Here is a 56,369-nt window from a genome sequence, read left to right as displayed (position 1 = left end):
AGGACGGATCAACGATGACGACGTGAAGGCGGTCCGGGACGCGGTCCCGATCGACGCCGTCGTGTCCGAATACCTCCAGCTCCGCAACGCCGGCGGCGGCAACCTCAAGGGCCTGTGCCCCTTCCACGACGAGAAGTCCCCGTCGTTCCACGTGAGCCCCGCCAAGGGGCTCTACCACTGCTTCGGCTGCCAGGAGGGCGGCGACACCGTCGACTTCGTCATGAAGATCGACCATCTCTCCTTCGCCGAGACCATCGAGCGCCTCGCCTCCCAGGCCGGCATCACCCTGCGCTACGAGGAGGGCGGCTACACCCCCGGCCGCCAGCAGGGCGAGCGCACCCGCCTGGTGGAGGCCCACAAGGCCGCCGCGCAGTTCTACATCGACCAGCTGGACAGCCCCGAGGCCGAGATCGCCCGCAAGTTCCTCGCCGGGCGCGGCTTCGACCAGAGCGCCGCCGAGCACTTCGGCGTCGGCTACAGCCCGGCCGGCTGGGACCACCTCACCCGCTTCCTGCGCGGCCGCGGCTTCAGCGACAAGGAGCTGATCCTCTCCGGCCTCGCCCAGGACAGCCGCAGCGGCAAGCCCATCGACCGGTTCCGCGGCCGCCTGATGTGGCCGATCCGCGATATCGCCGGCGAGGTCGTCGGCTTCGGCGCCCGCAAGCTCCGCGACGACGACAACGGCCCCAAGTACCTCAACACCCCCGAGACCCCCATCTACCGCAAGTCCCAGGTCCTCTACGGCATCGACCTCGCCAAGAAGGAGATCGCCAGGACCAGTCGCGCGGTGGTCGTCGAGGGCTACACGGACGTCATGGCCTGCCATCTCGCCGGCGTCACCACCGCCATCGCCACCTGTGGCACGTCGTTCGGCGAGGGCCACATCAAGATCCTCCGCCGTCTCCTGATGGACAACGCCCGCTCCGAGGTCGTCTTCACCTTCGACGGCGACGCCGCCGGCCAGAAGGCCGCCCTGCGCGCCTTCGAGGACGACCAGAAGTTCGCCGCCGAAACCTCCATCGCCATCACCCCCGGCGGCATGGACCCCTGCGACCTGCGCCTCGCCAACGGCGATGAGGCCGTCGCCGGCCTCGTCGAGTCCCGCACCCCGCTCTTCGAGTTCGCGCTGCGCCATGTCGTCTCCCAGCACAACCTCGACACGACCGTCGGCCGCGCCGCCGCCCTCGACGAGGCGGCGCCCATCGTCGCGAACATCAAGAACAGCTCCATCCAGCACGAATCCGCCGTCCAGCTGGCCGGCATGCTCGGCATCCTGGACACCCAGTTCGTGGTCAAGCGCGTCGCCCAGCTCGCCCGATGGGCCCGTGAGCGCGGCCGCGACGGCGGCGCCGCCGACGGCACCGGCCAGCGCCGCCGGCAGCACCGCGACCAGGCCCCCGCGCCCGAGCAGGCCCGCCCCGCGCCCGGGCCGCTGCGACATGGGGGCCCCGCCCTCAACCTCCGCAGCCCCGCCCACCGCGTCGAGCGGGAGCTCCTCAAGCTCGCCCTCCAGCGCCCCGACCTGGTCTCCCCGGCCTTCGACGCCTACGGCGCCGACGAGTTCACCGCCCCGCCCTACGCCGTCGTCCGCCAGTGCATCGAGGACGCCGGCGGCACCACGGCCGGCGCCGCCGACAACGGCTACGTCCCCCGGGTCCGCGACGCCGCCCCCGACGACACCGTCCGCGCCATGGTCACCGAGCTCACCGTCGAGCCGCTGCACACCCGCCGCGAGCCCGACGAGGCCTACGCCGGCGTCCAGTTGGTCGCCGTCCGCCTCGCCGCCGTCAACCAGCGGGTATCCGAAATCCGCGGCACCCTCCAGCGCCTCGGCCCCAGCGCCGACCCCGAGCACCTCGCCGCAGTCCAGAACGAACTCTGGGTCCTCCAGCAGTACGGCCAGTCCCTCCGCGAACGGGGCTACGCGGCGCTCTGAGGCGCACCACCGCACACGGCGCACCACCCCTCTCCCCACCCCGCCGTAGCCGCCCGGTCACGGACCGGACTCAAAAAGTGGTCGCACGCCCCTCGTGGCGGGAGTGTGTCGTACCCCACACTGAGGAGCGGTGCCTGAGTCCTCGGAGCGCGGCGGGTCCGGTCCCACCGACCGTGAATCCCCCGCGGAACCGCTCGTGACGTACGGGACGGACAGCGGCTCGGCCGCGGCCGTTCCCGACCTTTCTGCCGCCTCAGCCGCGATCACCCTGGAGGTCGCCCCCGTGCAGACCCAGACCCTCCCCGACGCGCCGGCCCTCCCCGTGACGGCCCCGCCCGAGCCCGCCGTCCGCGACCAGGCCATGGTCCGCGCCCCCTCGTCCGAGCCGGCCCTGGAGCCGGTCACCGTGCCGCAGCAGGCCGAACCGCCCGCCGTCGAGAAGCTCTCCGGGACGCTCACCGAGGAGATCACCCTCCAGCCGCCGCCCCGCCCCGAAACCGGCGGCCCGTCCTCCGATCTCTTCCGCCAGTACCTCCGCGAGATCGGCCGGATCCCGCTGCTGTCCGCCGCCGAGGAAGTCGAGCTCGCACGCCGCGTCGAAGCCGGGCTCTTCGCCGAGGAGAAGCTCACCAGCACCCCCGACCTCGCCTCCCAACTCGCCGTGGATCTCGACAAGTTGGTGGTCCTGGGCCGGATGGCCAAGCGTCGTCTCATCGAAGCCAACCTGCGCCTGGTCGTCTCCGTCGCCAAGCGCTACGTCGGCCGCGGCCTGACCATGCTCGACCTCGTCCAGGAGGGAAACCTCGGACTGATCCGCGCCGTCGAGAAGTTCGACTACGCCCGCGGCTACAAGTTCTCCACCTACGCCACCTGGTGGATCCGCCAGGCCATGTCCCGCGCCCTCGCCGACCAGGCCCGCACCATCCGCGTCCCGGTCCACGTCGTCGAGCTGATCAACCGCGTGGTCCGCGTCCAGCGCCGGATGCTCCAGGAGCGGGGCTACGAACCGACGCCTCAGGAAGTCGCCGCCCACCTCGACCTCACCGAGGAACGCGTCAGCGAGGTGCTGCGGCTCGCCCAGGAGCCGGTCTCCCTGCACGCGCCCGTCGGCGAGGAGGACGACGTCGCGCTCGGCGATCTCATCGAGGACGGCGACGCCGCCTCACCCGCCGAATCCGCCGCGTTCCTGCTGCTCCGCGAACACCTCGACGCGGTCCTGTCCACCCTCGGCGAACGCGAACGCAAGGTCGTCCAGCTCCGCTACGGCCTGGCCGACGGCCGCCCCCGCACCCTGGAGGAGATCGGCCGGATCTTCGGCGTGACCCGCGAACGCATCCGCCAGATCGAGTCCAAGACCCTCAACAAACTCCGCGATCACGCCTTCGCCGACCAGCTCAGGGGCTATCTGGACTGAGCCGGGGGCCGTGCCCCGGCCCGTCACGCCTCCCGCCGGAACACCCCCGGATAGGCCTCGTCCCGCACCGTCACATACTGCTGGCGCACGGCCTGCCCGACCGGGAGTTCCTCGCCCGGCTCGAAGACCTGGCTCGCGGCCGCCGGCCACCGGGGCGGATCGACCCACGCGGATCCGCCACCCGGCCCGGCGCCCGCGCCGGCGGCCGGGGTGAGCGTGCCATGCGCCACGCCCAGCGCCCACGCGGCCTGCCGTGCCGCGCCCAGCGCCGCGTACTCCGCCGGCTGCGGCACCACGACCTGCACCCCGAACAGCCCCGGCGCCGCCGCCTGCACCGCGCCCAGCTCCGCCGCCGCACCCAGCAGGAACACCCGGCGCACCGCCACACCCCGCCCGCGCAGCACATCCAGCGCGTCCGCGAGCCCGCAGAGCATGCCCTCCACGGCCGCCCGCGCCAGATGCTCCGGCTTCATGCTCTCCCGCCGCATCCCGTGCAACGACCCCGCGGTGTGCGGCAGGTTCGGCGTCCGCTCGCCCTCCAGATACGGCAGCAGCACCATGCCGTACGCGCCCGGCGACGACTTCAGCGCCAGCGCGGACAGCCCCTCCAGATCCGTCCCGAGCATCTCCGCCGTACCGCGCAGCACCCGCACCGCGTTGCTCGTGTACACCACCGGCAGATGCCGGCCCGTCGCGTCGGCGAACGAGGTGATGGTGCCCGTCGGGTCGGCCAGCGCCTCGTGATGGATCCCGAAGACGGACCCCGAGGCGCCCAGCGACACCACCGCGTCGCCCTCCCCGACGCCCAGCCCGAAGACGGCCGCCATCGTCTGGCCCGTACCGGCGGAGATCAGCAGCCCCTCAGGCGTGAAACCGGCCGTCCCCGACGGGCCCAGCACCTCCGGCAGCCGCACCTGATGGCCCAGCGCCAGTTCCACCAGATCCGGCCGGTACGACCCGGCCGCCGCCGACCAGAACCCGGTCGCCGAGGCGCCGCCACGGTCCGTCGTACGCCGCGCCGGCCGTCCCAGCAGCTGCCACGCCAGCCAGTCGTGCGGCTGCATGACCTCCGCGATCCGGGCCGCGTTCGCCGGCTCCGTACGTGCCAGCCAGCGCATCTTCGTCACCGGATGCGTCGCCTGCGGCACCGCCCCGACGGCCTGCGCCCAGGCGCTCCGACCGCCCAGCGAGTCGATCAGATCCGCGGCCGCGCTCTGCGCCCGCTTGTCGTTGCCGACCAGCGCGGGCCGTACGAGATTGCCGTCGGCGTCCAGCGGCACCAGACCGTCCTGCTGCGCCGCGACGCCGATCGCCTGCACCCCTTCGAGCAGCCCGCCGCCGGCCGCCTCACCGAGCGACATCAGCCAGGCCTGCGGATCGGCTTCCGGCCCCTTCTCGATGGGGTGCGGCGCGTACCCCTGCCTGATGACGGCACCCGTGTCCGCATCGCAGACGACGATTCGTGTGCTCTCGGACGAACTGTCCAACCCGGCGACTTTCCCCATGGCCCCAGATGATGCCCCATGAGACGCATAAGAGGAGAGTCAGGGTTTGCCCGGAGACGGCGCGTCGGAAAACTCGTGGACGCCGGGTGGGCCGGGTGGGAGCAGGCCGGTGGGTCGGGTGGGAGCAGGCTGCTGGGTCGGGTGGGAGCGGGCCGCTGGCTCGGACGTGAGCGGACCTGCGGGAACGGACCGCCGGCGCGGCTCACGTGTTGCTGGTGCCCCAGTCGTCGTCCTCGTTGGCGCGCTGCTCCCGCAGCGACCGGACCCGGCCGCTGACGGACTCCGGCAGCCGGTCGCCGACCTTGGCCGAAACCGCCCCGAACGCCTTGGTCGCGGCCTCGCGCCCGGTCAGCGAGACGGACTCGACGCTGTTGCGGACGGTGGGGTTCTGCGCCACCCGCTGGGCGCTCTTGCGCAGCTGCTCGTACCGCTCCCGGCCGGCCCGCGTGCCGAGCACGTAGCCGACGGCCAGTCCCGCGATGAACGTGAGCCGGTAGCGCATGGCTCCACCCTTCCCTCTCGTCGGTCTCGCTCCGTGCCGTGCGCCTACCCTCCGGGGCCGGAGATCACCAGAGGTGACCTGAGGCGATACCGATTGGCGGAGCACCCCCCTGCTTGCGCTAATGTATGTGTCGCAGCGAGCGCGCGCCGTCCGGAAGCCCGGACAGCAGCGCATTCGAGGCACACAGAGCAATCCCCTGTAGCTCAATTGGCAGAGCAGCCGGCTGTTAACCGGCAGGTTACTGGTTCGAGTCCAGTCGGGGGAGCTCAATCCCCTGTAGCTCAATTGGCAGAGCATTCGGCTGTTAACCGGAGGGTTACTGGTTCGAGTCCAGTCGGGGGAGCAGAAGGAACGAGGACCCCGGAAGGGGTCCTTTTTCTTGTCCCGTGGAACCGAACCCCCGGTGATCCAAGTCCTCTTGGACGTGCATCGTCGCGCGACGACGGTCCTCACGGGCAACAGATCGTATGAGCGGCTATGCTGCGGCAGACGGCGCGCACAAATGTGCGCGGCGCGCCGTGGAGGGGGCAGTAGCTCAGCCGGTTAGAGCAGCGGACTCATAATCCGTCGGCCGTGGGTTCGAGTCCCACCTGCCCCACCGCAGCCTGGTAGTGCAGAAACGATCTGACCAGGCGAAGAGAAGGATCAAGGGCCGCCATGGAGACCATGGCGGCCCTTCTCTTGCCGTTCTCCCGCCGTCGGACGGGGACAGCTGGCGGCTGTGCCGGTGGCGGGAACATCCCCTGCGTACGCGGCCTCGGAGGCGCGTTTCCGGGGGCTTCGGCCATGTCCTCGGCGGACGGCCCCGGCGGATGGCCGGGACCAGGTCCAGATCACCGGCGGACGGCCGGGACCGGCTCTAGATCACCGGCGGGCGCCCCAGCCGCGTCATCCGCCACACGGTGCGCCAGCGCATCGGCTTCCGGCGGCCGCACGGTGTGCGGACGCCTTCGGCGAAGCCGCCGGCCCAGGCCCGCAGCCCCGCCGCCGACCGGCTCCGGGCGGCCGTCAGCACCGCCCAGGTGCCGAGATAGACGGGCACCAGAACAGCGGGGAGATGCCGCTTCGCCAGCCACACCCGGTTTCTGGCGACCATGCGGTGGTAGACCGCGTGCCGGGTGGGCGAGGTCCACGGGTGCTGGAGGATGATCTTCGGCTCGTAGCGGACCCGCCAGCCGTCGTCCAGGGCGCGCCATGCGAGGTCGGTCTCCTCGTGCGCGTAGAAGAACTCGTCCGGCCAGCCGCCGATTCTGTCCAGCATCGCCATCGACAGTGCGTGGCCGCCGCCGAGGAACGTCGTCACGAGGCCGCCCCGCGCGGGGTCGCCGACGCGCAGCCGGGGGACGTGCCGCCGCTGGGTGCGTCCCCGTTCGTCCGCGATACGGAAGCTGACGATCCCCAACTGGGGGTCGCGCTCGTAGAGTTCTTCCAGTCGGCTGAAGACGTCCGCGCTGATCAGCAGTCCGTCGTCGTCGAGGTCGACCACCACGTCCACGTCTCCGTGTTTGCGCAGCTCGTCCAGTGCCACGTTCCGGCCACCGGAGACCCCGAGATTCTCGGTCAGCTCGATGCCCGTCGTGCCGTCCGGCAAGGGGGGCAGCGGTGAACCGTTCCCGACGACCACGATCCGGGCTGCCGGGAGGTCCTGCTTGGCGACCGAGTCGAGCAGCGCCTGGAGCTCGGCGGGGCGGCTCCCCATGGTCAAGATGGCGACACCTACGCGCAGATGACCCACAGATGAAGGCTCCGTTCTTGGTGAGTGGTGGCGATGCTAGCCGTCGGGGAGCGAAGAGCGCCGATTTGTCCCGTACGGGGGTGCAGGTGCGTCATCGCGACGGGCGTTGTCGGGGCGTCAGACGTCATGGGGCCGGCGTCACGGGACTGCCGTCACGGGTCTGGCATCGCGGGACTGCCGTCACGGCCCGCCAAGGCGTCAGGACTCCTTGGGCGTCAGGACTCCGTAGGCCTCAGGACTCCGTGGCCTCTCCGCCGGACAGGATGCTCGGGCGGGCGACGAATTCCGCCTCGGGGCTGAAGCGCACCGCGAGCCCGTCGGCCAGGGAGCGCAGCGCGCCCGCGCAGTCGCCGCGGAACGAGGAGCCGTGCATGACGGCCAGCGTCTGCGGTGCGAGGTCGGCGAGCGAGCGCATCGTCTCGACCGCCGCGGTCAGGCAGGAGGTCTGACGGAACATTTCCTCGGCTTCCAGGGCGACATCGACGAGGTCGTCCTCGGTGACCGGGGGCCCGTTGCCCACGTGGGTGAAGAGGTCACCGCAGAGGAGTGTGCGGGTGGTCTCCTCGTACAGCACCCGGGCTTCCCAATTGTGCGGCACATGCGGGGTGTTGAGGTTCCGGACGCGGCGGCGCACCTTCTTGCCGCCGAGGTCGAGCGTCTCGCCGTCGGCCATCGGGCGTGGCGGGCGGTCGGCCAGGTCGTTGATGGACACCAGGCAGCCGAGCATGCCGTGCGCCACCTCGGCGTGCGGGGCGGCGGCCAGGAACTGGTTCATCGCGCCGCATTCGTCCGCCTCGACATGTCCGAAGGTCAGCCAGCGCAGCCGCTCCAGCGGCACCACCCGGCCGACGGCTTCCGAGACGGCGGGGAAGAGCGACCGCATGCCCGTGTGGAAGAGCAGCGGCTCCTCCGCGTCGACCAGGAATTGGTTGAACGTGAACCCCGCGGGCTGCGCGATCTCGGGAACGAAGGTGGATATCCGGTAGATGCCCTCGGCTATCTCATCGACGGATGTCTCCATGACAGCACGTCCTTCCAGCCCCCCTACCCCCTGCCCATGGTAGATCCGGGACCCGGGTCTTTCCCGGTGAGACGGCCTCTTCCCTGGTGGGGCCGGTTGCCCGGCGCGGCCTGATGGGGCGGGGCGCGCGCGGTGGCCGCCCGCTGCCGTGCGGCGCACCATGGAAGGGCCAGGGGGTGGGAAACCGGGGGTGGGAATCCGGTAGGAGGAATCCCTGATGTTGGAAGTCAAAACGATCGACAAGCCGGATGAGCGGCGGGACTTTCCCCTAGGCCATCTCGAAGCCCTGCACCTCACCGGACTGGACTTCGCCGTGGCCACTTTCGAGCCCGGCTGGCGCTGGTCGGAGTCGCTGCGCCCGCTCGTCGCGACGGACAGCTGCGAGGTCCACCACAACGGCTACGTGGTCCAGGGCCGGATGCGCATCAGGATGGACGACGGCGCGGAGACCGAGGCGGGTCCCGGCGACGTCTTCGTCGTCTCTCCGGGGCATGACGCCTGGGTCGTCGGGGACGAGCAGGTCATCCTGTACGACTTCGCCGGGGCCATGGCCACCGAGTACGGCAAGGCGAAGGGTGGGTCGTAGACGTCCGGAGTGAGGACCAGCGAAGGTTCGAGGCCGACGGTCATCGTCGGCCTCTGCCGTGTGCGGGACCTCGGCGGTTGTGCGGGTGCGGGACCCTCTGGCGTCGTGCGGGAGCGGGACCCTCTGCCGTTGTGCGGGACAGCGCTTCCGGAATGCGGAAGGTCGGCCGTGGTGACTCCGGGTGGCCGCCGGGCGTCGATTCGTATGTCGCGGCACACGCGGATTCGTATGTCTAGGACGGCGTTCGGTGGGCAGGGGAGCGGGACGGTCCGGCATGCGATGCGGAATACGGCACGAGATGTGCTGGTTACCGCAGCTGGACCCCTTACGGGAACCGACGACAGACCGGAAGCAGGGAAGCATGAGCACGGTTGAGCTCACCAAGGACAACTTCGACGAGATCGTTTCCGGCAACGATTTCGTCCTGATCGACTTCTGGGCCGAGTGGTGCGGCCCCTGCAAGCAGTTCGGCCCGGTCTTCGAGCGGTCCTCCGACAAGCACGACGACCTCGTCTTCGCCAAGGTCGACACGGAGGCGCAGCCCGAGCTGGCGTCGGCGTTCCAGATCCAGTCCATCCCGACCCTGATGATCGTCCGCGACAACATCGCGGTGTTCGCACAGCCGGGCGCGCTGCCGGAGGCCGCCCTGGAGGACGTCATCGGCCAGGCCCGCGGTCTGGACATGGACGAGGTCCGCGCCTCGGTCGCCGAGGCCCAGCAGAGCGGGCAGGCGCAGGGCGAGTGAGTGAGTGAGCTGCTGCTGATCCGGCACGGCGAAACCGAGTGGAGCCGTGCGGGACAGCACACCAGCTGGACCGACCTGCCGCTCACCGCGGCGGGTGAGGAGCAGGCCCGCGCGCTGCGGCCGCTGCTGTCCGGCAGGAAGATCGGGCGGGTGTACGCCAGCCCGATGGCGCGGGCCCTGCGCACCGCCGAGCTGGCCGGTCTCGCACGGCCGGAGATCGACGCCGACCTGCGGGAATGGGATTACGGCGGCTACGAGGGCGTCACCACTGCGGAGATCCAGCGCTCCAGGCCCGGCTGGTATCTGTTCACCGACGGCGTGCCCCCCGGGCCCGACGCGCACCCGGGGGAGTCGCCCGAGCAGGTCGGGGCCCGCGCCGACCATGTGCTGGCGCGGATCGTGCCCGAGCTTGATGCCGACGAGGGCGATGTGGCCCTGGTGGCGCATGCGCACTTTCTGCGGGTGCTGACCGCCCGCAGGCTCGGGCTGCCGGCCACCGCGGGCGGGCTGTTCACGTTCACCACCGGGGCGGTCGGCGTCCTGGGAACCGAGCACGGCCGGCCCGCGGTGGTCGCATGGAACGCCCGGAGCGTGTGAGGGGAGAGGCGGGGCGGGGGCTGGGACGCCGGGGGCCGGTGTGCCGGGGTCGGGGCGCCGGGCGGGAGTCGCGGTGGGCCAACGGGGCCGTCGTGGGCCACGGGAATCGGGAATACGCCCCGTCAATCGGGAATGCGACCCGTCGTCCGCACGTTGTGGCCCTGCAAGGGGGCCTCGCATCCCCTAGGGGATCTGTTCGAACGTCCCCTAAGGGGCCATCGGATCGAGGTGCAGCGGCTGGACCTTGCCCTCGATCATGGCGCCCAGTCCCTGTACGGCGCAGGTGCCGGGGCGGTCCGCGATATGCACCGGCATGGTGGTCGCCTGATTGATCATCGTCTCCAGGCCCGGGATCAGGGCGCTGCCGCCCGCGAGCATGATGCCGCGCTCCCCGAGGTCGGCCACCAGGTCCGGCGGGCAGCGGCGGAGCACCGCCCCGATGCCGTCGAGGATCGAGGTCAGGGGCGTGGCGATGGCATGCCGTACCCGCTCGGCGTCGACGTTCACGGAGCGGGCCTGCCCGCTGTGCAGGTCCCGGCCGTGCACCTCGGTCGAGCCCTGGGCGAGCCCGCCGGTGGTGGACAGCAGCAGATGCAGCGGGCGTACGCCGCGGCCCGGCAGCATCAGCTCGTGGTGCAGCCGCAGATGCTGGATGACCGCGTGATCGATGGCATTGCCGCCTACGGGGACGGTCTCGGCGGCCACGATCGAACCGAGTGAGAGCACCGCGACCTGCGTGGTTCCGGCGCCGCACACCACGATCATGGTCGCCTCGGGGTGCTCCACCGGGAGCCCGCAGCCGACGGCGGCCGCGATCAGGGTGTCGACCAGTTCGACCTGGCGGGCGCCGAGGCCGGTGAGCGTCTCCACCGCGGCCCGCTGGGAGAGTGGCTGGCTGCCGTACGGGAGACAGACCGCGGCCCGCATCGAGCGCCGGCGCCGCCAGCTCTTGCGCAGCTTGTCGCCGACCAGGTGGCGCAGCAGCCGCTGGGCCATGTCGATGTCCACGATGGTGCCGCCGGAGACCGGGCGCACCACGCGGATGTAGTCGGGTGTGCGGCCGTCCATCAACTCGGCCTGGTCGCCGACGGCCAGCATCGCGCCGGTGCGGATATTGACCGCCGCCACCGTCGGCGCATCGACGACCAACCCCTGGTTCTTGACATACACCCTGGTCCGGGCCGCGCCCAGGTCGACGGCGGTGGAGCAGCGCCGAAGGTGGGCCAGGCTGATGGTCATGGGTGATTCCTCCCAAGGCGCTGGTATGGATGGAGCACTCGCACGTGACCATTCGCACGTGACCACTTGTCCGCCATCCTGGGGTCGTGGCACGTCAGCTGCCTGCTGGGGAGGGCCAGTCGGGGTACGGCGGGCCAGGGCGGACAGGTGCGCCGATCGGCCCATCCGGCGATACCTCCGCAGGTCGTCGGGGTATGGGGTCCGCCGCGCCGGAAGGTTCAGTTCGCGCGCGGCTCGGACGCCCGGTCCACCCGCCGTTGGAACAGGCCCCAGGTGAACTCCGCGATGATGTCGTGGGGCTCGCCGTCGGGATCGGGCGCTGTGCAGGCCAGGCACCAGCGGGTGGGTGCGCTGCCCTCCATCGGGCGGGCCGGGGCGAAGGCGCGGGCGACCTCGTCGACGGTGCAGGACCAGGGCGCGAGGTCGGCGGTCGTACGGAGGGCGGGGGCGGCGGCGCCGGGTGCCCGTACGAGCCAGGCGTTCCAGACGTTGCCCCGGGGTGCGGTGAGCACCTCGAAGCGCAGATCCGGCCAGAGGGGGACGTGCCAGGTCAGGGCCTGGCAGGTCAGGTCGCCGAGGCGCCGGGTGGTGACGGTCTCGGGGGTGCCGAGCAGCGCGCGGTAGGGCTGGACGCTCTGCGCCCGCGGGGCGTGCATCCGGGCCTGCCAGCGGCGGTTGGCCTCGCGCATCTCGGCGCGGGAGACACCCAGTTCGCGCAGCGCGTCCTCGACGAGGCCGGGCTGGTGGTCGGCCATGCGACGCAGCAGGACGAGCTGGAAGGCGACCGGTCCTGGCAGGTCGGAGGGGGTGCCGGGGCCGGTGGGCGGGTCATTGTCAGTGGTGGGGTTCATGATGGACATGGTCGTGGACGGTGGGGGTCGCGGGAGATCCGGGACGGTCGCCGTCGGGGAGGAAGAGGACGGAATTGACGTAGCGGCGGTGCGGCGCGAGGGAGCGGCGCAGCAGCCCGTGTTCGGCGACATGGGAGGTGCGGGACTGATGAGCGGACAGATCGAAGTCGGCCAGTGGGGTCCAGTGGTCGTGCGGCAGGACCCAGCCGCGATAGCCGCGGGCGGCCGTCCAGTCCAGTACGGGCCGGAGCGGCTGGATGCGGGTCTCCAACTCGACGAAGAGCGCCGGGTGTTCGCGTTCGATGAGGTCCGCCGCGCCGCGCAGCACCGCGAGCTCCCCGCCGTCCACGTCGATCTTGATGAGGGTGACCGACGTCAGTCCGAGGGCGTCGAGGGGCAGGCAGGGCACGTCGAGGGCGGTGCCGTGCAGTTCGCGGCGTACGAGCGAGGAGACCCCGCGGTCGCCGCGGCCGTCCGGGGGCAGCCAGAGGGTGGTGCGGCCGGCGTGATCGGTGGCCGCGGCGGAGACGACTTCGACATGCGCAGGGGTGACGGAGGAGAGCAGCCGGGCGAGATGGGGGACCGGCTCGATGGTGACGACGCGGTCCGCGCGCCGAGCCAGCCGCCGGGTCCAGGGGCCGTACCACCCGCCGACGTCGACGGCGGTGCCGCCCGGCGGGCAGAAGTCGGCCAGCCGCCGCAGCTCCGGTTCGAACCGCGGATAGAGCCCGGCCGCCATCGCCGACACCAGCCGGGCCGGCAGCCGCGGGCCGAGCCGGGCGGCGAGCGTCACGACGGTGTCTCCTGGTCCGTGAGGCGGCGCAGCAGACGTTCGTGTTCGGCGTCGGTGACCTGTTCGCCGGAGGAGGGGAGGAGTTGGGGGATGCCGTCGAGGATCGGATAGCGGCGGTGCAGCCGGGGGTTGTAGAGGACGTCGTCGGGGGCGAGGAGGGACAGCGGGCCCTTGTCGAGCGGGCAGGCGAGGATCTTCAGCAGCGGGTCATCGGGCTTCATGGCTCAACTCCGTTATGGGGGAAGGGGGTTCAGGTGACGCGTCGGGGTCGGGGGTGGATTCGGGGGCGGGCGCCGGAAGCGGCGTGGGGCGAGGCGCCGGGGTGTCGTGGCGGGGGAGTGCGAGGAGGACGGACAGGGCGACGGCGGTGCCGCCCAGCCGCAGTGCCAGCCGTACGGGTTCGGCCGGCAGCGGTTCGCCGAACGCGACGGTGCCGCAGGCGACGGTGAAGACACAGGTGACGGTGGAGCAGACGGGGACGATGACGGAGGCGCGGCAGCGTTGCAGGGCGGTCTGGGACAGCACCAGGCCGGTGGCGCCGGTGAACAGGAGGAGATAGGGGTAGGGCGAGCGGAGGAGTTCGGCCATGGCGCCCGGGATGTCGCGGGTGGTGAGCAGGCCGGAGACGCCCTTGATGGCGAGTGAGCTGACGCCGTAGAGCAGGCCGACGGCCACCCCGTAGGGGACGCCCGCGGTCGGCAGGCGGTGGCGGCGTCTGGCCCGGCGCTCCGCCGAGCCGTACAGCAGCAGCCCCGCGGCCAGCGACGGAAGGGCGATGGCGAGCAGTGTCGCGGGTGGTGCGGTACGGGCGATGGCCTGTGTGTCGTCGCCCTGGAGGGAGGCGACGACCAGCACCAGCGCGACAAGGATCGCCACGATGCTCTGCCGCTCCCGGCCGCTGGTCCGCTCACCGAGCACCGCCGAGGAGAGGAGCAGCAGCAGGACCAGACCCGAGACGAAGATGCCCTGGGCGGCGGCGATGGGGAGGGTGCGGTAGACGGCGAGTTGGGCGGCGAAACCGGCGGCCAGGGCGAGCGAGCCGCCGAGCCACAGCGGACTGCCGAGGAGGTGGCGGACGACCCGGGCGGGCTGCCGGGTGCTGAGTGCGGGCAGCGCGGAGAGCGCGCGCTTCTCCAGCACGAAGCCGGTGCTGTAAAGGACGTTGGCGAGCAGCGCGGCCGCCACGCCCCACCACAGCATCGCCCTACTCCCTTCTCCGGCGGGCATGGGCGAGCAGGATGGAGGCCAGCGACGGGACATGGCAGGCGGCGCGGTCCAGGGGCCGCAGCGGGCGCGGCACATCGTGGTACGGCGCGCCGGCGATCCGTAGGACGTCGAAGCCGGACGCGGTGAGAAAGCCGCGCAGCGCGCGGGCGGTGTAGAGGCGCAGATGGCCGACGACCTGGGTGCCGGGCCGGCCGTGGATGCGGCGCATGCTCACCTCCGAGAAGACGGGCTGGACTCCGGCGAGCAGAAGTCCGCGGTTGTACCAGGCGGCGAGATTGGGGGTGGAGAGCATCAGATGGCCGCCGGGGCGCAGCACCCGGCGCAGTTCGTCCAGGGCCGCGTCGGGGTCGACGAGATGCTCGACGACCTCGCTGAAGAGGACGGCGTCCGCGGAACCGGTCGCGAACGGCAGCCCGCCGTCGGTCAGTTCGCCGCGTACCGCATAGGGAATGCGGGTCGCGGCGCGGCGCAGCGCGTCCTGCGACCAGTCGACGCCGACCAGCCGGTGGCCGGCGAGGACACCTGCCGCGGTGGCGGCCGCTGTGCCGTCGCCGCAGCCGATGTCCAGGATGGTCGCGGCCGGCGTCCCGGTGCGTACCGGGCCCAGGGCGCGGGCCAGCAGCAGCGCCTGTCGTCGGCTGCGGGCGGCGCCCGAGGCGACCGGCACGGCGGGGTTCTCGTAGAAGTCGCGCAGTCCGGTGGGGGGCGGAGTGACACCGGGGGACGGAGGGGCGGTCGGGGGGCGGGTCATCGGGGGCCTCCTTCGGCCCGGAGTGCGGGCGGGGTGGGGGGCGGGGCCCAGGCGGTGGCGGCGAGGGAGCTCTCGAAGAGGGCGCCCAGCCGGGCGCCGGCGGCATCGTCCAGGAGGGCGTGCGACCAGCGCAGCGCGAGCTGGATGCGGCCGCCGACGGAGACGGTGGTGACGGTCAGGCCGCGTGGCATCCTGGCCGGGGCGGAGAACCACACCGCGGTCGGGCGGCCCGCGTCGCCGAAATCCAGTGGATAGGGGATACGGCCGATATTGGAGAGGAGGGTGGTGGACGTCCAGGGCGCGGCGGCGGTACGCAGCGCACGGGTGAGCGTGCGGCGCAGCCCGACGGGCAGCACGGGCGCGGTCAACAGGGTTCCGGCGAGGCCGAGTTGGGAGCCGGGCGCGGATTTGAGGGCCCGGGTTCGGGCGGCCGTACGGCGCAGCAGTCTGGCCACCGCTTCGGGGTCGGGCGGGTCGGCGGTGAGCAGGTCGGCGTCCTGGCGTTCCTCGGGGCGGAAGCCGACCGAGACCAGCCGGGTGCCGTTGCCGATGGGCATTTCGGTGCCGCGCGGACGGTCGTCGACGGGCATGGTGACGACGACGGGGGAGGTGCTGTGGCCGTGCGACCGGTTCCAGCGGGCGACCATCAGGCAGGTGGCGACGAGGAGTTGATCGTTCACGGTGTAGGGCGCCTGGCCGTCGACGCGCGGCGGCCGGGCGGGCACGGGAAGCTCGACGATCAGCATGCCGTTGCCGTTGCCGTTGCCGTTGCTGGTGTCGGTGCCCGTGCTGCCCGTGCCGTCGCGGCCGCGGGTGAGGCCGGTGCTGGTGGCGGCCCGGTGGTCGGGGGCGAGGCGGGCCGGGCGGGTGAGGCCGACCCCGGGGCTCGCCGCGTCATCGGGCGGGGTCCGGTCCGTACGGGGTTCGGGGGCGCGTACGGGCGGCGGGGCCGGGGAGTTGTCCGCGCCGCCGTACAACTCGGCGGCGGTGGCCAGCACCCGGAGGCAGGCCGGTCCGTCCAGCGCGGTGTGGTTGATGGTGAGGAGGAGGACGGTGGTGGCCGCGCCGCCGTCGGCCGCCACCGGTTGCTCGATCACCTCCAGGCGGACGGGCGGCGACGCGTCCAGGGGAGGGCAGTCGGCGAGCGCGCGTTCCCGGGCCCGTGCGAGGGCGTCGGGGCCCGGTGGTGGGAAGGCGACCGGGTCCACATCCGGGGCGGCGGTGAGCTCCCACTCGTAGCGGCGGCGCCACCGTTGCACCGGCGCCTGGCGCATCAGGATGCGGGGGTGCCGGACGAGCGCCTGGTGGAAGGCGGCGCGCAGCCGCGCGTGATCCACCCGGCCCGGCAGGTGCACCTCGATGTGGACGGTCTCCGGCTCGTCGTCCTGGAGGCAGTGCCGGGCGATCTCATCGACCACGGGGAAGGGGACGCGGGCGACGGCGGGTGCGCGTGCCGGGACGCCCGGCGGGCCGCCGGAGGGTTCGTGCCGGGCCGGTTGCAGGGCGGTCATCGGATGGGGTCCTCCCCGTTGTCCTCCGGGCGGGCCGGGCCCTCGTCCTGTGGGCGCGCGGTGCCGTCGTCCTCCATACGGGCCGGGCCGTCGCCGGGCGGACGCTCTGCGCCGCCCGGACGTCGTCGGTCTGCCCAGTCGGGGCCACCCGACGGGGTCCGCCCCCGGGCCACGATCGGCCGCCCTGCCTCGGTCGACGGGCCCGGCCTGGCCTGGCCGCCGTTTCGCGCCCCGCGCCCCGGCCCGCCCCGATGGCGGCGCGGCAGCGGCGGCGGGGGTGGCGGAGGCGCGTACGGACCGGATGACGGCGGCGGGCCGGCCGGGCCGGGCGCCCCCGCCGGTCGGTCCGCACCGGGCCACGGCGACGGGGCAGCCGAACCGGCCGCCAGCGGCCCGCCCGCGCCGGCCGCCCGGCCCACCGACCGGTCGCGCACCGGCACGGTCACCACCGCCGCCGCGAACGCCAGCAACGCCAGCGCCTGGGCGGCGCCGCTGAACGCGCCCTTGTCGGCGGCGGCCGGCTCGCCCGCGCCGAGGGCCGCCGTGACACCCGCGCCCAGCATGGCCAGCAGGGCGAGCGGCACCAGCAGATCCCGCCGGAAGCGGGCCAGCAGCGCCAGCGGCACCACGACCAGCGCGTACGGACCCGCCGCCATCGCCACCACCGCGGTGAGCGCGAGCCCGCCCAGCACCCAGGACGGGGCCGGCGGGGCCTGCGCGGCCGGCGGCGGCGTCCGCGGAGCGCGTCGGACCAGCACGGAGACGACCAGCAGCGCGAGGCCCAGGGCGCCGCCGATCAGGCCCAGGTCGTAGGCGGCGGCCGGTTCGTAGGACAGCTCCACGGTGCCCCCGGCGCCCGCCGGAACGAGGAACGCCTGCTGCCAGCCGTCCAGCCGGAGTGGCGTCAGTTCCTGGCCGTCGAGGGTGGCCCGCCAGCCGTCGTTGGCGTTCTCGTACATCTGGAGATAGGCGGCCTTGCCCGCGCCGACGTCGACGGTGCGGTGATCGCCCGACCACTTCTCGGCGGTGACGGTGCGCACCGCGGCCGAGGCGGTGGACGAGCCCTCCGGCGTGCCCGCGGCCGCCTCCCCCTTCCGCAACGTCACATCCGTGAGCGCCAGCGGCCCCTGGTCGCCGGCCTCCACCCGGTGCCGCCCGGACGGCAGTTCCAGACGGCCGTCGCGAGCCTCGCCGGCGCACAACCGCACGTCGATCGGGCGGCGTTCGGTGAGGTCCCGGATGTGGCCGGACGCCTTCGTCGCGTGCAGGACGCCGTCGACCGCGAGCATCGGGCCCTGTCCGCAGCCGACCGAGAAGCGTTCGCCGGCCGCCGGCCGCGGGGTGCGATAGCTGTCCAGTGCCGGGAGGTAGACCTCGCTGAGACCGACCGGCAGTTGGAGGGCCTGCCCGGCGACGGGGTTGTGCAGGGTCAGCGGTTTGACCTTGCTGATGGTGATGTCGAGGCGGTCGGTGGTGATCGGGTCGAAGCGGGCCTGGCCGTTCTCGTCGACGCCGGCGGTGGCCGCCCCGTCGGGCGAGTTGATCAGGATCTGTTCGGGCCGGGTGGAGATCCCGCCGGCCGCGGCCAGCACGATCTGGTCGATCTTCTTCTTGCCGGGCCAGCGCAGATGGAGCGTGGGCCGGTCGCCCGCGATCCAGGCGGTGGTCAGATCGCCGTCGACGAGGTTGCGGGGGCTGAGCGACTGCCCGAAGCCGAAGCTGGTGGAGTCGGCGGTGGCGGTGATCCGGTCCTTCTGCTCGGGCGCGATCCGGTCCAGGAGCCGGTCGAGTTCGGGCCCGGGGACGGCCAGCGCCTGCCCGGAGATCGCATAGGACCCGCTCCGGTTCGTACGGAACTGGCGGTGCAGCCCGGTCTCGGCGGAGACCGGCGACAGGCCGCCGGGGTCGCTGCCGCGGTGCAGGGAGAAGATCTCGGCGGCGGAGTCGGAATTCCCTGCGTCCGCGGGGAGTTGAAGAAGACGGGTGACCTGCACACCCGGCACGGAGATTTCGGAGAAGCCCGCTCCGGAGAGTCCCGCACGGGGTGTCTGGGAGCCGAGGATCGTGACCTTGAGCCATTTCGCGGTCCCGGCCGGCGCCTTGACCCGTTGCGCGCTGCCGTCAGGCCGGAGCGGGCTCTCGGCACTGCCCCGGTCGGTCTCGATCCGTACGGAGGTCGGGGCCGCCCGCAGACCGTCACCCGGGAGCGGTGTGAGGGAGATCGTGGAAGGGAGGGAGGTGGGCCGGCCGAAGGTGATCTGCGTCCACTGGCCTACGGGGTCGCCGGCGCTGCCCTCCGCCCAGGCGGTGTCCGGGTTGCCGTCGAAGGCGTTCACCGGGTCGTACTGCGGCAGGTGGAAGAGCCAGTTGCCGCTGGTGGAGGCGGTGACGGAACGGGCGCCGCGGAGTACCGCCGTGGTCTGGTGCTCGATACCGGAGGTGGGCAGGATCTGCCGGGGCGGCCGGCCGGGGTCCTGGACGCTGTCGGGGTGGTTGGTCTCGTCGGCCGTGTACGTGAAGGACGTGTTGCTGTTGACCAGGCCGAAGCGGGTGTCGGTGCGGCGCAGGCCGTCGGCGGTCAGCTGGAGCGGCGGGGTGCCGATGCCGGGGTGGTTGTCGCCGGTCAGGACGGTGGGGCGGTGGCGCAGCGCCGGGTCGGCGGACAGCTGGAGCAGCGCTTCCGGGCCGCCGCTGAGCTGCGCGGTGTCCGCGACGGCCCTGGCGGTGACCGGGCCTGGCGCCGGGGTGTCACGGGGCTCGTAGATCTCGACCGAGCGCTGGCGCGGATAGAGGCCCTGGATCTGCAGCGGTGCCTCGGCGGGGATCCTGCCGCCGGTGGTCAGCGGCCCGAAGGCGGCGGCCTTGCGGTAGCCGGACGCCTCCAGGGTGCGTTTGACGGTCTGCGGCGGGACATAGCCGATCTGGTCCGGGTCGAGGTCGTTGCGTACGACCACGTCATGGATGCCGGCCCGGCCCAAGTAGTCGCGCAGGCCGGGGACTTGCGCGCCGGTCAGCAGGGCCTGCTCGACGGCGTCCAGGGCGCGGCGGGCGCCCGGCGTGCCGAACGGGACGAAGTCGCGCTGTGCCCAGGGGGATTCGGCGAGGACGTCCAGGGGTTCGTCGATGGGCGAGCCCCAGGTGTAGATGCCGTGCGCGGTGGCCGGGACGACCAGGGCGCGACTGTCGGGGGTGTGGGTCTTGAGCCAGCCGGCGGTCTGTTCCCAGTAGCCGGGCAGCTTGGGGAAGGCCCCGGGCTGGAGGATGCTGCCGGTCAGGAAGGGCAGGGCAAGGGCGGGCAGCACCAATAGGGCGGTCAGCAGGGGGAGCCGGCGGCGGGCCGGAATCCGCCGGGTGCCGCGGCGTTCGGCGGCGACCTGGAGGAGATGCGCCAGGCCGAGGGTGAGCGCCAGCGCGAGCCCGGGGGTGAATTTGTAGATGTTGCGGAACGGCCGCAGCCAGCCGTTCAGCCAGTCCTGCCAGAGACCGTGCAGGGGGCCGCCCAGCTCGCCGCCGTATCCGGCCAGCGCGATCAGCGCCACGGCCAGGACGGTCAGCAGCAGCCAGCGCCGCTCGGGCAGATCGCGGCGGGCCAGCCCGGCCAGGCCGAGCGCGGCGGCCAGCGCCGAGCCCAGCACCGCGAAAGCGTTGCCGGTCATGGTCCAGCCGGCCGGCAGCCAGGGCTCGCCGAAGTGGAGATAGCCGACCCAGTTGCCGGCGCCGCGCAGCAGCTCGGTGGCGGACATGGTGCCGGTGGTGGTGTCGGCCTGCTCGACGAACGGCATGAAGTTCTCACCGTGGATGCCCAGCAGCAGGAGCGGCACCACCCACCAGGCGGTGGCCAGCAGCACACCGGGGATCCACCAGGCGAGCAGCTTCGGGCGGCGCGGCCCGGTACGGGAGAGCAGGTAGAGGCCGACGGGTAACAGGGACGCCAGTGTCGAGGCCGCGTTGACGCCGCCCATGAAGGGGATCAGCAGCGCCGAGCGGGTGGCCGCGATACGGGCGCTGACCTGCGCGTTCGTCAGTGGCAGCAGGACCCAGGGCAGCATCGCGCCGGGCAGCGCGGCGGCGGAGGTGGAGCCGATGACGATGGTGAACGTGGGCCACAGGGCGTAGCAGGCGGCCGCCAGCAGCCGGGACGGCGGGGTGCCGAACCGCAGCCGTTCGGCCAGCCGCAGCGCGCCCCAGAACGCGGCGGTCACGATCAGCGACATCCACAGCCGCTCGGCCAGCCAGATGGGCAGCTGCGCCAGATCCGTCAGGCCGTAATAGGGGAGCGTCGGGAAGGCATAGCCGACGTACTGGTCGGCGATCCCGCCGAAGCCGGCCCGGTCGTGCCACAACTGCCCGAGGTCACCGAGGAACCGCCAGGGGTCACTGGTCGCGCCCAGCTTGGTCTCGAACGTCATCTTCCCTGGTGAGGGGGCCAGAAAGCCCACCAGGGCGAGCACCCAGAACCCGAACAGCCAGCGCCTGCCCCGCGGGTGGCCGGGTGGTGGGGCCGGTGAGGGTGTGGGGCTGCCCCCGGTGTCGGGCGATCCCGGGGACATGGACATCTCGAGGGTCTGGGTCATGACAACCGCCGGGGGACGAGGGGCGGCCGGCCGGGGGGACGGTTCCGTGTCGGCATCCAGGTCATGCCAGCCGCCGGAGGATGAGGAGGAGGTTCCAGGTGGCGATCTCGCGTACGCCGGGGAGGCGGGGGATGGTCTCGGCGAGGAACGGTGCGTAGCGCGAGCGGGCGGAGACGACGGCGATGTCGTCGCGGGCCCGCACCTGGCGCAGGGTGGGTCCGATGTGCACGGCGAAGAGGTTCTCGCCCAAGGTGTGCTTGGCCGGCCGGCCGGTGCGCCGCCGGTAGCGGGCGCGGGCCCGCTCGGCGCCCAAGTAGTGCCAGGGCGCGGTCTCATGGCCGCCCCACGGGGACAGCCAGTTGGTGAACGACACATAGATCAGGCCGCCGGCACGGGTGACCCGGACCATCTCGCTCAGGAACGTCTGCGGGTCGGCGACATGTTCCAGGACATTGGACGAGAAGCAGACATCGGCGGCGCCGTCGGCCAGCGGCAGCAGATAGCCGTCCGCGACCACCGCCCCGTCCGGGACCCGGCCGCGGGCGGTCAGCTCCGCCGTGTCGGGCTCGAAGAGATAGCCGTATGCGCCGCGGCGCCGGAACTCCTCGGTGAAGTGCCCGCTGCCGCCGCCGACATCGGCGACCACCGCGCCCCGCAACGGGACATGGCGCTCCACCTGGTCGGCGGCGTCGCGGGCGAGCAGCCGGTAGCAGTGCTCCGGTTCGGTCTGTTCGCGCAGGAAGGCCCGGAAGAGGGCGTACGACCTGCGCAGCGAGGGGTCGCGCACCGGCGCATCACCGCCTGGGGAGCGTGTTGATGAACGCCTCCGCGGCGACCGCCCGGAAGCTGCGGACCGTATGGCTCCATCGGAAGCGGGCGGCGCGCCGCTCGGCGGCGGCGCCCAGGGCGTCCCGGCGGTGGGCGCTGAGCGCCAGGGTGCACCAGTGCGCGGCGAACGAGCTCTCACCACGTGCCAGCAGACCGGTGACGCCGTCCTCGACGGAGTCGCGCAGACCGGGGATGTCGAAGCCGACGGCGGGGGTGCGGCGGGCGGCCGCCTCCATGACCACCAGACCCCAGCCCTCGACGAGCGACGGATGGAGCAACATCCATGCGGAGCAGAGCAGTTGGTGCTTGTGCTGCTCGGAGATATGGCCGGTGAAGGTGACGTCCGGGCCGGCCATCGCGGTCAGCCGTGCCCGCTCCGGGCCGTCGCCGACGATCACCAGCCGGCCGCCGGTCACCGGGCGGACCCGTTCCCAGAGGCGCAGCAGCAGATCGATCCGCTTGTACTCGACGAGCCGCCCCATGGCCAGGAAGAGTGGTTCCGGTGCCTTGGGGACCAGCGGTCCGGGCTCCTCCACGCCGTTGTAGACGAGCCGGATACGGTCCGGATCCACGCCGAGGCCGTGCAGCGCGGACGCGGTCGAGCCCGAGACGGCGACCATCAGATTGCGGCGGTGGGTGCCGGCCAGCGCCCAGTGCTCCAGGCGGCGGCCGAGCCGGGCGGCGGGCGCCGGATAGCGCATCTGCCACAGGTCCGTATGGACATGGTTGACCAGGCACAGGGTCGGGCCGCGATGCCACAGCGGCGCGAGATAGGGCATGCCGTTGCACACCTCGACCAGCAGATCGCAGTCGCCGACCCGGCGCGCCAACTGGCGGGGGGCGCGCAGGAAATGCCCGGCGTCGCCGCCCGCCGACACCACTCGGTAGCCGCGGGCGGTGACTCCTCCCGGCTGTTGAGGAGCCGCGAGCTCGGGGGAGGCCGGCCCGCCGCACAGCAGGGTGACCTGGTGGCCGTGCCCGGCGAGGCCCTCGGCGATCCGGTCCACCAGCAGCTCGGAGCCGCCGGCGGCGGGGTTGTCCAGGTCGCGGCGGGCGAGGAAGACGATACGGCGGGGGAGCGGGGGCGGCCCGGACGACGGCGGCGCGGGCAGGGGAGGCGGAGCTGTCGAGGGCGTTGGTGCGGCTGGTGCGAGGGGCGGGGACGGTGGTACGTGCTGGGGCATGTGCGCTCCAACTCGTCTCAGGGTGCGGTACCAGCGGTGGGGGATACGTACTGCGTACTGAGTCGTGCGGGGGGGGAATGTGCGGCATCATGCGGTGCTGACGTGCTGACGTGCTGACGTGCTGACGTGCTGTGGCGCTGGCGTGCTGCGGTGCTGTGGTGTCGTGCGGCTCTTGCCGTGCGGTGCTGTGGTGCTGCCGTGCAGTTGTTGCCGTGCGATTGCTGTGGTGTTGCGGAATTCTGCCGACCGGAAGAACGGTCGTCTGCGTGTGGGGTGGATAGTTTTCGCCGCCCTGTTCGATGCGGCTACTCACCGGGATGACAAAATCCGGGTCGGTTTTTACTGACGGTTCATCACTTCACTCAGGGCCTGCCGATCGGCCTCCTCCCCAGCACCACCAGCACCACCCCGATCAGCGCAAGCGCGCCGCCCGCCCCCGCGGCGCCCACCGGCAGCGTTTCCCCGACCAGCGCCAGCTTGTCGCTGTCGGCCCTCGCCAGCTCCACCTGGGCCCGCTGTGTCGCGGGTGTGAACTCAAGGCTGCGGCCGTCCAGCAGCGTCACCGCATCGCGCCCGGCTCCCGGTGCCCGCAGCGTCTTGCGCGGCGAGATCGAGGCGTTGATGATCCGGCCGGTGCGCCGCTCGACGACCAGCTCGATCCCGGAGTTGGCGTACCACTCCTCGGCCTGGATCTGGCCCTGCCGCGGCCGCCCGACCAGCCGCCCCGGAACCTGCCGGCTCCCGGTCCTGGTAGGCCCTACGGTCCCGGTGAAGCGATAGCCCTCATATCCCTGTATCCGCTTGGTGCCGGCGAAGCGGAGCGGGACGGCGGCGCCCAGCGTGTTGTCCCACCAGCGGTAACTCTTCTTCTGCAGATCAAAGGGGAACTTGAGGTACGCATCCCCGTCGAAGCGGCTCGGCGCCTCCTCGCAGCAGTGCACCGGGGCGTTGCTGCGCCGGTCGGTGACCCAGCGCTCGGTGGTCCACTGGAACGCCTTGCGCGGATCTTTCAGGGCCAGCGTCTTCGGGGTGTCGACGGTCGTGGAGACGTCCCACACCGCCCGCCCGCTCTCCTCGCTCGCCGTGACATCGCCCAGCACATGCCGGGTGATGGTGATCTTCTGCCGTTCCCTGGTCTTCAGCGCCTCGGTGTCGAAGTAGCTGCCGGTGCCGGTGAAGACCGTGGTGACATCCACATCCACCGGTGTGACCTTGGCTCGCGGCTCGACGTACCAGGCCAGCATGGGTGCGAGGACCAGCAGAAACACGCCGAGACCCAGCAGGACCAGGGACAGCGGCGAAGCGGTGACCGGGGCGGCGGCCGAGGCGTCGACGGGGGTGGACCGGGCGCCTGTCGTAGCGGATTCACGCATAACGAGCACTCCTGGCAGCGGTGGGGGAACACGCTCTGGTGCACGTGCGGCGTCGTCGTGACGCGCCTGGGCCGGGAAGGTAAGCGAACTCTTGACAGGGCGTCAATGCCCTTCCACACTCGGCAGGCACCACGACTGACGTGGTGCCGCGCTGTGGGAACGCGGCATCGAGCCGGCTCCGCGGGCGCAATCCGCCCCGGCCGGACCGTGTGCCGCACCAACTCGACGGAGCCCGACAACGGGCCTCCGGCATCGACGAAGGGGCTCGCCGCGCCATGCACCGAACGCTCGCCGCCGTACTGACCGCGCTGGCCGCGGCCGCCCTCGCCGTGGGCGCCGGGTTCGGCATCGTCGCCGCTCTGGAGGCGCCCGCCGAGCAGCCCAATGTGCCGCTGGTGACCTTCGACCGGACCGACGGGTAGTGGCATGACGAGACGGGCCGGGCGGGCGGCGGGCCGGGGCGTGGTGACCGAGGTCCGCTCGGCGTGGCGGGACGTCCCGCCCTACCAGGTACGGCAGTTCGCCGCGCTGGCCATGGACGAGGTGCCCACGCTGGCCCAGGACATCCTGGCCGAGATCCGCCGTGAATTCCCCCAATTACCCCTGATCCCCGACGCGTTCGGGGAGCCGCAGGCCCTGGTCGGCATCCGGCAGTCGCTGGAGCACTTCGTCGAGCACATGATGGCCGGGCTGGACCGCCCGCATGTCCACCCGCGTGTCTTCCAGGAGTTCGGCCGCGGCGAGGGCATGCAGGGCCGCAGCCTGGACGCCCTCCAGGCCATGTACCGGCTCGGCGTACGGCTGGCCTGGCGGCGGCTCGCCGAGATCGGCCAGCAGGTCGCCATCCCGGCCCCGGCGATGTACGAACTCGCCGAATCCGGCTTCGAGTACCTCGACGGGCTGGTGGCCGAATCCGTACGCGGCTACGCCGAGGCCGCCGCCCGCCAGGCCGGCGAACGGCTGCGGCTGCAACGCCGCCTGATGGAGCAGCTGTTCACCGGAGCCCCGGAGGCGGCGGCGCGCGGCGGCTACGGGGCACGCGGCGAGGGCCATGGAGCACGCGGCGATGGCTACGGGGTGCGGCGGCAGCGCCGGGCCGGCGGCGGGGAGGCGGGGGGCGCGTCCGGTGCCTCCGGTGCGGCCGGTGCGGGCGATCCGGGATCCGTGCTCGCCGAGGTCGCCGCCCGGATCGGCTGGCCGCTGCCCGAGCGGGTCGCGGTCGCGGTCCTGCTGCGCCCGGCCCGCGAGGCGGTGGCGCCCGCCGTCGCCTCGGACGTCCTGCTGGACATGGAGTGCGAACGGCCGCGGATGGTGGTGCCGGAGCCGGACGCCCCGGGGCGGCGGGAACTCCTGGCGCGCGCGGCGGCCGGCTGGTCGGGTGCGATCGGGCCCGTCGTACCGCTGCCGGACGCCGTGAAGTCGCTGCGCTGGGCCGGGGCCGCGGTCGGTCTGATGGAGCGGGGACTGCTGCCGGCGGGTGAGCTGCTGCAGTGCACCGAGCACACCGAGGCGCTGGTCCTGCTGCCGCCGGAGGAGCTGATCGACGACCTCACCCGCCGCCGCCTCGCACCACTGGCCCGCTGCGGCCCCACCCACGCCCGTCGGCTCGCGGAGACCCTGCTCGCCTGGCTGGAAACCCGCGGCGGCGCCCCCGAGGTCGCCGCCCGGCTCGGCGTCCATCCGCAGACCGTGCGCTACCGGTTACGCCAGATACGGGAGTTGTGGGGCTGGGAGATCGACGACCCCGACCGCCGCTTCGAACTGGAGCTGGTGTTACGGGCGCGGAGGCTGCGCGGGGAGCTGGAGTAGGCCGCCGAGCCTCAGGCCCTGCCCGCCCGGTGTCATGCCCTGCCCGCCCGGCGTCAGACCCCGCCCGCCCGGCGCTCGATGAGCAGCCCCATCCCGTCCAGGATGCGGGCCAGCCCGAACTCGAAGAGCGATTCCAGGTTCACCACGTCCCCGTCGATCCCCGCGACCCCCGCATACATGGGGTACGAGCCCGAGGTGAGGATGCCCTCGAACACCGGCTCCATCGACGCCATCCACTGCTCCTGGTCCAACCCTGTCTCCTGCTCGGCCTCCAGGTCGTCCTCCAGCCCGGCGGCGGTGGACACCACAAAGCTCAGCAGCGTCAGTGCCATATGGATCAGCGTCACCGGGTCCATCCCCGTGACCCGCGCCATCGTCCACTCGATCAGTGCCATCGCCCGCGGCATCGGCTGCGGCCGGGTGACCGACAGATACTGCGCCAGCCACGGATGCCGCTGGTAGAGCGCCCATTGCAGCCGCGCGCCCGCCTCCATCCGGTCCCGCCAGCCCTCCGGCGCCGGATCCGGCAGCCGTACGTCCCCGAACGCCGCGTTCGCCATCAGCAGCACCAGCTGGTCCTTGTTCGCCACATGCCGGTAGAGCGCCATCGAGGACACCCCGAACTCGGCGGCGACCCGGCGCATCGACAGGGCCCGCAGCCCCTCGGCGTCGGCGACCTTGATCGCGGCCCCTACGACGCGGTCGCGGCTCAGCCCGGTGTCGGTGTCGCGCGGCCGGCGCCCGCGGGGCGGTTCGGCGCGGGCGGCCCGCTGCGGTTCGGCCACGACGGTACCCACACCCGGCACGGCCCTTACGACCCCCTCCTGACGCAGCGTCGTCAGCACCTTGGTCGCGGTCGCCATCGCCACGCCCCACTCCTGGGTGATCCGCCGGGTCGACGGCACCCGGTCGCCCGGCGCCAGCTCTCCGGCGTCGATACGGCGCCGGATGTCGTCGGCGATCCGACGGTAGGGCGGCGGGGCGGGGCGGTCCACGGGCGGCCTCCGTACTAGTGCACTAGGGCGGTGTCGAGCGGGTCGAGGGTAGCAGCGGGCCTGCCAGCTGCGGTCGTTGGCCTGCCTGGCCCGGACCCCCACGGACGCAAGTGCACTAGTGTGATGCACCTCCAACTCCCTTGTCCCGCCTGATGTTTGCGCCGTAATCACCGGCTGCTTACTGTGTCACCCATGTCGTTTACTCCGTACACATCTACGCCTTACGTATCTCCGCCGCTGGCCGGCCGCCGGGAGTGGACCGCCCTTGGCGTTCTGCTGCTGCCCTGCCTGCTCGTCTCGATGGACGTCTCGGTGCTCTACTTCGCGGTGCCGTTCCTGACCGAGGAGCTCGGACCCAGCAGCGTCCAGCAACTGTGGATCCTGGACATCTACGCCTTCGTACTGGCCGGCCTGCTGATCACCATGGGCGCGCTCGGCGACCGCATCGGCCGCCGCCGGCTGCTGCTGACCGGCGCCGTGCTCTTCGGCCTCGCCTCCGGGCTCGCCGCGTATGCGCAGAGCGCGGAAATGCTGATCGCCGCACGGGCGTTGCTCGGTATAGGCGGCGCGACCCTGATGCCGTCCACGCTCGCGCTGATCCGCAATCTCTTCCATGACGCCAGGCAGCGCGGCAAGGCCATCGCCATCTGGTCGGCGGCGACGACCGGCGGGATCGCGCTCGGCCCGGTGCTCAGCGGGGCGCTGCTGGAGAACTTCTGGTGGGGCTCGGTCTTCCTGATCAACGCGCCCGCGATGGTGCTGTTGCTGGTGTGTGGGCCACTGCTGCTGCCCGAGTTCAGGAATCCGGCGGCCGGGCGCTTCGATCTGCCCGGCGCGGCGCTGTCACTGGCGGCGATGCTGCCGATCGTCTACGGGATCAAGGAGATCGCCCGCGACGGGGTGTCGGCGCAGCCCGCCGCCGCCCTGGCGATCGGCCTGCTGGCCGCCGCCGGATTCGTCCTCCGCCAGCGCACCGCCCGCCATCCGATGCTCGACCTGGAACTGTTCCGGCACCGCGGATTCAGCGTCTCGGTGCTGATGAACCTGCTGGCGATGTTCGCCGTCGTCGGCTGCGCGGTGTTCTTCACCCAGTACCTCCAGTCCGTACGGGGCATGCGCCCGATGGAGGCGGCGCTGTGGAATCTGGTGCCGACCCTCGCGGTGGGCGGAATGGCGGCGGCGGCCGCCGCGCTCGCCCAGCGGATGGACCGGGCGTACGTGATCGGCGCGGGTTTTCTGATCGCGGCCGGCGGATTCACCTGGTTGTCCTGGCTGGAGCCGGGCTCGGCCCTGTGGTTCGTGCTGGTCGGCTCCGCGGTCTATGCATCGGGCCTGGTGGTGGTGATGTCCCTCGGCAATGAACTGGCCCTCGGAGTCGCCCCGCCCGAGCGTGCCGGCTCCGCCTCGGCCGTACTGGAGTCGGGGACGGAACTGGGCGGTGCGCTGGGGATGGCGATCCTGGGCAGCATCGGGAGCGCGGTCTACCGGGACGACATCGGAGGGGCGCTGCCCGCCGGCCTTCCCGCGGGTGCGGCCGACGCGGCGCGGGAGACCCTGGCGGGCGCCGCCGCGGTCGCCGGCCGGCTTCCGGAACGGGCGGGCGAGGCGCTGCTGACGGCGGCCCGCTCGGCCTTCACCGAGGGGCTGCAGGTGGCCGTACTGGGCGCCGCCGGTGTGATGGCCTGCGGGGCGGTGCTGGCGGTGGGGCTGCTGCGGCGTGTCCATCGGGGTGTTCATCCCCCCACCCCCGAACCCACCCCCGCCCCCTCCCCCGAAGGGGGAGAGGGGGAGGGGGCGGGGGAGCGCCCGGACCAGGGCGGCGCAGCGCCCGCCTCCGTCCCCGCCCGTGGTGGCGTCAGCTGAAGTCGAGGTCGCCGGTACGGGTCCGCTTGAGCTCGAAGAACTTGTCGTAACCGGCGAGGAGGCGGGCACCGTCGAAGACCCGTACCGCTTCCTCGCCGCGCGGGATCGCCGTCAGGACCGGGCCGAAGAACGCGACACCGTCGATGTGGACCGTGGGCGTGCCCACGTCCTCGCCGACCGGGTCCATGCCCTGGTGGTGGCTCTTGCGCAGCGCGTCGTCGTACGCCTCGCGGCCGGCCGCGAGGGCCAGCTCGACCGGCAGTCCGACCTCGGCCAGCGCCTCCTCGATGACGGCGGCGGTGTCCTCGCGGCCCTCGTTGTGCAAACGGGTGCCGAGCGCCGTGTACAGGTCGCGCAGCACGTCCTCGCCGTGCTCCTGCGCGGCCGCTATGCACACCCGCACCGGTCCCCAGCCCTCGTCCAGCAGTTCCCGGTACTTCTCGGGGAGGTCCGCACGGCCCTCGTTGAGCACGGACAGGCTCATCACCCGGAAGCGCAGATCGAGGTCACGGTGCTGCTCCACCTCCAGGATCCAGCGGGACGAGATCCAGGCGAAGGGGCAGATGGGATCGAAGTAGAAGTCGACGGTGTGGCGGGCGGAACCGCTGGTCTGGGAGGTCATGGCGGACAGCCTAGAACGGCGTCGGCCCACTCCGATGGGACATTCATGCCCTGTGAACCTGGGCCAATTCCGACGCCGCATCTCGCCGTGCCCCGTCGTACCTCGTCGTGCCCCGTCGCGTCCCCGTTGTGTTTTGCCTCGTCCCCCCGGGTATGCGTGCGTCCCGCCCGGCGCACCTACTCCGGCGCGATGCCCAGCATCCGCTGGAGCAGCTCCTTGAGCAGGGTGCGCTCGGCGACGGTCAGCTGGCCGAGCGGCTCCCGGGCGAAGCCCAGCGAACTCCTGAGCCGGTCGGCGGTGCGCGCCCCCTCGTCCGTCGGGGCGGCCAGCTTGACGCGGCGGTCGGCCGGATCGGGACGGCGCTCCACCAGCCCGCGCGACTCCAGCCGGTCCACGATGCCGGTGATGTTCGACGGTTCGCACTTCAGGCGCTGCGCGACCTTGCGCATCGGCAGCGGCTCGACGCAGAGCAGGCTCAGCACCCGCGCCTGGGCTCCGGTGAGGGAGTGCTCGGCCGCGGCGTGCTCGTACTCCTCGTAGTAACGGGAGACAACGGTGCCGATGAGGTCGACGACCTCGACGGTCAGGGGGTCTGCACGCGGAGTCATACACAGGAGGATACCCAAATACTTGACAACATGAAATATCGAGGAGCATGGTTGTTTCAGTACATGAAGCTTTAGGAGGACCGCGCTATGTCCGCACTGCCCACGACCAGCCGTGAATGGCACCTCGTCGCCCGCCCGCACGGCTGGCCCACCCCGGAGGACTTCGCGCTGCGCGAGGCCGCGGTGCCCGAGGTCGGCGAGGGCCAGATCCTCGTCCGCAACCAGCACTTCTCCGTAGACCCGTACATGCGCGGCCGGATGAACGATGTGAAGTCGTATGTACCGCCGTTCCAGCTGGACCAGCCGATGGAAGGCGGCGCGGTCGGCGAGGTCATCGCCTCGAACGCCGAGTCCATCGCCGTCGGCGACCACGTTCTGCACGGTTCCGGCTGGCGCGAGTACGCCGTGCTGGACGCCAAGCACGCCGCCAAGGTCGACCCGTCCCTCGCACCCCTCACCGCCTACCTCGGCGTGCTGGGCATGCCCGGCCTGACCGCCTACGCCGGCCTGCTGGAGGTCGCTTCCTTCAAGGAGGGCGACGTCGTCTTCGTGTCCGGTGCGGCCGGCGCGGTGGGCAGCGAGGTCGGCCAGATCGCCAGGCTCAAGGGCGCTTCCCGGGTCATCGGCTCCGCCGGTTCCGACGACAAGGTCAAGCTCCTGGTCGAGGAGTACGGCTTCGACGCCGCCTTCAACTACAAGAACGGCGATGTCACCGAGCAGCTCAAGAAGGCCGCCCCGGACGGAATCGACGTCTACTTCGACAACGTCGGCGGCGACCACCTCGAGGCGGCCATCAGCGCGCTCAACGTCCATGGCCGGGTCGCGGTGTGCGGCATGATCTCGATGTACAACGCCACCGAGCCGGCCCCGGCACCCCGCAACCTCGCGCTCGTCATCGGCAAGCGCCTGCGTCTCCAGGGCCTGATGGTCAGCGACCACTCCGCGATGCAGCCGCAGTTCGTGAAGGAGGTCTCCGCCTGGATCCGCTCCGGCGAGCTGAAGTACGGCGAAACCAAGGTGACCGGCATCGAGAACGGCGTCGAGGCGTTCCTGGGCATGCTGCGCGGCGAGAACACGGGGAAGATGATCGTGAGCTTGGACGGTTGATCGCCGAGGGCTGATCGCTGGGGGTCGAGCGTTGAGCGCTGATCGCCGGGGGTGGGGCCGGGGGTGGGGCGGGGGCGGGGGGAGAAGCCGGAAGGCGTACGAGCCCCGCCCCCGCCCTCTTGACCTCGCCCGTTAGGCTCGCGGCAAGCCGTCGCGATCCGTGGGCGCGAGTCGCGGCGAACCACAGGAGGATTCGGTATGTCCATCCAGACCGTCGACGTCGTCTACACCGCCGTCGCCACCGCTGAGAACGGCCGGGACGGCCGCGTCGCCAGCGACGACGGCAAGCTCGACGTGATCGTCAACCCGCCCAAGGAGCAGGGCGGCAGCGGCGCCGGCACCAACCCCGAGCAGCTCTTCGCGGCAGGCTACAGCGCCTGCTTCCAGGGTGCGCTCAGCGTCGTCGCCCGCCGGGAGAACGCGGATGTCTCCGGCTCGCGGGTGACCGCCAAGGTCGGCATCGGCAAGACCGCGGCCGGCGGCTTCGGCCTCACGGTCGAGATCGCCGTCTCGATTCCGAACGTCGACGCGGCCACCGCCCAGGACCTCGTGGAACAGGCGCACCAGGTGTGCCCGTACTCCAGCGCCACCCGGGGCAACATCGAGGTCAAGCTGACCGTCGCCTGACACGCGTCCGCATGCCTGAGAGGCGTCTGCCTCAGGCGCGTCTGCATGCCTGAGACGCGCCTGCCGGGCGCGCGACACAGTCCGAAGCCGAGGGCCGTACCCAGCGGGGTGCGGCCCTCGGCCGTTGAGTGATCAGCCGTCCCTGTGATGCGGACCACATTGTCGACGCCTTGACGCACCCGCCGTGTAATCGATTTCGTAGGGTCTCGCGCCAAGGATGAAATCGATTACATGGAACGGGCGGGCGGCGGCCTCATGACGAACATCAAGGACGTGGCAGAGCGGGCGGGCGTCTCCGTCGCCACCGTCTCCCGGGTGCTCAACGGCCGCAGCCCGGTCGCCGAGACCCGTGAGCGGGTGCTCGCCGCCGTACGGGAGTTGGGCTACCGCCCCAACAACGTCGCCCGCGCGCTGCGCACCGCACGGACCGGCGCGCTGGGACTGATCATCAGCGACCTCACCAACCCCTTCTTCACCGAGCTGGCGGACGCCGTCGAGGACGCGGCCCGCAGCCTGGGCTACAGCCTGGTCATCGGCAACGCGGGCGAACGCCCCGACCAGCAGGACGACTACATCCGTACCCTGCTGGACCGGCGGATCGACGGCCTGCTGGTCAGCTCGGCCGGCACCGGCTCGGCGATGCTCAGCGAGGCCGTCGCCTCCGGCACCCCCCTGGTCCTGCTGGACCGCACCGTGCCCGGCATCGACGCCCCCTGCGTACGCGCCGACGGCCATGGCGCGCTCACCGACCTCGCCGCGCACCTCGCTGCCCTCGGCCGGCGCCGCCCCGCGATCATCGTCGCCCCCGGCGGCACGCCCACCGGCGACGAGCGCCTGGAGCTCTTCCGTACGGCGCTGGCCGCGCACGGCATCGCGCTGCCCGACGAGCGGGTCGGCGCCACCCTCGACCTCCAGCACACGGGCGGCCGCCGGGTGATGAGCGACCTCCTCGACCTGCCCGAGCCGCCGGACGCGGTGCTCGCCACCGACAACCTGATGGCGCTGGGCGCGATGGACGAACTCCGCGCGCGCGGTCTGCGGGTCCCCGACGATGTCGCGCTGGTCGTCTACGACGACGTGCCGTGGTTCAGGCACACGGACCCGCCGCTGACCGCCATCGCCCAGCCCACCCGCGATCTGGGGCGGGCCGCCGTGCACACCCTCCTGGAGTGTGTGGAAGGCCGCCGCCCCGACTCGGTGCTGCTGCCGGCCCGGCTCGTACCGCGCCGCTCCTGCGGCGAGTCGCGGGCGGCCGACTGACCCGCCGCAGGCCGCGCCGTCCACCTGAGAGCCGGAACGCGGACACCCGGGTACCCGAACGCGGAAACCCGGGCACTCAACGCAAACACCCGAAGGAGAGAGGGGCAGCGCATGACCGGCGTCAAAGACGACGTACCGGGCGGCCGCGAACTGCTGCGCGTGGCGGGGGTGACCAAATCGTTCCCGGGCGTGCGCGCGCTGGACGGTGTGGTCCTCGGCCTGCGTACCGGTGAGGTGCATGTCCTTCTCGGCGAGAACGGGGCCGGCAAGAGCACGCTCATCAAAATGCTCTCCGGTGCCCACCGCCCCGACGAGGGGCGCATCGTGGTCGACGGCCAGGAGGTGCACATCCGCTCCGCACAGGACGCGGCACGCCTCGGCATCGCCACCATCTACCAGGAGTTCAACCTCGTGCCCGGCCTGACCGTGGCCGAGAACCTCTTCCTCGGTCGCCAGCCGCGCACCGCGCTCGGCCTCGTCGACCGGAAGACGATGCGCGCCCGCGCCGCCGGACTCCTGCGCCGGGTGCGCCTCGACGTCTCCCCGGACACCCCGGTCGCCGAACTCGGTATCGCCCGGCTGCAGATGGTGGAGATAGCCAAGGCGCTCAGCCTCGACGCCCGCGTGCTGATCATGGACGAGCCGACCGCCGTACTCACCTCCGAGGAGGTCGAGACCCTCTTCGAGATCGTCCGCGAGCTGCGCGCATCCGGCGTCGGCATCATCTTCATCACCCACCACCTGGAGGAGATCGGCGCACTCGGCGACCGGGTCACCGTGCTGCGCGACGGCCGCTCGGTCGCGGAAGTCCCCGCCACCACCGACGAGGACGAACTGATCCGGCTCATGGTCGGCCGGGACATCGCCGAGCAGTACCCGCGCCGGCGCCCCGACGCGCCGGGCGCACCGCTGCTGCGCGTCCGCGGCCTGACCCGTAAGGGCGCGAAGGCGGGGCCCGTCTTCGAGGGCATCGACTTCGAGGTGCGGGCGGGCGAGGTCGTGGGCCTCGCCGGGCTGGTCGGCGCGGGCCGTACGGAGGTCGCACGGGCGATCTTCGGCGTGGACCGTTACGACGCCGGGACGGTGGAGATCGACGGCGTGCAGCTGGCCCGCGGCGACGTACGGGCGGCGATGCGCGCCGGGCTCGGGCTGGTACCGGAGGACCGCAAGGGGCAGGGCCTGGTTCTGGACGCCTCGCTCCAGGACAACCTGACGTTGGCCCGGTTGGACCGTGACACCCGCGGTGGGCTGGTGGACCGGCGCGGCCAGCGACGCGAAGCGGCCGCCGTCGCCGGGCGGTTGAAGGTGCGGATGAGTGGCCTCGGCCAGCCCGCCCGGACCCTCTCCGGCGGCAACCAGCAGAAGATCGTGATCGGTAAGTGGCTGCTGGCCGAGACCCGGCTGCTGATCCTCGACGAGCCGACCCGCGGTATCGACGTCGGGGCGAAGGTCGAGATCTACCGGCTGGTGAACGAGCTGACGGCGGCCGGCTGCGCGGTGCTGATGATCTCCAGCGATCTCCCGGAGGTCCTCGGGATGAGTGACCGGGTGCTGGTGATGGCGCAGGGCCGGCTGGCCGGTGAGCTGACGGCCGAAGAAGCCACCCAGGATGCCGTGATGGAACTCGCGCTCCAGTCCCAGGACGGCGTTTCCAGCGAGGGCACTTCCAGCGACGGCACGCCCCAGAGCTCCGCTGCTCAGAGCTCCACCGCTCAGAGCTCCACCGCTCAGAGCTCCACCACCAAGAACTCCCCTTCCAAGGGCTCCGCTTCCACAAGAGCCACAAGAGCCACAAGAGCCACAAGAGCCACAAGAGCCAAGAGCGCCAAGAGCGCCAAGAGCGCCAAGAGCGCCAAGAGCGCCAAGAGCACCAAGAACACCGACGACCAGAGCGCGATGGAGGGCTCCGATGTCCGCTGAGGTGAAGACGGCAGCAGCCACCGGCGAGGCGGTGGGACGGGCACCGGACCGGGACGGCCTCGGGCCGTGGTTCTCCCGGGCGGTGCTCAGGAACGGCCCGCTCGGCGGACTGATAGCGCTGGTCGTCGTGATGGCGGTGCTGTCCAAGGACTTCCTCAACGGACAGAACCTGCTCAACGTCGGCGTCCAGGCGTCGGTCACCGCGATCCTCGCCTTCGGCGTCACCTTCGTGATCGTCTCGGCCGGTATCGATCTGTCGGTGGGCTCGGTCGCGGCACTCTCCGCCACCGTCGTCGCCTGGGCGGCCACCGGCGAAGGGCTCCCCGTCTGGACGGCAGTGCTGCTCGGTCTCGCGGTCGGTGTGGCCGCCGGACTGATCTCCGGCGCGCTCGTCGCGTACGGCCGACTGCCCGCCTTCATCGCCACGTTGGCGATGCTGTCGATCGGCCGCGGCCTCGCCCTGGTCCTCTCCGGCGGCTCGCCGATCGCCTTCCCCGGTTCGGTCAGCACGCTCGGCGACACCCTCGGCGGCTGGCTCCCGGTACCCGTCCTCGTCATGATCGCGATGGGGCTGGCAGCCGCGCTGATCCTGGCCCGTACGTACACGGGGCGCGCGATGTTCGCGATCGGCGGCAACGAGGAGGCGGCCCGCCTCTCCGGCATCGACGTCAAGCGCCGCAAGCTCGTCATCTACGCGCTGTCCGGCCTGTTCGCCGCGGTCGCCGGCATCGTGCTCGCGGCCCGGCTCACCTCCGCCCAGCCGCAGGCCGCCGTCGGCTACGAACTCGACGCCATCGCCGCCGTGGTGATCGGCGGCGCCAGCCTCTCCGGAGGCTCCGGCAAGGCGTCCGGCACACTCATCGGCGCACTGATCCTCGCCGTGCTGCGCAACGGCCTCAACCTGCTGAGCGTCTCCGCGTTCTGGCAGCAGGTGGCCATCGGACTGGTGATCGCGCTGGCTGTCCTGCTGGACACCCTGCGCCGCCGGAGCGCGCGATGAGGCCGCGGACGACGACGCCGCCCAGGCGTACGACGTCGCTGCCGGTGCGTATGTGGACACCTGTGGCGCGGACGAAGACGCCACCCGTGCGTCTGAGGACGGCCGTCCGGATCAGGGCCTCCCTCGCGGCGGGTCTGGCCGCGACGCTCGCCCTCGGTCTGGCCGGCTGTGACCGTGGTGGTGACACCGACCTGGGCCTCGCCCTCTCCACCCTGAACAACCCGTTCTTCGTCGGCATCAAGGAAGGCGCCCAGGCCGAGGCGGACGCCCGTGGCCTCCACATCAACATCACCGACGCGCAGAACGACCCCACCCAGCAGATCAACCAGATGGAGACGTTCACCAGCCAGGACGTCAAGGCGGCGATCATCAACCCGGTCGACTCCGATGCGGCCGTTCCGGCGGTCGGCGTCGCCAACCGGGCGAAGGTGCCGGTCATCTCCATCGACCGTGGCGTCAACGGCGGCGAGGTCGGCTCGACCATCGCCTCCGACAACGTCGAGGGCGGCCGGCTCGCCGCCCGGACGCTGGCCGAATCGTTGGGTGGCGAGGGCAAGGTGGTCTTCCTGGAAGGCCAGCCCGGCACCTCCGCCGCCCGGGAACGCGGCCGGGGCTTCGAGGAGGGCATCAGGAAGTACCCGGGAATCCGCGTCGTCGCCCGGCAGCCCGCCGACTTCGACCGCACCAAGGGCATGGATGTGATGTCCAATATGCTCCAGGCGCACCGCGGTATCGACGGGGTGTTCGCCGCCAACGACGAGATGGCGCTCGGCGCGTCCAAGGCGCTGGGCGGCAGGTCCGGCAAGGACGTGAAGGTGGTGGCGTTCGACGGCACGCCGGACGGCGTCCGCGCGGTCCGCGACGGCCGCCTCACCGCGACCGTCGCCCAGCAGCCAAAACTCCTCGGCAAGCAGGCCGTGGACTGGGCGCTGAAGGCCTCCCGCGGTGAGAAGCTGCCGAAGTCGGTGAAGGTGCCGGTGGTGCTGGTCACCGCCGAGAACGTCGCGAAGTTCGACGGCTGAAGAAGTCCGACGGCCGAACCGGTCCGGCGGTTGAGGAAAACCGAGGCTGTGACAGCGCGACATTCGACGGCTGTGACAGTGGAACAGTGGAGATGAGAAGGCGTATGTACGACGTCCTGGTGGTCGGCTCGGCCAACGCGGATCTGACGGTGCGGGTGGAGCGGCGGCCCGGCGCGGGCGAGACCGTGCTCGGCACGGACCTGGTCGAGTCGGCCGGCGGCAAGGGCGCCAACCAGGCGGCCGCCGCGGCCCGGCTCGGCGGGCGCACCGCGCTGCTGGCGCGGGTCGGCGGTGATGCGTTCGGTGAACTGCTGCTGAGCGCCCAGCGCGAGGCGGGCACCGATGTGGCGCCGGTGATCGTGGACGAAGCGGCCCGCACCGGCACCGCGATGATCATCGTCAGCCCGGACGGCGACAACAGCATCGTCGTCTCGCCCGGCGCCAACGCCGCGCTCACCCCGCGGGACGTGGCCGCGGCGAAGGACGTCATCGCCGCCTCCTCGGTGGTCTCCCTCCAGCTGGAGATCCCCATGGAGTCCGTACGGGCCGCAGCCGCGACCGCCGAGGACGCCGGCACCCGCGTCGTCCTCAACCCCTCCCCGGCGCCCGAGACCCTGGCGCCCGAACTCCTCGCCGTCGCCGACCCGTTGGTGGTCAACGAGCACGAGGCGCGGCAGCTGTCCGGGCTCACCGACGGCAAGCCCGGCGAGTGGGCGCACGCGCTGCGCGACAAGGGCGCCCGCTCGGTCGTCGTCACCCTCGGCGGGGACGGCGCACTGGTCCTGGACGCCTCGGGAGCGCACGAGGTCCCGGGTGTGAAGGTCAGGGCCGTGGACACCACCGGCGCGGGGGACGCCTTCACCGGGGCCCTCGCCACCCGCCTGGCCCGCGGCGACGCCCTCCCCGAAGCCGCACGGTTCGCGGTACGCGTCGGCGCCGCCGCGGTCACGAAGCCGGGCGCCCAGCCGTCGTACCCGACCCTTGAGGAACTGGACCAGCTGCCGGGCAACTGAGCGCTCCTGCCGGGGAACTGAGCGCCCGGGGACGCCGGCGGGGCTGCGCGCCCGGCCCGTCAGGGCTCCCGCCGCCCGGCGGAGGCATCTCATCCGGCCGGCTCCTTCGGTCCGTACAGTGCGTGTGCCGCGCCTGTCTCCAGCGCCCAGTAGCGGTCGCCGTAGGACCAGTGCCACCACTCGGTGGGGTAGTTGACCAGGCCCGCCGCGGTCAGCGCCGCGCTCAGCACCCGGCGGTTGGCGCGGGCCGCGGGCGACAGTCCGGGCGCGGCGGTGTAGCAGGCGCGGTCGCTCTCCTCCGGTGAGGCGTTGATCGGCGTGCCCATGTCGACCGGGCTTCCGTCGGCGGTGACCAGGGTGAGGTCCACCGCGCCGCCCGCGCTGTGCGGGGCGATGTCGGGCGGGGACACATAGCGGCTGGCGGCCTCGTGGATGCGTGCCGCGGTCCAGTCGGGGTGCGCGGCACGCAGTTCGTCGGTGTACTCCTCGAAGTAGCGCCGCTGGAGGGCCAGTGGCCGGTAGCCCTCGACGAACTGCAGCCGCAGTCCGTCCGGCAGCGACTCCTGTGCCGCGAGGAGCCGGCGCAGCGTCCCCTGGCGCAGATGCGCGAAGGCTCCCCGCGCGTCCTGCACCAGCCCGGAGACGAGGAGTCCGGGCGCCGCGGTCCGTACGTCCACCAGGGGCTCGGCGCATTCCCGGACGGGGATCGCGGCCACCGCCGGGTCCGCCATCAGCGTGATCTGGTCGCGGACGTCGGTCAGCACCAGCTCCGATCCGCCGCCGGGGGCCAGTTCCGTCCCGTCGCCGGCCGTCGCCACGAGCTCGCCCGTGGGCAGCCAGGCGCTGCTGCGGCCGCAGGCCGGGCGGTCGGGGTTGTCGACGCCGGTACCGGTCCCGGTGCCGTTCGCCAGCAGGATGTGCAGCCCGTGCTTCTGCGCCATCTCCGCGTACAGGGTCAACCGCTCCGGGCTGTCGTGGAACGAACTGGCGAGATACACCCGGCAGCCGTCCGCGGCGGCCCGCTCGGGGGTCTCGGGAAACGTGTTGTCGAAACAGGTGGCGAGGGCGAAACGGATCCCGCCCAGGGTGAAGCGGCCGTCGGTGGTGCCCGGGGCGAAGAGGTCGTTCTCCGCCCCGGACAGGTGCAGCTTGTCGTAGCGGGTGAGCAGGGTGCCGTCCGGCCCGTAGACGAACGAGGAGATATGCGGGCGGGACCCTCCGGCGCCGCGCCCCGGGGCGTTGACGACCGCGCCGACTCCGGCCGCCCGGCACGCCTCTCTCACGGGGGCGAGCCGGGCGTCGTCGGGCGTGACCGTCATCCTTTCCGGGTCGGCTGCTATCGCCTCCAAGTCGTAGCGCGACAGCGCCAGTTCGGCGAAGACCACCAGGCCGGCGCCGCGCCCGGCGGCCTCGGTGATGAGCGCGGCCATCCGCGCGGCGTTGGCGTCGATATCGCGGGGGACCGGCGTGAACTGTGCGGCTGCGAGGAACATGCGTTCATCATGCCTGCCGCGTCCACGACGCGTGCGGGCCTGTGGATAACTCCCTCCCGCGCAGGTCGGTGGGGGTCGCGGGCCCGGCCGTGACCCATCGGGCAGGCCCTACCCCCGGGCGACCTCCGACGCCGCCACCGTCACGATCGCCCGCACCTGCCCGGTGATCTGGACCCGGTTCCGTACGAAGACGGGATCGGTGACCTTGCCGCTGGCCGGATCCGTGTTGCCGGGCCCGAACGCCAGCACCGGAGTGTGCAGATGCCCGCCCGGGATCTGTGGCCGTACCGCGTCGCGCAGCAGCGTCGCCCGGTAGGCGATCTCGTTGGAGAGATAGTCGCCGCCGCCCCCCGCACGGGCCGTGGACCCCGGCGTCGGACCGTCCGGCCGCTCGACAGGGTCCGTGCCGCCGGCCGGGATCTCGGTGACCGCGGTGTGGTCGACCACCGGGAACGGACCCGTGCCGGCCGCGACGATCCGCTCGTACGGCAGGCTGGTGGTCGTCCACTGCGGCTGCGGGTGCACGGTCGGCACCCCGTCCGGAATCGGCACGGTCTCGGTCCTGGACTCGCGCGCGTTGTCCGGATAGCCGCCCCGCCAGGCCCCGTTGGTCCGCTCGACGTCGAACCGTCCGGGCCGCCCCTGGCTGACGGTGGTGAACAGGTCCACCTGCCGGGCCCCCTGCCGGAAGTGCGGCAGCAGCGTCCGCTCCACCGTCCCCGCCGCGAAGTCCGCCCACCGCACCGGGAAGACCACCGTCTCGATCCGGGCCGGCCGCCCCGACGCGGTGCGCACCGTCGTCCCGTCCAGCGCGAGTGCCGCCGCCCCCGAGGGGTTGCTGCGCCGCACGTCCGCGTCCAGCTGGAACGGGTCGAAGCCGGTCACGACGATCCGGACCACGTGCTTCCCGGCGGGCAGCTCGATCGAATCCTGACCGCGCGACGTCCGCTCCAACAGCCCGAGAAGGGCTTCCTTCTGGGACTCCGTCGGCCCGAATTCCGGCCGCCAGTCCCGCAGTTCCTTGGTCATCCCCAGCCGCGCCCAGTAAAGCGGCCGGTCGTCGTCCCGGCTCAGATCGCCGCCCTCGGGCCCGCGCCCCTGCGCCCGGTCCACGGCCCGCCGCCACAGGGCACGCCCCTCGTGCGCGACATACCGCTTCGCCTCCGGGTAGGTCGTCACCTCCGCCAGCCCGCGGGCGAACTCCCTCTCCCACACGTCGAATCCGCTGCGCCGCAGGATCTCCTGGGGCGCGGCCTGCGTCAGCCGCCCCTCCTCCACCGTGGCGGCGGGCGTGTCACCGGGCGCTGCCGTGGCCGCGACCGGAGCCGTCAGGGACAGGGGGACCGCGGCGATCAGCGCGACGCCGAGCGCGCCCAACGTGGTACGTATGTGTCTCATGGGGTGAGTAAAGCGGGTGTGCGCCCAGGGACGGTAGGGGCAGCTGTCCGGGCGCCTACGGAGTCTCCCGGCCGTCATCCTGCCCGGCGTCCCGCCCGAGCAGCGCCAGGAAGTCCCGGAACGACGCCGGCATGTCGACTTTCTCCGGGTCCAGCAGCCACTGCAGCTGGAGCCCATCCATGACCGCGACCATGAGGGGGGCCGCCTGATCCGGCGTCAGCCCGCCGGGCAGCGTGTCGCCGAACTCGGCCCGGAGGGCGGCGGCCATCGATTCCCGTACGGTGCGGAAGCGGGACTCGAAGAAGTCCCGGGCGGGGTGGTCCTCGGTGACGCTGTCGGCGGACAGGACCGTGTACGTCTGCACGATGGCGGGGCGGGTGGCGTTGTAGTCGACGAGCTGGGCGAGGGTGTCGGTGCTCGACGCGCCCGAGTACGCCGCCGCGGAGGCGAGGTCCCAGCGGTCGCGGGCCTCCAGGACGCCGACCAGCAGCAGTTCCTTCGTGGGGAAGTGGTGCAGCAGCCCCTGCTGGGTCAGCCCGGCGCGCTCGGCGACGGCGGCCAGGGAAGTGCGTCGGTAGCCGCGCTCGGATATCAGCTCCATGGCGGCCTCCAGGATGGCCGATCGCCGCTCCGCGCGCTGGGCCTCCCGCCCGCCGCCGCCCCGCCGCGCACCCGGCCGGGCGCCGGTGCGGGGAGTGTCCTGATCTCGTGCGGCCAACGGGTCTCTCGCGTTCACCCGGCGAGCGTAACCCTCGGCGGATTCCCTGAGATCCCCCAGGCACCGGGATAACGGAATGGCAACATCTCCTACCGCTCGCACGGCGCGCGGGTATCAATTCAGGCCATGGGACCACACGTCCACTCAGGGAGCGCCGCATGACCTCCACGGCCGACGAACGCCACGCCCACTCCGCCAGATCCGCCGGGTCCGACAGATCCACCGGAGCCACTGGAGCCACCGGATCCGCGGAGGCCATCCGCCCCGCCGACGCCACCGACCACACCGCGGCCGTGTCCGAGGCGCTCGCCGCCCTCGATCTCGACACCAAGGCCCTGCTGCTGTCCGGTCAGGACATGTGGACGCTGCCGGCCGTTCCCGGGATCGGGCTGCGGTCGCTCGTGATGTCGGACGGGCCGATCGGTGTGCGCGGGCAGAAGTGGAGCGCCGAGGATCCCTCCGTCGCACTGCCCAGCCCCACGGCACTGGCCGCCACCTGGGACCCGGAGCTGGCCCGTCGCGCCGGACATCTCCTCGCCCAGGAGGCCCGCCGCAAGGGCGTCCACGTTCTGCTCGCGCCAACCGTCAATCTGCACCGTTCGCCCCTCGGCGGCCGCCACTTCGAGTGCTATTCGGAGGATCCGCTGCTGACCGGTGCCATCGGCGCCGGCTACGTCCGCGGTGTGCAGGAGGGCGGCGTCGCTACGACGGTCAAGCACTTCGTGGGCAACGACGCCGAGACGGACCGGCTCACCGTCAACAACCGCATCGCCCCGCGCGCGCTGCGCGAGCTCTACCTCGCGCCCTTCGAGCACATCGTGGAAAACGCCCGCCCCTGGGGCATCATGACCGCGTACAACCAGGTCAACGGCTCGACGATGACCGAGCACCACCATCTCGTCAACGAAGTCCTGCGCGGCGAATGGGGCTTCGACGGCTGCAACGTCTCCGACTGGACGGCGGCCCGCGACACGGTGCGCGCGCTCCGCGGCGGCCTGGACGTGGCGATGCCGGGTCCCCGTACGGTCTTCGGCGCTCCGCTCGCCGCGGCCGTGCGCGCGGGCGAGGTCACCGAGTCCGAGGTGGACGACGCGGTGCGCCGGGTGCTGCTGCTCGCCGCCCGTACGGGATGCCTGGCGGGGGTGCCGGCCGCGGTGGACCCGGCGGACGTCCCCTCCGGGATCGACGGCCGGGCGGTGGCCCGCGAACTCGCCCGGCAGTCCTTCGTACTGCTGCGGAACGAGCCGGTGGGCGTCGCTCGGCGGGTGCTGCCGATCGACGCCGCGAGGATCCACAAGGTCGCCGTCATCGGAGCGGCGGCCCGTGATGCCCGGGTGCTCGGCGGCGGCTCGGCCACCGTCTTCCCCGAGAAGATCGTCTCCCCGTTGGCGGGCCTGCGCGCCGCGCTGCCCGATGACGTCGAGGTCGCCTTCGCGGTCGGCGCCGACCCCCGCACCCGGGTCCCGCACGCCCGCACCGGCTTCACCCTGCGCGCCCGCTACCTCGCCGCCGACGGCCGACTCCTCGCCGACGCACCGCAGTTCGACGGCAAGGTGCTGGCGGTGGGCGGCTTCCCCGACGGCGTCACCCGGCACAACCTCGCCGCCGTCGAGCTGGCCGGCGGCTTCACCCCCCAGGTCACCGGCAGCCACACCTTCGCCGTCTCCGGCACCGGCGATCTGCGGCTCACCGTCGGTGGCGCGGTCCTCTTCGACGGCCGCTGCGCGCCGGACGGCGGCGACCCGTTCGAGGCGCTGATGAACCCCGTCGAGCGGCGGGTGACGGCGGAGCTGACGGCAGGTGAGGAGGTCGCGGTGACGCTGCGGTTCGTGCCGCTCGCCCTGGGCGTCGGCGACGGGATGAGCGCGCTGAGCTTCGCCCTGGGGCACAGCGAACCGCAGCGCGACCCCGACGCGGAGATCGAGGAGGCGGTCCGCGCGGCGGCCGGCGCAGATGTCGCGATCGTCGTCGTCGCCACCACGGAAGAGGTCGAGTCGGAGGGCTTCGACCGTACCGACCTCAGGCTGCCGGGCCGCCAGGACGAACTGGTCACCCGGGTCGCGGCCGCCAACCCGCACACCCTCGTGGTCGTCAACTCCGGCTCCCCGGTGGAACTCCCCTGGCGCGAGAGGGTCCCGGCCGTGCTGCTGAGCTGGTTCGCCGGACAGGAGGCCGGCGCGGCGCTGGCGGACGTGCTGCTCGGCACGCACGAACCGGGCGGCCGGCTGCCCACCACCTGGCCGGCCCGCCTCGCGGACGCCCCGGTCACCCGCGTGACCCCCGCCGACGGTGAACTCCCTTACTCCGAGGGGCTGTTCATCGGCTACCGCGCCTGGCAGCGGCCCGGCACCCCGGCTCCCGCGTACGCCTTCGGCCACGGCCTCGGCTACACCGACTGGACGTACGAGTCACTGCACGCCACCCCAGGCTCGGTCCGGATCCGGCTCCGCAACACCGGGGCACGGCCGGGGCGCGAGGTCGTGCAGATCTACCTGGCGCCCCGGGACGCCGCCACCGGCGAAGCGGTCGAGCGGCCGGCCCGCTGGCTGGCCGGCTTCGCCGCCGTCGAGGCCGGTCCGGGCGAGACCGCGGAGACCGAGATCCCGCTGCCGGACCGCGCCTTCGAGATCTGGGACGAGGCGGCGGGCCGCCGACGCCGGATCGAGGGCGTCTACACCGTCGAAGCGGCGCACAGCATCGACGACCGCCGGCTGGCCACGGAGATCACCGTCCACTGAACCCTCGCCGGCAGGGATCAGGAATTCAGCACCGACACATCACCGCCGCTCGTCTCCGCCGTCACCTTGTGCGAGGAGCTCTTGTCCGTCTTGACGGAGACCGTGCGGTCGCCGCCGCTCGTCGAGGCGTCCACCGCGTAGGTGCCCTTGGGGAGGCGGATGGTGACATCGCCTCCGCTGGTGTTCCCCGACACCTCGTCGGGCACCCGGCTCAGGGCGACGTCCACATTCCCGCCGCTGGTCTCCACCTCCGCCTTGCGGGCGGCGGAGTCCTTGACGGTGATGTCGCCGCCGCTGGTCTCCGCGGCGATCGTGCCCGAGGTGCCGCGGACCGTGATGTCCCCACCGCTGGTGTGCAGATCGACGGAGGCGTCACGCGGCAGCAGCACCTTGTAGGCCACCGAGCACTGCTTCCCGAAGCCGTCGCACTCGTCGTCGGCGGTCAGCGTCAGCCGGCCGTCCTTGAGCGAATGCTCGGGAGTCGGCTTGTTGTCGTCGTTGTACTCGTACTTCTCCGTCACCTTGACCGAGCCGCCACCGGCTATCGGCACGATCTCGATGTTCCCGCCGTGCGTGGTCGCCGACAGGGCCGTGACCTTGCCGTCGACGGTGTACGTACGCTCCGCCTTCTCGGTCGGGCCGAAACCGGAACAACCGGTCAGCAGTACCGACAACGCCCCGCAGGACAGGGCGAGATGAGAAGCGCGGAAGCGGGCGGCGCGAGCCATGGTGTGGTGTCTCCCCGTAACAGGCAAAGTTGCTGGTCACCACCCATTCTCCAGCCCCGGTCGGCCGAGGTCGTCACCGGCGGGTATGACTTTCTCCCGCCGGTCCCCTAGGGGACCTCACGCCGGTCCCCTAGGGGACGCCCCACGTACCGAGAAGCGGTAGACGCTCTCCGAACGGTAGGTCTCACCGGGGGCGAGGGCCGTGCTCGGGAAGTCCGGGCGGTTGGGGGAGTCGGGGAAGTGCTGGGTCTCCAGGGCGATACCGGCGGTCGGGCCGTAGCGGACCCCTGAGGTGCCGGTCAGGGTCCCGTCGAGATGGTCGGCGGTGTAGAGCTGGATGCCGGGTTCCGTGGTGGACAGCTCCAGCGCGCGGCCGGAACGCGGGTCGTACAGCTCCGCGACCGTGCGCGGAGTCTCCGTCACCCCGCCGTCGAGCGCGAAGTTGTGGTCGTAGGGGCGGTCCACCGGGCGCGGCTCACGGAAGTCGAAGCGGGTGCCGGTGACATCGGCGGGCGCGCCGGGCACCGGGATGCCGGTGCCGTCGACGGGCGTGTAGCGGGACGCCGCCAGCCGCAGCAGATGGCCGGTGGCGCTGCCGCTGTCCTCGCCCCCGAGGTTGAGGTAGCTGTGGTTGGTCAGGTTGACGACGGTCGGGGCATCGGTGTGCGCGCGGTGGACGACGCGCAGCGTGCCGCCCGGGGCGAGGGTGTAGCTGACGCGTACGTCCAGGGCGCCGGGGAAGCCCTCCTCACCGTCCGGGCTGACCCGCCGCAGCTCCACGCCGTTCGCGAGGGGCCGGGCGTCCCACACCACCCGGGAGAAGCCTCGCGCGCCGCCGTGCAGACTGTGCTGCCCGTCGTTCGGCGGCAGGGCGTACGACCGGCCGTCCAGCGCGAAGGCCGCGCCCGCGATCCGGTTGGCGTACCGCCCGACCAGCGCGCCGAAGTACGAGCCGCCGTGCGCCACATACGACCCGAGACCGGCGAACCCCAGCGCCACGTGCCCAAACTTTCCGTCCCGGTCCGGGGTCTCGATCGTCTGGACGATCCCGCCGTACGTCAGGACGCGGACCCGCAGCCCGTCCGACTCCAGGATCCAGCGGTCGACGGGCGTGCCGTCGTCCAGCGCACCGAAGCGCTCCCTGCCGACCCGCGTGTGCACAGCCGCTCCGCCACTTGTTCCGCCCCCCTCTTCGAACCCGCTTCCCTCCCCCTGCACCGTCACTCCTTGCGGGTGATCGTGCGGAACGCCAGCGCCGCCAGTTCCCGCTGCCCGCGGGTGCCCGGGTGGAACCAGTCCCAGGTGCTCAACTGCCGGTCGGTGAAGCGGTAGTCGAAGACCGCGCCGTCGAACCGGCAGAGCGGGTCCTTGCCGCAGACGTCCTTCAGCGCGGCGTTGTACGCCATCACCCGCTTCCGCACCTTCTCGCGCCGGTGCGCCGCCTTCTCCGTCAGATCGTCCGGGTTGCGCAGCATCGACCCGCAGATCCCCAGCTTCCACACCTGCTTGCCCAGCGGGTTCTTGCGCCCTTCCGACCACAGGCGCAGCAGATCGGGCACCGCGGCGACATACACCTGGGTGTGCGGCAGGCTGCGCCGCAGCTTCTTGACGGCGGTCTCGAACTGGGCGCGGAAGACGGCCTTGGGGGTCATCGCCCGCACCTCGCCGCGGCAGGCGTCGTTGGCGCCGATCAGGACGGTGACCAGCTCGGGCTTGCGGACCACGGCCTCCGCCACCTGGTCCGGCAGATCGGCCATCAGGGCGCCGGTCCTGGCGTAGTTCCAGCTGTGCGTGGCGGGGTTGCCGACCAGTCGCCGGGCGAGGCTGTCGACCTTGGGGTCGGTGCCGGTGGCCCAGGAGACCTGGGGGCAGTCGGAGAGCACCGTGCAGGCGTCGAAGCCGACGGTGATGGAGTCGCCGAGCGCGGCGAGGGAGGCGGGGGCGGTGCGCCAGGCGGGCGCCGGCTTGGCGGCAGGGCGCTTGCTGGACGAGCTGCTGTGCGGGGAGGCTGAGTTGCCGTCGGAGGAACAGCCGGAGACGGCGATCAGGGCGGCGGAGGCGGTGGCCGCGGTGACGGAGGAGAGGACGCCCGCCCGTCTGCGCCGAGGGCGGACAGGCCGATCGATCCGCGTCATCCCCTGTCCCCCTCCGGCGTGCGAGTGATATCTCTTCGGGTACCGACGGTACGTCACCCCTCCACCGGCACCGCGCGGTAGCTTTGCCCCGTGCCTGCCTGGCGGTGACTCAAAGTGGCAAGTGCAGTCGGCACAGACAACTTACAACACGTCATTTCTTGTCTCTTTTGCGGCAAATTGCGCCTAATGGTGTTTACTGTAGGTCACCTCGCATGCTGGTGCCGAAGTGATCACTGGGGCAGAATGTCAACTGTCCCGGCCGCAACCGGAACGGGCACGAGGCCGCTGGGGAAGGCGAACCTCGAACCGCACTGGAGGTCCCGGTGACGACACGTGGAGTTCTGTACGTCCACTCCGCTCCGCGCGCGCTGTGCCCGCATGTCGAATGGGCCGTGGCGGGCGTCCTCGGCGTGCGCGTCAACCTCGACTGGATCCGCCAGCCGGCGGCCCCGGGGACCTGGCGAGCCGAGTTCTCCTGGCAGGGCGAGGTCGGCACCGCCTCCAAGCTCGCCTCCGCGCTGCGCGGCTGGCATCTGCTGCGCTTCGAGGTGACCGCGGAACCCTGCTCCACCGCCGAGGGCGAGCGCTACAGCTCCACCCCCGAACTCGGCATCTTCCACGCCGTCACGGGCCTGCACGGCGACATCCTCATCCCCGAGGACCGGCTGCGCGCCGCGGTCGCCCGCGCGGCGCGCGGCGAGACCGAACTGGCCGCCGAGGTCTCCAAGCTCCTGGGCAAGCCATGGGACGACGAACTGGAACCGTTCCGGTACGCGGGCGAGGGCGCCCCGGTGCGCTGGCTGCACCAGGTCGTGTGAGAAGCCAGGCGCCGGTGCGCCGGCTGCACCAGGTCGTGTGAGAGCCCCTCTTCGCGCCTGAACCGGCGCCGCTCTCGCGGACCGAATTGCTCGCCGTTTGCGTTGCTCAATTGATGGTTGCGGTGGTCGCCGGGTAGGACGAAGGCCCGCCCGGTATCACCGGGCGGGCCCTCAGCGCATGCTGAGTGAGCGTCAGGCCGAACGGAAGGCGAGCACCACGTTGTGGCCGCCGAATCCGAACGAGTCGTTCAGCGCCGCGATCCGGCCCTCGGCGGGCAGCTTGCGGGCCTCGCCCACGACGATGTCCGCGTCGACCTCGGGGTCGAGGTTCTCCACGTTGATCGTCGGCGGCGCCACCCGGTGGTACAGCGCCAGGATCGAGGCGACCGTCTCGATGCCGCCCGCGCCGCCCAGCAGGTGGCCGGTCATGGACTTGGTGGCGGAGACCGCCATGTGGTCGACGTCGTCGCCGAAGACCTTGCGCAGCGCCTTCAGCTCGGCCAGGTCGCCCTGCGGGGTCGACGTGGCGTGCGCGTTGACGTGCACGATCTCGGCCGGGTCGAGGTCGCTGTTGTCGAGCAGGTTCTGCAGCGCGTGCGCGATGCCGTTGCCGGACGGCTCCGGCTGCACGATGTCGTGGCTGTCGGCGGAGATGCCCTGGCCGACGGCCTCGGCGTACACCTTGGCGCCCCGCTTGGCGGCGTGCTCGGCCGACTCCAGCACGATCACGCCGGCGCCCTCACCGAGGACGAAGCCGTTGCGCGCGGTGTCGAACGGGCGGGAGGCGCCCTTCGGGTCGTCGTTGGACTTCGACATCGCCATCATGTTGCCGAACGCGGCGATCGGCAGCGGGTGGATCGCCGCCTCCGTACCGCCGGCGACGACGATGTCCGCACGACCCGTACGGATCATCTCGATGGCGTAGCCGATCGCCTCCGAGCCGGACGCACAGGCGCTGACCGGGGTGTGCACACCGGCGCGGGCGTTCACGTCCAGGCCGACGTTGGCGGACGGCCCGTTGGGCATCAGCATCGGCACGGTGTGCGGGGAGACGCGGCGTACGCCCTTCTCCTTGAGCACGTCGTACTGGCCGAGCAGGGTCGTCACACCACCGATACCGGAGGCGATGACGGCGCCCAGTCGGTCCGGGTCGACCGCCGGGTCCTCGCCGGCCTTGGCGGTGAAACCGGCGTCCGCCCACGCCTCGCGGGCCGCGATCAGCGCGAACTGCGCCGACCGGTCCAGCTTGCGGGCCTGCGGCTTGGGCAGGACCTCGGCCGGGTCGACGGCCGCCTGCGCGGCGATACGGACGGGCAGTTCGGCGGCCCAGTCCTGGTCGAGCGTGCTCGCACCGGACCGGCCGGCGAGCAGGGCTTCCCAGGTCGAAGCGCTGTCGCCACCCAACGGTGTGGTTGCGCCGATACCGGTGACGACCACGGTGCGATTGGTCGCGTTCACGGGATTCTTACTCCACGGGTAGAGGGGTCTGAATAGACGGCGCCACCGCCGGGTGGCGACATGCGCAGGAGCTGGGTCAGCTCTGGTGCTTGAGGATGTAGTCGGTCGCGTCGCCGACCGTCTTCAGGTTCTTGACGTCGTCGTCCGGGATCTTGACGTCGAAGCGCTCTTCGGCGGCGACGACGACCTCGACCATGGACAGCGAGTCGACGTCCAGGTCGTCCGTGAAGGACTTGCCCGTCTGGACGTCCTCGACGGGGATCCCGGCGATCTCGTTAACGATCTCGGCGAGACCGGCGACGATCTCTTCCTGGGTGGCGGCCATGATGGCGCTCCTTCGGTCTTTATTAGGGGGAACTGCGTTATTCAGGGAAGCTCTGTGCAGCGACCGGAACTGACGAATCCGTACGGCACTGCGCAGATCTTGCTTAGGGGAGGGTAACGACCGTCGCGGCGTACACGAGACCCGCCCCGAAGCCGATGACCAGCGCGGTGTCGCCGCTCTTGGCCTGCCCGGTCGCCAGCAGCCGCTCCATGGCGAGCGGAATGGAGGCGGCCGAGGTGTTGCCGGTGGTCTCCACGTCACGGGCGACCGTCACGCTCTCCGGCAGCTTCAGGGTCTTCACCATCGAATCGATGATCCGCATATTGGCCTGGTGCGGAATGAAGACGTCCAGGTCCTCCGGGCTGACGCCGGCCGCGTCCAGCGCCTGCTGGGCGACCTTCGCCATCTCGAACACCGCCCAGCGGAAGACCGCTTGGCCCTCCTGGGTGATGGCCGGGTAGCGGATCGCCTCGGGCGCGGTGCGCTCGTCCGGACCGTCGCCGCCGGGCACCGGGGTCGTCCGGTAGGCGTCCCAGGCCACGGTCTGCTTGATGGTCTCGGACTTGTCGCCCTCCGAGCCCCAGACCGTCGGGCCGATCGCCGGTACCTTGCCGGGGCCGACGATCACGGCACCGGCGCCGTCACCGAACAGGAAGGCCGTCGCACGGTCCTCCAGGTCCGTCAGGTCCGAGAGCCGCTCGACACCGATGACCAGGACGTACTCCGCGGAGCCCTCGATCACCATGCCCTTGGCCAGGGTCAGTCCGTAGCCGAAGCCCGCGCAGCCCGCCGAGATGTCGAACGCGGCCGGCTTGCCCGCGCCGATCAGATGCGCGATCTCGGTCGCGATGGCCGGGGTCTGCTTGAAGTGCGACACGGTCGAGACGACCACGGCGCCGATCTGCTCGGGCGTGATGCCCGCGTCGGCGATCGCCTTGCCGGCCGCCTCCACCGACATGGTGGCGACGGTCTCGTCCGGGCCCGCCCAGTGGCGCGTGGCGATACCCGACCGCGAGCGGATCCACTCGTCGGACGAGTCGATGTGCTTGAGGATCTCCTCGTTGGGCACCACACGGGTCGGACGGTAGCCGCCGACGCCCATGATCCGCGCGTACTGGACGCCCTGCGAGGGCTTGATCTTCGAGGTCATGCGCTTCGGGCTCCTATTCGGCCGGTACGGCGGTGTCGGCATGCTCGGCGATCAGGGCCCGGGCCGCGTCGAGGTCGTCGGGCGTCTTCAGAGCGAGCGTCTTGACGCCGGGGAGGGCGCGCTTGGCCAGGCCGACGAGCGTGCCGCCGGGCGCCGCCTCGATGAGCGCGGTGACGCCGAGCTCCTTGAACGTCTCCATGCACAGGTCCCAGCGCACCGGGTTGGCCACCTGGCCCACCAGCCGCTGCACCAGCTCCTGCCCGGAGGAGACCACCTGCCCGTCCTTGTTGGAGACGTAACGGGTGTGCGGATCGGCGGGCGACAGCTCGCCGACCGCGGTCTCCAACACGGAGACGGCGGGCGCCATGTGGTGCGTGTGGAACGCGCCGGCCACCTTCAGCGGGATCACCTTGCGGGTGCCCTCCGGCTTGTCCTCGGCCAGCGCCGCGAGCTGCTCGGCGGTGCCCGCGGCCACGATCTGGCCCGCGCCGTTCACATTCGCCGGGGTCAGCCCCAGCTTCTCCAGATGCGGCAGGATCGCGTCCGGCTCGCCGCCCAGCAGGGCCGACATACCGGTCTCGGTGACCGCCGCGGCGTCGGCCATGGCCAGCCCCCGCTTGCGTACGAGCCGCATCGCGGCCTCGTCCGGCAGGACACCGGTCAGGGCGGAGGCGGCGAGCTCGCCGACGCTGTGGCCCGCGGCGGCGCCGACGAGGCGGGAGAAGTCCTCCGCCGTGGTGAACAGCTGCCGCGCGGAGATCAGCGAGGCCGCCACCAGCAGCGGCTGGGCCACCGCCGTGTCGCGGATCTCGTCCGCGTCGGCTTTCGTGCCGTAGTGGACCAGGTCGAGGTCGATGACGGCGGACCACTCACGGAGCCGGTCTTCGACACCGGGAAGGTCGAGCCAGGGAGTCAGGAAGCCGGGCGTCTGAGCGCCTTGGCCGGGAGCGACGAGTACGAGCACCCTCACACTCTCTCTTGTGGGAGGTCCCGCCCGCCCGTGGGGACAGGGACGAAGAACCATCGGGGGAATTGTTGGTGTCCGACAAAAGTCTAGAGTTGCGCCTCACCGTCAGCCAGACGCCCGAGGATCAGCGCGATACGCAACGTGAACGCGGAGCGCACATCGGACGGCGACCAGCCGGTGACGTCTGTCACACGTCGCAGCCGATAGCGCACGGTGTTGGGGTGGACGAACAACATCCGGGCGGCGCCCTCAAGACTGCTCGCCTGCTCCAGATAGACGCTCAGCGTCTCCAGGAGCGCCGACCCCGCCTCCTCCAGCGGTCTGTAGATCTCCTCCACCAACTGCTCTCGCGCGACCGGGTCCGAAGCCATCGCGCGCTCCGGCAGCAGATCGTCCGCGAGCACCGGCCGCGGGGCGTCCGGCCAGGCGGCGCAGGCCCGCAGGCCGGCGGCCGCGGCCTGCGCTGACCGGGTCGCGGCCAGCAGATCGGAGACCACCGGGCCGGCCACCACGGGGCCCGCCGCGTACGGGCCGATCAGCGCCTTCGCGGCCTTGAGCGGATTGTCCGAACCACCGGCGATCACCACCAGGCGGCTGCCCAGGACACCTGTCAGCACCTGGAGCTTGGCGTGCCGGGCGGCCCGCCGGATCGCCTCGACGGTCAGTTCGCTGTCCCCGTCCGGGGCGGTGCCGAGCACCACACAGACATGTTCGGGGGAGTTCCAGCCCAGTGCGGCGGCCCGTGAGACGGCGCCCTCGTCGGCCTCTCCCGACAGCACCGCGTTGACCACCAGCGACTCCAGCCGGGCGTCCCAGGCGCCGCGCGCCTCGGCGGCCTGCGCGTAGACCTGCGCGGTGGCGAACGCGATCTCCCGGGCGTAGACCAGCAGCGCCTCACGCAGTACGGATTCGTCGCCGGGCGCCGCGACCTCGTCGATCGCGGACTCCATGACCTCGATGGTCGTCCGGACCATCTCCACGGTCTGCCGCAGCGTGATCGCGCGGGTCAGCTCGCGCGGCGCGGTGCCGAAGACGTCGGTGCTGATGGCCTGCGGCGTCTCGGGGTGCCGGAACCACTCGGTGAACGCGGCGATACCGGCCTGCGCCACCAGGCCGATCCAGGAACGGTTCTCCGGCGGCATCGCGCGGTACCACGGCAGCGTGGCGTCCATCCGGGCGATGGCCGCGGCCGCCAGTTTGCCGGCCGCCTGCTCAAGGCGGCGGAGGGTAGCCGAATGCGGGTGCGCGTCGCGCGATGCGGGTTCAGACACGGGGACAAGCCTGCCCTATCGGGATGAGGAGGTGAGGTGGCGGGGCTACCGTGGCGCCATGATTGAGGTGCGCAGGGGCCAGGAACGCTATCGGGATCACCACGCCGAGGCCGGAATCGAGTCGCTGCACGCGTTCTCCTTCGGGCCGCACTTCGACCCGGACAATCTCCGCTTCGGCGCCCTGATCGCCTGCAACGAGGAGCGGCTGGCGGCCGGCGCCGGCTTCGACGAGCATCCGCACCGCGACACGGAGATCGTCACCTGGGTCGTCGAGGGCGAGCTGACGCACCGCGACTCGACGGGCCACGAGACCACCGTACGACCCGGCGATCTCCAGCGGCTCAGCTCGGCCGGCGGCGTACGGCACATCGAGCGCAACGACGGCACGGCGCCGCTGCGCTTTGTGCAGATGTGGCTGACGCCGACGGAATTCGGGGGCGACCCGGCGTACGAGGTGGTGCGCGGCATCGCCGACGGCACTCCGTACGCGGTCCCGCGGGCCGGCGCGATGCTGCATCTGCGCCGGCTCGCCGACGGCGAACGCACCGCGGTCCCGGATGCCGCGCGGGTGTATGTGCATGTGGCACACGGCGCGGTACGCATCGGTGAGCGGCGCCTCGACGCGGGCGACGCGGCGCGGATCACGGACGCGGACGGGCTGGAGCTTACCGGGCTCGGGGCGGCCGAGTGCCTGGTGTGGGAGATGGCGGCGGAGCGGCGGTAGCAGTCGGCTCAGCCCAATTCGGCGAGGACCGCGTCGGTCAGCACCGGCCACGCCTCGATCGCCCACGGCCCGAAGGCCCGGTCGGTCAGCGCCACACACGCCGCCCGCGCGTCGGGGTCCACCCACAGGAACGTCCCCGACTGTCCGAAGTGCCCGAATGTGCGCGGCGAGGACGACGCGCCCGTCCAGTGCGGCGACTTGCCGTCCCGGATCTCGAAGCCCAGGCCCCAGTCGTTCGGCTTCTGGTGCCCGTAACCGGGCAGCACACCCGTCACACCGGGGTAGGCCACCGACGTCGCCTCCGCCAGTGTCTGAGGGGCGAGCAGCCGCGGCGCCTGGAGCTCGGCGGCGAACCGGATCAGATCCGCGACCGTCGAGACCCCGTCCTTGGCGGGCGAGCCGGGCAGCTCGGTCGCGGTCATACCGAGCGGCTCCAGCACCGCCTCGTGCAGATACTGCGCGAACGGGATGTCGGTCGCCTTGGCGATGTGGTCGCCGAGCGCCTCGAAACCGGTGTTGGAGTACAGCCGGCGGGTGCCCGGTTCGGCCATCGTGCGCTGCTCGTCGAAGGCCAGACCGGAGGTGTGCGCGAGCAGATGACGGACCGTGGCCCCCTCCGGACCGGCCGGTTCGTCCAGCTCGACGGCGCCCTCCTCGACGGCCAGCAGCGCGGCGTACGCGGCGAGCGGCTTGGTCACGGACGCCAGCGGGAAGCGGTGCTCCAGCGGGCCGCAGGTTCCGGCCACCGTGCCGTCGGCGCGTACGACGGCGGCGGCAGCGGTCGGCACCGGCCAGTTCTCGATCATCCGCAGGCTCTGCATGTCCCCGAGCCTAAGGGGTGCCCCCGCGCTCCCGAATTCCGGTCGGGGCTTCCCGGCAATTGCGCTTGCTTGGAGTGCACTCGAAGTCTCTAGCGTGGGGGACGTCGAGATGTTCCGGCGGGAACGCGGGTGCCGGTGTCCTGGGAGACGTTCCCGGGTTGCGAGGTTCCGGGGGAGATGGGGAGACGCGGATGACCGTGACGCAGAGCGAACCGGTGACGGACGGCCAGGCCGCGACCGACGAATGTCCGGGCGGCTCGCACGAGCCCCCCGAAGCCCTGGTGAGCAAGGTCGGCGCCTGTGTGGCGACGCCGATCCACCCGCGGCCGGCCGGCCAGGACCGGTACACGATCAGCGAGGTGGCCGAACACACCGGCCTCAGCGCCCACACGCTGCGCTGGTACGAGCGAATCGGCCTGATGCCGCACGTGGACCGTACGCACACCGGGCAGCGGCGCTTCACCAACCGCGACCTGGACTGGCTGAGCCTGGTGACCAAGCTGCGGCTGACCGGTATGCCGGTCGCGGACATGGTCCGCTACGCCGAGATGGTGCGGGCCGGCACGGGCACCTTCGCCGAGCGCCGGGATCTGCTGACCGCGCACCGTGAGGACGTACGGCAGCGCATCGCGGAGTTGCAGAGCACGCTGGACGTACTCGACTACAAGATCGGCATCTACACCGACGGCGGACGGCCCTGAGCCGGGAGAGGCACCGGGGCCGCGTGCGCAACGGGACCCGGAACGCCGGGAACGAGAAAGGCAGCGGGATGAGCAGCAACGGGACGAGCGGCGAGACGGGCAGCGAAGGGAACGGCGTGCGGATCGGGACGGTGGAGCTGGGCAGTGGCGGCCCGCGGGTCGGCGTACAGGGCCTCGGCTGCATGGGCATGAGCTTCGCCTACGGGCCGACGGACGCCGGCGAGGCGCGGGCCACGCTGGAGCGCGCGCTGGAACTGGGCGTGACCCTCTACGACACCGCCGACATGTACGGCATGGGGGAGAACGAGAAGTTCATCGCGCCGTTCATCCGGGCGCACCGCGACGAGGTCGTCGTGGCCACCAAGTTCGCGATCACCCTCGATCCGGACGACCCGGCCAAGCGGATCATCCGCAACGACCGCGCTTACCTCCGCGAGTCCGTCGAGGGCAGCCTGCGGCGGCTCGGCGTGGATGAGATCGACCTCTATTACATGCACCGGCGCGATGTGAACGTGCCCATCGAGGAGTCGGTGGGCGCGATGGCCGAGCTGGTGGCCGAGGGCAAGGTCAAGCACCTGGGGCTGAGCGAGGTGACCGGCTCCGAACTGCGCGCGGCGCAGGCCGTGCACCCGATCGCGGCGCTCCAGTCGGAGTGGTCGCTGTTCAGCCGGGACGTCGAGGACGGCGTGGTGCCCGCTGCCAGTGA

The 56,369-nt window shown here is 72.1% G+C and carries 48 protein-coding genes, 3 tRNA genes and 1 pseudogene (2 of these 52 cut by a window edge); 22 read left to right on the top strand and 30 right to left on the bottom strand.

Going from position 1 to position 56,369, the window contains the following annotated elements; all coding sequences use genetic code 11:
• Window positions 1–1,936: the 3' portion of a DNA primase gene (gene dnaG / locus FCH28_RS10250; RefSeq protein WP_136739506.1), read on the top strand. The gene continues 5 nt to the left of window position 1, outside the view; 1,936 of the gene's 1,941 nt are visible here — the last part of the coding sequence; the start codon falls outside the window, past its left edge; the stop codon is at window positions 1,934–1,936.
• A gap of 130 nt (window positions 1,937–2,066) precedes the next feature.
• Window positions 2,067–3,350: an RNA polymerase sigma factor gene (locus tag FCH28_RS10245; protein WP_136739505.1), complete on the top strand. Its 1,284-nt coding sequence runs from the start codon at window positions 2,067–2,069 to the stop codon at window positions 3,348–3,350.
• A gap of 23 nt (window positions 3,351–3,373) precedes the next feature.
• Here the strand turns inward: FCH28_RS10245 and FCH28_RS10240 are convergent, their stop codons facing one another.
• Window positions 3,374–4,855 (bottom strand): FGGY family carbohydrate kinase, encoded by a 1,482-nt coding sequence (locus FCH28_RS10240; RefSeq protein ID WP_169314114.1) that lies wholly within the window; start codon window positions 4,853–4,855, stop codon window positions 3,374–3,376.
• Between the two features lie 202 nt (window positions 4,856–5,057).
• Entirely contained in the window at window positions 5,058–5,357 is a 300-nt protein-coding gene (locus tag FCH28_RS10235; protein WP_136739504.1) for a YtxH domain-containing protein, read from the bottom strand.
• A 192-nt stretch (window positions 5,358–5,549) separates the two neighbouring features.
• Here FCH28_RS10235 and FCH28_RS10230 point away from each other — a divergent pair.
• The 3 genes from FCH28_RS10230 to FCH28_RS10220 all read left to right on the top strand — a co-directional run bounded on the left by FCH28_RS10230 (window position 5,550) and on the right by FCH28_RS10220 (window position 5,955).
• Window positions 5,550–5,622 (top strand) — tRNA-Asn (locus FCH28_RS10230).
• A gap of 5 nt (window positions 5,623–5,627) precedes the next feature.
• Window positions 5,628–5,700: transfer RNA gene (locus tag FCH28_RS10225), tRNA-Asn, on the top strand.
• A gap of 181 nt (window positions 5,701–5,881) precedes the next feature.
• A tRNA-Ile gene (locus FCH28_RS10220) sits at window positions 5,882–5,955 on the top strand.
• Window positions 5,956–6,216: 261 nt separating this feature from the next.
• Here FCH28_RS10220 and FCH28_RS10215 read toward each other — a convergent pair.
• Both FCH28_RS10215 and FCH28_RS10210 read right to left on the bottom strand, forming a co-directional pair.
• Window positions 6,217–7,092, bottom strand: a complete 876-nt coding sequence (locus FCH28_RS10215; RefSeq protein ID WP_136739503.1) for a glycosyltransferase family 2 protein — start codon at window positions 7,090–7,092, stop codon at window positions 6,217–6,219.
• A gap of 232 nt (window positions 7,093–7,324) precedes the next feature.
• Window positions 7,325–8,113: an oxygen-binding di-iron domain-containing protein gene (locus FCH28_RS10210; protein ID WP_136739502.1), complete on the bottom strand. Its 789-nt coding sequence runs from the start codon at window positions 8,111–8,113 to the stop codon at window positions 7,325–7,327.
• 217 nt (window positions 8,114–8,330) lie between these two features.
• Here FCH28_RS10210 and FCH28_RS10205 point away from each other — a divergent pair, with 217 nt between their 5' ends.
• The 3 genes from FCH28_RS10205 to FCH28_RS10195 all read left to right on the top strand — a co-directional run bounded on the left by FCH28_RS10205 (window position 8,331) and on the right by FCH28_RS10195 (window position 10,041).
• On the top strand, window positions 8,331–8,699 hold the full coding sequence (locus FCH28_RS10205; protein ID WP_136739501.1) for a cupin domain-containing protein: 369 nt from the start codon (window positions 8,331–8,333) through the stop codon (window positions 8,697–8,699).
• Between the two features lie 361 nt (window positions 8,700–9,060).
• Complete coding sequence (gene trxA, locus FCH28_RS10200) at window positions 9,061–9,444, top strand: thioredoxin (RefSeq protein WP_136739500.1); 384 nt, start codon at window positions 9,061–9,063, stop codon at window positions 9,442–9,444.
• The gene (locus FCH28_RS10195; protein ID WP_136739499.1) at window positions 9,445–10,041 is read left to right on the top strand and encodes a histidine phosphatase family protein; all 597 of its coding nucleotides are present in this window, start codon (window positions 9,445–9,447) and stop codon (window positions 10,039–10,041) included.
• A 207-nt stretch (window positions 10,042–10,248) separates the two neighbouring features.
• Here the strand turns inward: FCH28_RS10195 and FCH28_RS10190 are convergent, their stop codons facing one another.
• The 11 genes from FCH28_RS10190 to pgfA form a co-directional block, all read right to left on the bottom strand.
• The gene (locus FCH28_RS10190; RefSeq protein WP_136739498.1) at window positions 10,249–11,280 is read right to left on the bottom strand and encodes a rod shape-determining protein; all 1,032 of its coding nucleotides are present in this window, start codon (window positions 11,278–11,280) and stop codon (window positions 10,249–10,251) included.
• A gap of 218 nt (window positions 11,281–11,498) precedes the next feature.
• Window positions 11,499–12,131, bottom strand: coding sequence for a hypothetical protein (locus FCH28_RS10185; RefSeq protein WP_136739497.1), 633 nt, complete (start codon window positions 12,129–12,131; stop codon window positions 11,499–11,501).
• Window positions 12,115–12,924, bottom strand: a complete 810-nt coding sequence (locus FCH28_RS10180; RefSeq protein WP_246102631.1) for an FkbM family methyltransferase — start codon at window positions 12,922–12,924, stop codon at window positions 12,115–12,117. Before FCH28_RS10180 ends, FCH28_RS10185 begins: the two co-directional genes overlap by 17 nt.
• The gene (locus tag FCH28_RS10175; RefSeq protein ID WP_136739496.1) at window positions 12,921–13,145 is read right to left on the bottom strand and encodes a Trm112 family protein; all 225 of its coding nucleotides are present in this window, start codon (window positions 13,143–13,145) and stop codon (window positions 12,921–12,923) included. The genes FCH28_RS10180 and FCH28_RS10175 overlap by 4 nt, the downstream gene beginning before the upstream one ends.
• Window positions 13,132–14,124: a DMT family transporter gene (locus FCH28_RS10170; RefSeq protein WP_187363801.1), complete on the bottom strand. Its 993-nt coding sequence runs from the start codon at window positions 14,122–14,124 to the stop codon at window positions 13,132–13,134. Before FCH28_RS10170 ends, FCH28_RS10175 begins: the two co-directional genes overlap by 14 nt.
• Before the next feature lie 4 nt (window positions 14,125–14,128).
• The gene (locus FCH28_RS10165) at window positions 14,129–14,902 is read right to left on the bottom strand and encodes a class I SAM-dependent methyltransferase (RefSeq protein ID WP_136739495.1); all 774 of its coding nucleotides are present in this window, start codon (window positions 14,900–14,902) and stop codon (window positions 14,129–14,131) included.
• Window positions 14,899–16,413 (bottom strand): condensation protein, encoded by a 1,515-nt coding sequence (locus tag FCH28_RS10160; protein ID WP_136739494.1) that lies wholly within the window; start codon window positions 16,411–16,413, stop codon window positions 14,899–14,901. The genes FCH28_RS10165 and FCH28_RS10160 overlap by 4 nt, the downstream gene beginning before the upstream one ends.
• Window positions 16,410–20,987, bottom strand: coding sequence for an alpha-(1->3)-arabinofuranosyltransferase domain-containing protein (locus FCH28_RS10155; protein ID WP_136739493.1), 4,578 nt, complete (start codon window positions 20,985–20,987; stop codon window positions 16,410–16,412). The genes FCH28_RS10160 and FCH28_RS10155 overlap by 4 nt, the downstream gene beginning before the upstream one ends.
• 61 nt (window positions 20,988–21,048) lie before the next feature.
• Window positions 21,049–21,774 carry a class I SAM-dependent methyltransferase gene (locus tag FCH28_RS10150; RefSeq protein ID WP_136739492.1) on the bottom strand — a complete coding sequence of 242 codons (726 nt, stop codon included), beginning with the start codon at window positions 21,772–21,774 and terminating at the stop codon, window positions 21,049–21,051.
• Window positions 21,775–21,781: 7 nt separating this feature from the next.
• Window positions 21,782–22,999 (bottom strand): glycosyltransferase family 4 protein, encoded by a 1,218-nt coding sequence (locus tag FCH28_RS10145; protein ID WP_136739491.1) that lies wholly within the window; start codon window positions 22,997–22,999, stop codon window positions 21,782–21,784.
• A gap of 362 nt (window positions 23,000–23,361) precedes the next feature.
• The gene (pgfA, locus tag FCH28_RS10140) at window positions 23,362–24,372 is read right to left on the bottom strand and encodes a cell envelope lipid trafficking protein PgfA (RefSeq protein ID WP_136739490.1); all 1,011 of its coding nucleotides are present in this window, start codon (window positions 24,370–24,372) and stop codon (window positions 23,362–23,364) included.
• A 275-nt stretch (window positions 24,373–24,647) separates the two neighbouring features.
• Between pgfA and FCH28_RS38030 the strand changes: the two genes are divergently transcribed.
• Both FCH28_RS38030 and FCH28_RS10135 read left to right on the top strand, forming a co-directional pair.
• On the top strand, window positions 24,648–24,794 hold the full coding sequence (locus FCH28_RS38030) for a hypothetical protein (protein WP_169314113.1): 147 nt from the start codon (window positions 24,648–24,650) through the stop codon (window positions 24,792–24,794).
• Window positions 24,795–24,798: 4 nt separating this feature from the next.
• Window positions 24,799–26,181 (top strand): PucR-like N-terminal domain-containing protein, encoded by a 1,383-nt coding sequence (locus tag FCH28_RS10135; protein WP_246102629.1) that lies wholly within the window; start codon window positions 24,799–24,801, stop codon window positions 26,179–26,181.
• A 53-nt stretch (window positions 26,182–26,234) separates the two neighbouring features.
• Here FCH28_RS10135 and FCH28_RS10130 read toward each other — a convergent pair whose 3' ends face one another.
• Window positions 26,235–27,176, bottom strand: a complete 942-nt coding sequence (locus FCH28_RS10130) for a TetR/AcrR family transcriptional regulator C-terminal domain-containing protein (protein ID WP_136739489.1) — start codon at window positions 27,174–27,176, stop codon at window positions 26,235–26,237.
• A gap of 192 nt (window positions 27,177–27,368) precedes the next feature.
• Here FCH28_RS10130 and FCH28_RS10125 point away from each other — a divergent pair, with 192 nt between their 5' ends.
• The gene (locus FCH28_RS10125; protein WP_136739488.1) at window positions 27,369–29,039 is read left to right on the top strand and encodes an MFS transporter; all 1,671 of its coding nucleotides are present in this window, start codon (window positions 27,369–27,371) and stop codon (window positions 29,037–29,039) included.
• Here the strand turns inward: FCH28_RS10125 and FCH28_RS10120 are convergent.
• Both FCH28_RS10120 and FCH28_RS10115 read right to left on the bottom strand, forming a co-directional pair.
• The gene (locus FCH28_RS10120) at window positions 29,032–29,661 is read right to left on the bottom strand and encodes a mycothiol-dependent nitroreductase Rv2466c family protein (RefSeq protein ID WP_136739487.1); all 630 of its coding nucleotides are present in this window, start codon (window positions 29,659–29,661) and stop codon (window positions 29,032–29,034) included. The two genes, FCH28_RS10125 and FCH28_RS10120, sit on opposite strands and share 8 nt — an antisense overlap.
• A 176-nt stretch (window positions 29,662–29,837) precedes the next feature.
• Window positions 29,838–30,269: a MarR family winged helix-turn-helix transcriptional regulator gene (locus tag FCH28_RS10115; protein WP_136739486.1), complete on the bottom strand. Its 432-nt coding sequence runs from the start codon at window positions 30,267–30,269 to the stop codon at window positions 29,838–29,840.
• An 87-nt stretch (window positions 30,270–30,356) separates the two neighbouring features.
• On the opposite strand from FCH28_RS10115, the gene FCH28_RS10110 reads away from it, so the two are divergent.
• From FCH28_RS10110 to rbsK, 6 genes and pseudogenes are all read left to right on the top strand, one after another.
• Window positions 30,357–31,376, top strand: coding sequence for an NADP-dependent oxidoreductase (locus FCH28_RS10110; protein WP_136739485.1), 1,020 nt, complete (start codon window positions 30,357–30,359; stop codon window positions 31,374–31,376).
• A 198-nt stretch (window positions 31,377–31,574) separates the two neighbouring features.
• The gene (locus FCH28_RS10105; RefSeq protein ID WP_136739484.1) at window positions 31,575–32,003 is read left to right on the top strand and encodes an organic hydroperoxide resistance protein; all 429 of its coding nucleotides are present in this window, start codon (window positions 31,575–31,577) and stop codon (window positions 32,001–32,003) included.
• A 255-nt stretch (window positions 32,004–32,258) separates the two neighbouring features.
• Window positions 32,259–33,263, top strand: a complete 1,005-nt coding sequence (locus FCH28_RS10100) for a LacI family DNA-binding transcriptional regulator (RefSeq protein WP_136739921.1) — start codon at window positions 32,259–32,261, stop codon at window positions 33,261–33,263.
• Window positions 33,264–33,374: 111 nt separating this feature from the next.
• Window positions 33,375–35,183 (top strand): sugar ABC transporter ATP-binding protein, encoded by a 1,809-nt coding sequence (locus FCH28_RS10095; RefSeq protein ID WP_246102627.1) that lies wholly within the window; start codon window positions 33,375–33,377, stop codon window positions 35,181–35,183.
• A gap of 130 nt (window positions 35,184–35,313) precedes the next feature.
• Window positions 35,314–37,205, top strand: a pseudogene (locus FCH28_RS39090) (ABC transporter permease/substrate-binding protein).
• 104 nt (window positions 37,206–37,309) lie between these two features.
• Entirely contained in the window at window positions 37,310–38,218 is a 909-nt protein-coding gene (rbsK, locus tag FCH28_RS10075; RefSeq protein WP_136739920.1) for a ribokinase, read from the top strand.
• An 89-nt stretch (window positions 38,219–38,307) separates the two neighbouring features.
• On the opposite strand, the gene FCH28_RS10070 is transcribed toward rbsK, so the two are convergent.
• From FCH28_RS10070 to FCH28_RS10060, 3 genes are all read right to left on the bottom strand, one after another.
• Window positions 38,308–39,711, bottom strand: coding sequence for a nitrilase-related carbon-nitrogen hydrolase (locus FCH28_RS10070; RefSeq protein WP_136739480.1), 1,404 nt, complete (start codon window positions 39,709–39,711; stop codon window positions 38,308–38,310).
• Between the two features lie 108 nt (window positions 39,712–39,819).
• Window positions 39,820–41,109, bottom strand: a complete 1,290-nt coding sequence (locus tag FCH28_RS10065; RefSeq protein ID WP_136739479.1) for a pyroglutamyl-peptidase I — start codon at window positions 41,107–41,109, stop codon at window positions 39,820–39,822.
• Window positions 41,110–41,164: 55 nt separating this feature from the next.
• Entirely contained in the window at window positions 41,165–41,827 is a 663-nt protein-coding gene (locus FCH28_RS10060; RefSeq protein ID WP_425471920.1) for a TetR/AcrR family transcriptional regulator, read from the bottom strand.
• Window positions 41,828–41,985: 158 nt separating this feature from the next.
• On the opposite strand from FCH28_RS10060, the gene FCH28_RS10055 reads away from it, so the two are divergent.
• Complete coding sequence (locus FCH28_RS10055) at window positions 41,986–44,565, top strand: beta-glucosidase family protein (protein ID WP_136739478.1); 2,580 nt, start codon at window positions 41,986–41,988, stop codon at window positions 44,563–44,565.
• A gap of 17 nt (window positions 44,566–44,582) precedes the next feature.
• Here the strand turns inward: FCH28_RS10055 and FCH28_RS10050 are convergent, their stop codons facing one another.
• The 3 genes from FCH28_RS10050 to FCH28_RS10040 all read right to left on the bottom strand — a co-directional run bounded on the left by FCH28_RS10050 (window position 44,583) and on the right by FCH28_RS10040 (window position 47,428).
• Window positions 44,583–45,293 carry a DUF4097 family beta strand repeat-containing protein gene (locus FCH28_RS10050; RefSeq protein ID WP_136739477.1) on the bottom strand — a complete coding sequence of 237 codons (711 nt, stop codon included), beginning with the start codon at window positions 45,291–45,293 and terminating at the stop codon, window positions 44,583–44,585.
• Between the two features lie 117 nt (window positions 45,294–45,410).
• Window positions 45,411–46,454, bottom strand: a complete 1,044-nt coding sequence (locus FCH28_RS10045; protein WP_136739476.1) for an aldose epimerase family protein — start codon at window positions 46,452–46,454, stop codon at window positions 45,411–45,413.
• 59 nt (window positions 46,455–46,513) lie between these two features.
• Window positions 46,514–47,428, bottom strand: coding sequence for an SGNH/GDSL hydrolase family protein (locus FCH28_RS10040; RefSeq protein WP_136739475.1), 915 nt, complete (start codon window positions 47,426–47,428; stop codon window positions 46,514–46,516).
• 323 nt (window positions 47,429–47,751) lie between these two features.
• Here FCH28_RS10040 and FCH28_RS10035 point away from each other — a divergent pair, with 323 nt between their 5' ends.
• Window positions 47,752–48,246, top strand: a complete 495-nt coding sequence (locus tag FCH28_RS10035) for a DUF3145 domain-containing protein (protein WP_136739474.1) — start codon at window positions 47,752–47,754, stop codon at window positions 48,244–48,246.
• Between the two features lie 192 nt (window positions 48,247–48,438).
• Here FCH28_RS10035 and FCH28_RS10030 read toward each other — a convergent pair whose 3' ends face one another.
• The 5 genes from FCH28_RS10030 to FCH28_RS10010 all read right to left on the bottom strand — a co-directional run bounded on the left by FCH28_RS10030 (window position 48,439) and on the right by FCH28_RS10010 (window position 53,417).
• Entirely contained in the window at window positions 48,439–49,704 is a 1,266-nt protein-coding gene (locus FCH28_RS10030) for a beta-ketoacyl-[acyl-carrier-protein] synthase family protein (RefSeq protein WP_136739473.1), read from the bottom strand.
• A gap of 76 nt (window positions 49,705–49,780) precedes the next feature.
• The gene (locus FCH28_RS10025; RefSeq protein WP_136739472.1) at window positions 49,781–50,029 is read right to left on the bottom strand and encodes an acyl carrier protein; all 249 of its coding nucleotides are present in this window, start codon (window positions 50,027–50,029) and stop codon (window positions 49,781–49,783) included.
• A 103-nt stretch (window positions 50,030–50,132) separates the two neighbouring features.
• Window positions 50,133–51,179, bottom strand: coding sequence for a ketoacyl-ACP synthase III (locus FCH28_RS10020; protein ID WP_136739471.1), 1,047 nt, complete (start codon window positions 51,177–51,179; stop codon window positions 50,133–50,135).
• A 13-nt stretch (window positions 51,180–51,192) separates the two neighbouring features.
• Window positions 51,193–52,143: an ACP S-malonyltransferase gene (locus tag FCH28_RS10015; RefSeq protein ID WP_136739470.1), complete on the bottom strand. Its 951-nt coding sequence runs from the start codon at window positions 52,141–52,143 to the stop codon at window positions 51,193–51,195.
• Between the two features lie 89 nt (window positions 52,144–52,232).
• Window positions 52,233–53,417: a PucR family transcriptional regulator gene (locus FCH28_RS10010; protein ID WP_136739468.1), complete on the bottom strand. Its 1,185-nt coding sequence runs from the start codon at window positions 53,415–53,417 to the stop codon at window positions 52,233–52,235.
• Window positions 53,418–53,475: 58 nt separating this feature from the next.
• Between FCH28_RS10010 and FCH28_RS10005 the strand changes: the two genes are divergently transcribed.
• Complete coding sequence (locus FCH28_RS10005) at window positions 53,476–54,141, top strand: pirin family protein (protein ID WP_136739466.1); 666 nt, start codon at window positions 53,476–53,478, stop codon at window positions 54,139–54,141.
• Between the two features lie 8 nt (window positions 54,142–54,149).
• Here FCH28_RS10005 and FCH28_RS10000 read toward each other — a convergent pair whose 3' ends face one another.
• A complete protein-coding gene (locus tag FCH28_RS10000) occupies window positions 54,150–54,962 on the bottom strand; it encodes a serine hydrolase domain-containing protein (RefSeq protein ID WP_187363800.1) in 813 nt (270 codons plus the stop codon).
• Between the two features lie 191 nt (window positions 54,963–55,153).
• On the opposite strand from FCH28_RS10000, the gene FCH28_RS09995 reads away from it, so the two are divergent.
• Complete coding sequence (locus FCH28_RS09995; RefSeq protein WP_246102625.1) at window positions 55,154–55,663, top strand: MerR family transcriptional regulator; 510 nt, start codon at window positions 55,154–55,156, stop codon at window positions 55,661–55,663.
• A gap of 68 nt (window positions 55,664–55,731) precedes the next feature.
• Window positions 55,732–56,369 carry the 5' portion of an aldo/keto reductase gene (locus FCH28_RS09990; RefSeq protein WP_136739464.1) on the top strand. 418 nt of this gene lie beyond the right edge of the window, so the window shows 638 of its 1,056 coding nt (coding positions 1–638); it begins with the start codon at window positions 55,732–55,734; its stop codon lies beyond the right edge, outside the window.

The organism is Streptomyces piniterrae, from assembly GCF_005048155.1.
Lineage (GTDB): Bacteria > Actinomycetota > Actinomycetes > Streptomycetales > Streptomycetaceae > Streptomyces > Streptomyces piniterrae.
Note: the sequence above shows the minus strand (reverse complement) of the source record. Positions and strands in the feature narration are given on the sequence as shown.

What these genes read in the sequence shown, in the direction of transcription:
- FCH28_RS10240 (WP_169314114.1), bottom strand. Translation starts at nt 4,855, where the DNA reads ATGGGGAAAGTCGCCGGGTTGGACAGTTCGTCCGAGAGCACACGAATC.
- FCH28_RS10235 (WP_136739504.1), bottom strand. Translation starts at nt 5,357, where the DNA reads ATGCGCTACCGGCTCACGTTCATCGCGGGACTGGCCGTCGGCTACGTG.
- FCH28_RS10210 (WP_136739502.1), bottom strand. Translation starts at nt 8,113, where the DNA reads ATGGAGACATCCGTCGATGAGATAGCCGAGGGCATCTACCGGATATCC.
- FCH28_RS10205 (WP_136739501.1), top strand. Translation starts at nt 8,331, where the DNA reads ATGTTGGAAGTCAAAACGATCGACAAGCCGGATGAGCGGCGGGACTTT.
- trxA (WP_136739500.1), top strand. Translation starts at nt 9,061, where the DNA reads ATGAGCACGGTTGAGCTCACCAAGGACAACTTCGACGAGATCGTTTCC.
- FCH28_RS10190 (WP_136739498.1), bottom strand. Translation starts at nt 11,280, where the DNA reads ATGACCATCAGCCTGGCCCACCTTCGGCGCTGCTCCACCGCCGTCGAC.
- FCH28_RS10185 (WP_136739497.1), bottom strand. Translation starts at nt 12,131, where the DNA reads ATGAACCCCACCACTGACAATGACCCGCCCACCGGCCCCGGCACCCCC.
- FCH28_RS10175 (WP_136739496.1), bottom strand. Translation starts at nt 13,145, where the DNA reads ATGAAGCCCGATGACCCGCTGCTGAAGATCCTCGCCTGCCCGCTCGAC.
- FCH28_RS10170 (WP_187363801.1), bottom strand. Translation starts at nt 14,124, where the DNA reads ATGCTGTGGTGGGGCGTGGCGGCCGCGCTGCTCGCCAACGTCCTTTAC.
- FCH28_RS10165 (WP_136739495.1), bottom strand. Translation starts at nt 14,902, where the DNA reads ATGACCCGCCCCCCGACCGCCCCTCCGTCCCCCGGTGTCACTCCGCCC.
- FCH28_RS10160 (WP_136739494.1), bottom strand. Translation starts at nt 16,413, where the DNA reads ATGACCGCCCTGCAACCGGCCCGGCACGAACCCTCCGGCGGCCCGCCG.
- FCH28_RS10155 (WP_136739493.1), bottom strand. Translation starts at nt 20,987, where the DNA reads ATGACCCAGACCCTCGAGATGTCCATGTCCCCGGGATCGCCCGACACC.
- FCH28_RS10145 (WP_136739491.1), bottom strand. Translation starts at nt 22,999, where the DNA reads ATGCCCCAGCACGTACCACCGTCCCCGCCCCTCGCACCAGCCGCACCA.
- pgfA (WP_136739490.1), bottom strand. Translation starts at nt 24,372, where the DNA reads ATGCGTGAATCCGCTACGACAGGCGCCCGGTCCACCCCCGTCGACGCC.
- FCH28_RS38030 (WP_169314113.1), top strand. Translation starts at nt 24,648, where the DNA reads ATGCACCGAACGCTCGCCGCCGTACTGACCGCGCTGGCCGCGGCCGCC.
- FCH28_RS10135 (WP_246102629.1), top strand. Translation starts at nt 24,799, where the DNA reads ATGACGAGACGGGCCGGGCGGGCGGCGGGCCGGGGCGTGGTGACCGAG.
- FCH28_RS10125 (WP_136739488.1), top strand. Translation starts at nt 27,369, where the DNA reads ATGTCGTTTACTCCGTACACATCTACGCCTTACGTATCTCCGCCGCTG.
- FCH28_RS10120 (WP_136739487.1), bottom strand. Translation starts at nt 29,661, where the DNA reads ATGACCTCCCAGACCAGCGGTTCCGCCCGCCACACCGTCGACTTCTAC.
- FCH28_RS10115 (WP_136739486.1), bottom strand. Translation starts at nt 30,269, where the DNA reads ATGACTCCGCGTGCAGACCCCCTGACCGTCGAGGTCGTCGACCTCATC.
- FCH28_RS10110 (WP_136739485.1), top strand. Translation starts at nt 30,357, where the DNA reads ATGTCCGCACTGCCCACGACCAGCCGTGAATGGCACCTCGTCGCCCGC.
- FCH28_RS10105 (WP_136739484.1), top strand. Translation starts at nt 31,575, where the DNA reads ATGTCCATCCAGACCGTCGACGTCGTCTACACCGCCGTCGCCACCGCT.
- FCH28_RS10100 (WP_136739921.1), top strand. Translation starts at nt 32,259, where the DNA reads ATGACGAACATCAAGGACGTGGCAGAGCGGGCGGGCGTCTCCGTCGCC.
- FCH28_RS10095 (WP_246102627.1), top strand. Translation starts at nt 33,375, where the DNA reads ATGACCGGCGTCAAAGACGACGTACCGGGCGGCCGCGAACTGCTGCGC.
- rbsK (WP_136739920.1), top strand. Translation starts at nt 37,310, where the DNA reads ATGTACGACGTCCTGGTGGTCGGCTCGGCCAACGCGGATCTGACGGTG.
- FCH28_RS10070 (WP_136739480.1), bottom strand. Translation starts at nt 39,711, where the DNA reads ATGTTCCTCGCAGCCGCACAGTTCACGCCGGTCCCCCGCGATATCGAC.
- FCH28_RS10065 (WP_136739479.1), bottom strand. Translation starts at nt 41,109, where the DNA reads ATGAGACACATACGTACCACGTTGGGCGCGCTCGGCGTCGCGCTGATC.
- FCH28_RS10055 (WP_136739478.1), top strand. Translation starts at nt 41,986, where the DNA reads ATGACCTCCACGGCCGACGAACGCCACGCCCACTCCGCCAGATCCGCC.
- FCH28_RS10050 (WP_136739477.1), bottom strand. Translation starts at nt 45,293, where the DNA reads ATGGCTCGCGCCGCCCGCTTCCGCGCTTCTCATCTCGCCCTGTCCTGC.
- FCH28_RS10040 (WP_136739475.1), bottom strand. Translation starts at nt 47,428, where the DNA reads ATGACGCGGATCGATCGGCCTGTCCGCCCTCGGCGCAGACGGGCGGGC.
- FCH28_RS10025 (WP_136739472.1), bottom strand. Translation starts at nt 50,029, where the DNA reads ATGGCCGCCACCCAGGAAGAGATCGTCGCCGGTCTCGCCGAGATCGTT.
- FCH28_RS10020 (WP_136739471.1), bottom strand. Translation starts at nt 51,179, where the DNA reads ATGACCTCGAAGATCAAGCCCTCGCAGGGCGTCCAGTACGCGCGGATC.
- FCH28_RS10005 (WP_136739466.1), top strand. Translation starts at nt 53,476, where the DNA reads ATGATTGAGGTGCGCAGGGGCCAGGAACGCTATCGGGATCACCACGCC.
- FCH28_RS10000 (WP_187363800.1), bottom strand. Translation starts at nt 54,962, where the DNA reads ATGCAGAGCCTGCGGATGATCGAGAACTGGCCGGTGCCGACCGCTGCC.
- FCH28_RS09995 (WP_246102625.1), top strand. Translation starts at nt 55,154, where the DNA reads ATGACCGTGACGCAGAGCGAACCGGTGACGGACGGCCAGGCCGCGACC.